This is a genomic window from Cronobacter sp. EKM101R, from assembly GCF_963888145.1.
In the GTDB taxonomy this organism is placed as follows: Bacteria; Pseudomonadota; Gammaproteobacteria; order Enterobacterales; family Enterobacteriaceae; genus Cronobacter; species Cronobacter turicensis.
The window spans coordinates 550,177-605,808 of the sequence record NZ_CAWPHW010000001.1 but is presented as its reverse complement, the minus strand read 5'-3'; the positions used below and the strand labels follow the sequence as shown (position 1 = coordinate 605,808).

General features: G+C 56.4%; 57 protein-coding genes, 2 pseudogenes and 1 riboswitch (2 of these 60 cut by a window edge). Of the genes and pseudogenes, 25 read left to right on the top strand and 34 right to left on the bottom strand.

The features are described from left to right. A protein-coding gene (locus AACV31_RS02990; protein ID WP_165154466.1) for a SpoVR family protein crosses the window boundary here: on the top strand, positions 1 to 465 show its end. Its footprint begins 1,071 nt before the window's first position; only the last 465 of its 1,536 coding nucleotides appear in the window; its start codon lies beyond the left edge, outside the window; it ends in the stop codon at positions 463 to 465. A gap of 61 nt (positions 466 to 526) precedes the next feature. On the opposite strand, the gene fadR is transcribed toward AACV31_RS02990, so the two are convergent. Beyond that, positions 527 to 1,246: a fatty acid metabolism transcriptional regulator FadR gene (gene fadR, locus AACV31_RS02985; RefSeq protein ID WP_007762197.1), complete on the bottom strand. Its 720-nt coding sequence runs from the start codon at positions 1,244 to 1,246 to the stop codon at positions 527 to 529. 210 nt (positions 1,247 to 1,456) lie between these two features. On the opposite strand from fadR, the gene nhaB reads away from it, so the two are divergent. The 4 genes from nhaB (at position 1,457) to yncL (ending at position 4,641) form a co-directional block, all read left to right on the top strand. Beyond that, positions 1,457 to 3,019, top strand: coding sequence for a sodium/proton antiporter NhaB (nhaB, locus tag AACV31_RS02980; RefSeq protein ID WP_165154468.1), 1,563 nt, complete (start codon positions 1,457 to 1,459; stop codon positions 3,017 to 3,019). A gap of 136 nt (positions 3,020 to 3,155) precedes the next feature. Continuing rightward, entirely contained in the window at positions 3,156 to 3,689 is a 534-nt protein-coding gene (gene dsbB / locus AACV31_RS02975) for a disulfide bond formation protein DsbB (RefSeq protein ID WP_007762200.1), read from the top strand. 465 nt (positions 3,690 to 4,154) lie between these two features. Continuing rightward, the gene (locus AACV31_RS02970) at positions 4,155 to 4,385 is read left to right on the top strand and encodes a hypothetical protein (protein WP_075198509.1); all 231 of its coding nucleotides are present in this window, start codon (positions 4,155 to 4,157) and stop codon (positions 4,383 to 4,385) included. 163 nt (positions 4,386 to 4,548) lie between these two features. Then, the gene (gene yncL, locus AACV31_RS02965; protein ID WP_071601081.1) at positions 4,549 to 4,641 is read left to right on the top strand and encodes a stress response membrane protein YncL; all 93 of its coding nucleotides are present in this window, start codon (positions 4,549 to 4,551) and stop codon (positions 4,639 to 4,641) included. Positions 4,642 to 4,822: 181 nt separating this feature from the next. On the opposite strand, the gene AACV31_RS02960 is transcribed toward yncL, so the two are convergent. The 3 genes from AACV31_RS02960 to AACV31_RS02950 form a co-directional block, all read right to left on the bottom strand. After that, the gene (locus AACV31_RS02960; protein ID WP_007762202.1) at positions 4,823 to 5,269 is read right to left on the bottom strand and encodes a YcgN family cysteine cluster protein; all 447 of its coding nucleotides are present in this window, start codon (positions 5,267 to 5,269) and stop codon (positions 4,823 to 4,825) included. 88 nt (positions 5,270 to 5,357) lie between these two features. Then, complete coding sequence (locus AACV31_RS02955; protein WP_041923652.1) at positions 5,358 to 6,017, bottom strand: fumarylacetoacetate hydrolase family protein; 660 nt, start codon at positions 6,015 to 6,017, stop codon at positions 5,358 to 5,360. Positions 6,018 to 6,132: 115 nt separating this feature from the next. Beyond that, the gene (locus AACV31_RS02950; protein ID WP_015741562.1) at positions 6,133 to 6,408 is read right to left on the bottom strand and encodes a YcgL domain-containing protein; all 276 of its coding nucleotides are present in this window, start codon (positions 6,406 to 6,408) and stop codon (positions 6,133 to 6,135) included. Between the two features lie 125 nt (positions 6,409 to 6,533). On the opposite strand from AACV31_RS02950, the gene minC reads away from it, so the two are divergent. The 3 genes from minC to minE are packed head-to-tail and all read left to right on the top strand — an operon-like array spanning position 6,534 to position 8,339. After that, the gene (minC, locus tag AACV31_RS02945) at positions 6,534 to 7,232 is read left to right on the top strand and encodes a septum site-determining protein MinC (protein ID WP_041923653.1); all 699 of its coding nucleotides are present in this window, start codon (positions 6,534 to 6,536) and stop codon (positions 7,230 to 7,232) included. Positions 7,233 to 7,256: 24 nt separating this feature from the next. Further along, positions 7,257 to 8,069, top strand: a complete 813-nt coding sequence (gene minD, locus AACV31_RS02940) for a septum site-determining protein MinD (protein ID WP_007762208.1) — start codon at positions 7,257 to 7,259, stop codon at positions 8,067 to 8,069. A gap of 3 nt (positions 8,070 to 8,072) precedes the next feature. Next, on the top strand, positions 8,073 to 8,339 hold the full coding sequence (gene minE / locus AACV31_RS02935; protein WP_007762212.1) for a cell division topological specificity factor MinE: 267 nt from the start codon (positions 8,073 to 8,075) through the stop codon (positions 8,337 to 8,339). A 102-nt stretch (positions 8,340 to 8,441) separates the two neighbouring features. Here the strand turns inward: minE and rnd are convergent, their stop codons facing one another. The 5 genes from rnd to AACV31_RS02910 all read right to left on the bottom strand — a co-directional run bounded on the left by rnd (position 8,442) and on the right by AACV31_RS02910 (position 14,825). Then, the gene (rnd, locus tag AACV31_RS02930) at positions 8,442 to 9,563 is read right to left on the bottom strand and encodes a ribonuclease D (RefSeq protein WP_131824876.1); all 1,122 of its coding nucleotides are present in this window, start codon (positions 9,561 to 9,563) and stop codon (positions 8,442 to 8,444) included. A gap of 70 nt (positions 9,564 to 9,633) precedes the next feature. Beyond that, on the bottom strand, positions 9,634 to 11,319 hold the full coding sequence (gene fadD, locus AACV31_RS02925) for a long-chain-fatty-acid--CoA ligase FadD (protein WP_165154470.1): 1,686 nt from the start codon (positions 11,317 to 11,319) through the stop codon (positions 9,634 to 9,636). Between the two features lie 205 nt (positions 11,320 to 11,524). Then, complete coding sequence (locus AACV31_RS02920; RefSeq protein ID WP_165154472.1) at positions 11,525 to 12,109, bottom strand: Slp/YeaY family lipoprotein; 585 nt, start codon at positions 12,107 to 12,109, stop codon at positions 11,525 to 11,527. 40 nt (positions 12,110 to 12,149) lie between these two features. After that, positions 12,150 to 12,845, bottom strand: a complete 696-nt coding sequence (tsaB, locus tag AACV31_RS02915; protein WP_105596713.1) for a tRNA (adenosine(37)-N6)-threonylcarbamoyltransferase complex dimerization subunit type 1 TsaB — start codon at positions 12,843 to 12,845, stop codon at positions 12,150 to 12,152. 69 nt (positions 12,846 to 12,914) lie between these two features. Further along, positions 12,915 to 14,825 (bottom strand): ATP-dependent DNA helicase, encoded by a 1,911-nt coding sequence (locus AACV31_RS02910; RefSeq protein ID WP_165154474.1) that lies wholly within the window; start codon positions 14,823 to 14,825, stop codon positions 12,915 to 12,917. A gap of 130 nt (positions 14,826 to 14,955) precedes the next feature. Between AACV31_RS02910 and AACV31_RS02905 the strand changes: the two genes are divergently transcribed. Beyond that, on the top strand, positions 14,956 to 15,300 hold the full coding sequence (locus AACV31_RS02905; RefSeq protein WP_007762220.1) for a RidA family protein: 345 nt from the start codon (positions 14,956 to 14,958) through the stop codon (positions 15,298 to 15,300). A 29-nt stretch (positions 15,301 to 15,329) separates the two neighbouring features. Here AACV31_RS02905 and AACV31_RS02900 read toward each other — a convergent pair whose 3' ends face one another. The 4 genes and pseudogenes from AACV31_RS02900 to AACV31_RS02885 form a co-directional block, all read right to left on the bottom strand. After that, entirely contained in the window at positions 15,330 to 16,418 is a 1,089-nt protein-coding gene (locus AACV31_RS02900) for a fatty acid desaturase family protein (RefSeq protein ID WP_165154476.1), read from the bottom strand. Continuing rightward, the gene (locus AACV31_RS02895) at positions 16,408 to 17,499 is read right to left on the bottom strand and encodes a fatty acid desaturase family protein (RefSeq protein ID WP_165154478.1); all 1,092 of its coding nucleotides are present in this window, start codon (positions 17,497 to 17,499) and stop codon (positions 16,408 to 16,410) included. The genes AACV31_RS02900 and AACV31_RS02895 overlap by 11 nt, the downstream gene beginning before the upstream one ends. Continuing rightward, entirely contained in the window at positions 17,492 to 18,610 is a 1,119-nt protein-coding gene (locus AACV31_RS02890) for a sterol desaturase family protein (RefSeq protein WP_165154480.1), read from the bottom strand. The genes AACV31_RS02895 and AACV31_RS02890 overlap by 8 nt, the downstream gene beginning before the upstream one ends. Continuing rightward, positions 18,603 to 18,749, bottom strand: a pseudogene (locus AACV31_RS02885) (phosphatase PAP2 family protein); the annotation flags it as partial. The pseudogene AACV31_RS02885 and the gene AACV31_RS02890, both read right to left, overlap by 8 nt. Positions 18,750 to 19,233: 484 nt before the next feature. Here AACV31_RS02885 and AACV31_RS02880 point away from each other — a divergent pair. Further along, the gene (locus AACV31_RS02880) at positions 19,234 to 21,099 is read left to right on the top strand and encodes a Z1 domain-containing protein (RefSeq protein ID WP_165154482.1); all 1,866 of its coding nucleotides are present in this window, start codon (positions 19,234 to 19,236) and stop codon (positions 21,097 to 21,099) included. Between the two features lie 41 nt (positions 21,100 to 21,140). Here AACV31_RS02880 and AACV31_RS02875 read toward each other — a convergent pair whose 3' ends face one another. The 8 genes from AACV31_RS02875 to AACV31_RS02840 all read right to left on the bottom strand — a co-directional run bounded on the left by AACV31_RS02875 (position 21,141) and on the right by AACV31_RS02840 (position 28,026). Next, a complete protein-coding gene (locus AACV31_RS02875) occupies positions 21,141 to 22,319 on the bottom strand; it encodes a hypothetical protein (protein ID WP_165154484.1) in 1,179 nt (392 codons plus the stop codon). Positions 22,320 to 22,840: 521 nt separating this feature from the next. Further along, the gene (locus AACV31_RS02870; RefSeq protein WP_165154486.1) at positions 22,841 to 22,993 is read right to left on the bottom strand and encodes a hypothetical protein; all 153 of its coding nucleotides are present in this window, start codon (positions 22,991 to 22,993) and stop codon (positions 22,841 to 22,843) included. Next, positions 22,986 to 23,603 carry a phosphatase PAP2 family protein gene (locus AACV31_RS02865; RefSeq protein ID WP_165154488.1) on the bottom strand — a complete coding sequence of 206 codons (618 nt, stop codon included), beginning with the start codon at positions 23,601 to 23,603 and terminating at the stop codon, positions 22,986 to 22,988. The genes AACV31_RS02870 and AACV31_RS02865 overlap by 8 nt, the downstream gene beginning before the upstream one ends. After that, complete coding sequence (locus AACV31_RS02860; protein ID WP_165154490.1) at positions 23,600 to 24,886, bottom strand: F390 synthetase-related protein; 1,287 nt, start codon at positions 24,884 to 24,886, stop codon at positions 23,600 to 23,602. The genes AACV31_RS02865 and AACV31_RS02860 overlap by 4 nt, the downstream gene beginning before the upstream one ends. Next, entirely contained in the window at positions 24,883 to 25,689 is an 807-nt protein-coding gene (locus AACV31_RS02855; protein WP_105539207.1) for an MBL fold metallo-hydrolase, read from the bottom strand. The genes AACV31_RS02860 and AACV31_RS02855 overlap by 4 nt, the downstream gene beginning before the upstream one ends. Continuing rightward, a complete protein-coding gene (locus AACV31_RS02850) occupies positions 25,690 to 26,694 on the bottom strand; it encodes an NAD-dependent epimerase/dehydratase family protein (protein WP_165154492.1) in 1,005 nt (334 codons plus the stop codon). Next, positions 26,691 to 27,698, bottom strand: coding sequence for a 3-oxoacyl-[acyl-carrier-protein] synthase III C-terminal domain-containing protein (locus AACV31_RS02845; protein ID WP_165154494.1), 1,008 nt, complete (start codon positions 27,696 to 27,698; stop codon positions 26,691 to 26,693). The genes AACV31_RS02850 and AACV31_RS02845 overlap by 4 nt, the downstream gene beginning before the upstream one ends. 142 nt (positions 27,699 to 27,840) lie before the next feature. Continuing rightward, positions 27,841 to 28,026: a YoaH family protein gene (locus AACV31_RS02840; RefSeq protein ID WP_007762257.1), complete on the bottom strand. Its 186-nt coding sequence runs from the start codon at positions 28,024 to 28,026 to the stop codon at positions 27,841 to 27,843. A 90-nt stretch (positions 28,027 to 28,116) separates the two neighbouring features. Here AACV31_RS02840 and pabB point away from each other — a divergent pair, with 90 nt between their 5' ends. The 4 genes from pabB (at position 28,117) to AACV31_RS02820 (ending at position 33,326) form a co-directional block, all read left to right on the top strand. Then, positions 28,117 to 29,481, top strand: a complete 1,365-nt coding sequence (gene pabB, locus AACV31_RS02835) for an aminodeoxychorismate synthase component 1 (RefSeq protein WP_165154496.1) — start codon at positions 28,117 to 28,119, stop codon at positions 29,479 to 29,481. Between the two features lie 2 nt (positions 29,482 to 29,483). Next, complete coding sequence (locus AACV31_RS02830; protein ID WP_165154633.1) at positions 29,484 to 30,062, top strand: CoA pyrophosphatase; 579 nt, start codon at positions 29,484 to 29,486, stop codon at positions 30,060 to 30,062. 171 nt (positions 30,063 to 30,233) lie between these two features. After that, positions 30,234 to 31,598 (top strand): L-serine ammonia-lyase, encoded by a 1,365-nt coding sequence (gene sdaA / locus AACV31_RS02825; protein ID WP_165154498.1) that lies wholly within the window; start codon positions 30,234 to 30,236, stop codon positions 31,596 to 31,598. A gap of 129 nt (positions 31,599 to 31,727) precedes the next feature. After that, a complete protein-coding gene (locus AACV31_RS02820) occupies positions 31,728 to 33,326 on the top strand; it encodes an EAL domain-containing protein (protein WP_165154500.1) in 1,599 nt (532 codons plus the stop codon). A 3-nt stretch (positions 33,327 to 33,329) separates the two neighbouring features. On the opposite strand, the gene yoaE is transcribed toward AACV31_RS02820, so the two are convergent. Further along, on the bottom strand, positions 33,330 to 34,889 hold the full coding sequence (gene yoaE / locus AACV31_RS02815) for a CNNM family cation transport protein YoaE (protein ID WP_015741582.1): 1,560 nt from the start codon (positions 34,887 to 34,889) through the stop codon (positions 33,330 to 33,332). 462 nt (positions 34,890 to 35,351) lie between these two features. Between yoaE and manX the strand changes: the two genes are divergently transcribed. The 5 genes from manX to mntP all read left to right on the top strand — a co-directional run bounded on the left by manX (position 35,352) and on the right by mntP (position 39,502). After that, complete coding sequence (gene manX / locus AACV31_RS02810; protein ID WP_015741583.1) at positions 35,352 to 36,314, top strand: PTS mannose transporter subunit IIAB; 963 nt, start codon at positions 35,352 to 35,354, stop codon at positions 36,312 to 36,314. A 64-nt stretch (positions 36,315 to 36,378) separates the two neighbouring features. Further along, positions 36,379 to 37,179 (top strand): PTS mannose/fructose/sorbose transporter subunit IIC, encoded by an 801-nt coding sequence (locus tag AACV31_RS02805; RefSeq protein ID WP_146379116.1) that lies wholly within the window; start codon positions 36,379 to 36,381, stop codon positions 37,177 to 37,179. A gap of 12 nt (positions 37,180 to 37,191) precedes the next feature. Then, positions 37,192 to 38,043, top strand: a complete 852-nt coding sequence (locus AACV31_RS02800) for a PTS mannose transporter subunit IID (protein ID WP_007762290.1) — start codon at positions 37,192 to 37,194, stop codon at positions 38,041 to 38,043. 60 nt (positions 38,044 to 38,103) lie between these two features. Beyond that, the gene (locus AACV31_RS02795; protein WP_075199262.1) at positions 38,104 to 38,562 is read left to right on the top strand and encodes a DUF986 family protein; all 459 of its coding nucleotides are present in this window, start codon (positions 38,104 to 38,106) and stop codon (positions 38,560 to 38,562) included. 198 nt (positions 38,563 to 38,760) lie between these two features. Further along, positions 38,761 to 38,933, top strand: a riboswitch (yybP-ykoY riboswitch). A 5-nt stretch (positions 38,934 to 38,938) separates the two neighbouring features. After that, positions 38,939 to 39,502: a manganese efflux pump MntP gene (gene mntP, locus AACV31_RS02790; RefSeq protein ID WP_007762297.1), complete on the top strand. Its 564-nt coding sequence runs from the start codon at positions 38,939 to 38,941 to the stop codon at positions 39,500 to 39,502. Here the strand turns inward: mntP and rlmA are convergent. The 6 genes and pseudogenes from rlmA to mgrB all read right to left on the bottom strand — a co-directional run bounded on the left by rlmA (position 39,499) and on the right by mgrB (position 42,882). Continuing rightward, entirely contained in the window at positions 39,499 to 40,314 is an 816-nt protein-coding gene (gene rlmA, locus AACV31_RS02785) for a 23S rRNA (guanine(745)-N(1))-methyltransferase (protein ID WP_165154501.1), read from the bottom strand. The two genes, mntP and rlmA, sit on opposite strands and share 4 nt — an antisense overlap. A gap of 154 nt (positions 40,315 to 40,468) precedes the next feature. After that, positions 40,469 to 40,678 carry a transcription antiterminator/RNA stability regulator CspE gene (cspE, locus tag AACV31_RS02780; RefSeq protein WP_004386688.1) on the bottom strand — a complete coding sequence of 70 codons (210 nt, stop codon included), beginning with the start codon at positions 40,676 to 40,678 and terminating at the stop codon, positions 40,469 to 40,471. 15 nt (positions 40,679 to 40,693) lie between these two features. Then, positions 40,694 to 40,835: pseudogene (locus AACV31_RS02775) on the bottom strand (DUF2627 domain-containing protein); the annotation flags it as partial. A gap of 515 nt (positions 40,836 to 41,350) precedes the next feature. Beyond that, positions 41,351 to 42,361, bottom strand: a complete 1,011-nt coding sequence (locus AACV31_RS02770; protein ID WP_105538967.1) for an MBL fold metallo-hydrolase — start codon at positions 42,359 to 42,361, stop codon at positions 41,351 to 41,353. A gap of 20 nt (positions 42,362 to 42,381) precedes the next feature. Beyond that, positions 42,382 to 42,669, bottom strand: coding sequence for a YebO family protein (locus AACV31_RS02765; RefSeq protein WP_007762308.1), 288 nt, complete (start codon positions 42,667 to 42,669; stop codon positions 42,382 to 42,384). 69 nt (positions 42,670 to 42,738) lie between these two features. Then, positions 42,739 to 42,882, bottom strand: a complete 144-nt coding sequence (mgrB, locus tag AACV31_RS02760) for a PhoP/PhoQ regulator MgrB (protein WP_007698804.1) — start codon at positions 42,880 to 42,882, stop codon at positions 42,739 to 42,741. A gap of 158 nt (positions 42,883 to 43,040) precedes the next feature. Here mgrB and AACV31_RS02755 point away from each other — a divergent pair, with 158 nt between their 5' ends. Then, the gene (locus AACV31_RS02755; RefSeq protein ID WP_007762310.1) at positions 43,041 to 43,280 is read left to right on the top strand and encodes a YobH family protein; all 240 of its coding nucleotides are present in this window, start codon (positions 43,041 to 43,043) and stop codon (positions 43,278 to 43,280) included. 42 nt (positions 43,281 to 43,322) lie between these two features. Here AACV31_RS02755 and kdgR read toward each other — a convergent pair whose 3' ends face one another. From kdgR to AACV31_RS02730, 5 genes are all read right to left on the bottom strand, one after another. After that, positions 43,323 to 44,114, bottom strand: coding sequence for a DNA-binding transcriptional regulator KdgR (gene kdgR, locus AACV31_RS02750; protein WP_007762313.1), 792 nt, complete (start codon positions 44,112 to 44,114; stop codon positions 43,323 to 43,325). A gap of 259 nt (positions 44,115 to 44,373) precedes the next feature. Beyond that, complete coding sequence (htpX, locus tag AACV31_RS02745) at positions 44,374 to 45,255, bottom strand: protease HtpX (RefSeq protein WP_007762316.1); 882 nt, start codon at positions 45,253 to 45,255, stop codon at positions 44,374 to 44,376. 196 nt (positions 45,256 to 45,451) lie between these two features. Next, entirely contained in the window at positions 45,452 to 47,500 is a 2,049-nt protein-coding gene (gene prc / locus AACV31_RS02740; protein ID WP_105538966.1) for a carboxy terminal-processing peptidase, read from the bottom strand. Positions 47,501 to 47,519: 19 nt separating this feature from the next. Then, positions 47,520 to 48,209, bottom strand: a complete 690-nt coding sequence (proQ, locus tag AACV31_RS02735; RefSeq protein ID WP_007762325.1) for an RNA chaperone ProQ — start codon at positions 48,207 to 48,209, stop codon at positions 47,520 to 47,522. Between the two features lie 100 nt (positions 48,210 to 48,309). Then, a complete protein-coding gene (locus tag AACV31_RS02730; protein ID WP_105538964.1) occupies positions 48,310 to 48,804 on the bottom strand; it encodes a GAF domain-containing protein in 495 nt (164 codons plus the stop codon). Between the two features lie 128 nt (positions 48,805 to 48,932). On the opposite strand from AACV31_RS02730, the gene yebS reads away from it, so the two are divergent. The 5 genes from yebS (at position 48,933) to AACV31_RS02705 (ending at position 55,004) form a co-directional block, all read left to right on the top strand. Continuing rightward, entirely contained in the window at positions 48,933 to 50,216 is a 1,284-nt protein-coding gene (gene yebS / locus AACV31_RS02725) for a membrane integrity lipid transport subunit YebS (protein WP_165154502.1), read from the top strand. After that, a complete protein-coding gene (locus AACV31_RS02720; RefSeq protein ID WP_105538962.1) occupies positions 50,185 to 52,818 on the top strand; it encodes a PqiB family protein in 2,634 nt (877 codons plus the stop codon). The genes yebS and AACV31_RS02720 overlap by 32 nt, the downstream gene beginning before the upstream one ends. A gap of 124 nt (positions 52,819 to 52,942) precedes the next feature. Further along, positions 52,943 to 54,337, top strand: a complete 1,395-nt coding sequence (rsmF, locus tag AACV31_RS02715) for a 16S rRNA (cytosine(1407)-C(5))-methyltransferase RsmF (RefSeq protein ID WP_242658642.1) — start codon at positions 52,943 to 52,945, stop codon at positions 54,335 to 54,337. A 111-nt stretch (positions 54,338 to 54,448) separates the two neighbouring features. Beyond that, positions 54,449 to 54,688 carry a YebV family protein gene (locus tag AACV31_RS02710; RefSeq protein ID WP_007698851.1) on the top strand — a complete coding sequence of 80 codons (240 nt, stop codon included), beginning with the start codon at positions 54,449 to 54,451 and terminating at the stop codon, positions 54,686 to 54,688. 124 nt (positions 54,689 to 54,812) lie between these two features. Then, entirely contained in the window at positions 54,813 to 55,004 is a 192-nt protein-coding gene (locus AACV31_RS02705; protein WP_007762340.1) for a YebW family protein, read from the top strand. On the opposite strand, the gene AACV31_RS02700 is transcribed toward AACV31_RS02705, so the two are convergent. Then, positions 55,005 to 55,632, bottom strand: partial view of a metallophosphoesterase gene (locus AACV31_RS02700; protein ID WP_165154504.1) — the 3' portion only. The gene runs 17 nt beyond the window's last position; the window shows 628 of its 645 coding nt (coding positions 18-645); the start codon falls outside the window, past its right edge; its stop codon occupies positions 55,005 to 55,007. It lies immediately after the preceding gene.

The window sequence follows — 55,632 nt, the reverse complement described above, 5'->3', positions numbered from 1 at the left end:
CGTCACTGGTTCCCGGATATCGCAGGCTCCGACTGGCTGCAAACGCTGCATTTCGCGATGCGCGATTTCAAAGACGAAAGTTTTATCAGCCAGTTCCTGTCGCCGAAAGTGATGCGCGATTTCCGCCTCTTTACGGTGCTGGATGACGATCGCAACAACTATCTGGAAATTGAAGCGATCCATAACGAAGAGGGCTACCGGGCGATTCGCAACGAGCTGTCGGCCCAGTACAATCTGAGCAACCTGGAGCCGAACATTCAGGTATGGAACGTCAACCTGCGCGGCGACCGCGCGCTGACGCTGCGCTACATTCCGCAACACCGCGCGCCGCTCGATAAGGGCCGCCGCGAAGTGCTGAAGCATGTGCATCGCCTGTGGGGTTTCGACGTGCTGCTTGAGCAGCAAAATGAAGACGGCAGCGTGGAGCTGCTGGAGCGCTGCCCGCCGCGGATCAACACGCTCTGACGCCCGCGGCAACAAAAAAGGCTTCCCGAAGGAAGCCTTTTTTATGCCTGCGCGCCGTCCATTACCGGCTGTGCATCGCCAGATCGCCCGGCAGGTTTTTCTGCATCCGGTGCCAAATCTCGCCGCTCTCGCGCCCGTAAGTTCGCACCACGTCGTAGACCTGATCGTGCTGCCCTTCGCGTGAAAGCGTGCCGAGCTTATGGTAAAAGCCCAGCGCCAGACTGCGCGCTTCCGGATTCGAGAAATAGTGGCGGCCGATGCGGGTGTAGAGCCCTTTCATGCCGTTGAGGATAAGCCCGTAAATCGGGTTGCCCGAGGCAAACGCCAGACCGCGGAAAATGTTGTAGTCCAGCTCCGCGAAAGCGTCAGCGTGATCTTCCACTTCATCCGCCGTTGCGAGCACTTCACGTGCGCGTTCCGGGTGCATACGCAGCGCGGTGCGAATAAAAATCGTCGCGATGTTGGTGCGCACGGACAGCAGATTGTCGATAAGTTGCGGCACGCTTTCGTGATCGAGACGCGCCAGCGTTTCGAGAATATTGAGGCCCGAAGTTTCCCAGAAGTTGTTTACTTTCGTTGGCTTACCGTGCTGGATAGTCAGCCAGCCGTCGCGTGCCAGGCGCTGTAACACTTCGCGCAGGGTGGTGCGCGTCACACCAATCAGTTCAGAGAGTTCGCGTTCAGCAGGCAGAATAGATCCCGGAGGGAAGCGGTTATTCCAGATGCTTTCAACAATGTACTCTTCCGCGAAACCCGCCGGGCTCTGCGCCTTAATTACCATAATGAGCTTCCAATACACCTAAGATGCAAAATTCACTCATCATACCAGACGCGCCGGGGCGCAGATAGCATGACGAAATGTAAAAAAAGGGATCGTGGTTCGGTTTTTAACAATCCCCACCGGCCCGCCATACGCGCCTGCGGCTTGATCGCCGCACCACTGCCGGGTACCCTGACATGTTAACGAAAAATAACCGTAAAGGATCATGGCATGGAAATTTCATATGGCCGGGCGTTGTATCGTAACTTTTTAGGACAATCTCCGGACTGGTACAAGCTTTGTTTACTTGGCTTTTTGATTATTAATCCTTTGGTTTTCTGGGTAAGCCCCTTCGCGGCGGGCTGGCTGCTGGTGATTGAGTTCATCTTCACGCTGGCGATGGCGCTGAAGTGCTACCCTCTGCTGCCGGGCGGGCTGCTGGCGGTAGAGGCGCTGTTTATCGGCATGACCAGCGCCGAGCATGTGCGCGAAGAGGTGGCGAATAACCTCGCCGTGGTGCTGCTGCTGATTTTCATGGTGGCGGGCATCTACTTTATGAAGCAGTTGCTGCTACTGATTTTTACCCGTCTGCTGCTGGGCATCCGTTCTAAAACCCTGCTCTCGCTGGCGTTCTGTTTTGCGGCGGCGTTTCTCTCCGCCTTCCTCGACGCGCTGACGGTGGTCGCCGTCGTTATCAGCGTGGCGGTAGGTTTTTACGGCATCTACCATCGCGTCGCGTCTCATGGTGAAGAGGAACAAGAGCTGGTGGACGACGCGCAGCTTGATGAAGAACGTCGCGCCACGCTTGAGCGCTTTCGCGCGTTTCTGCGCAGCCTGATGATGCATGCGGGCGTCGGCACCGCGCTTGGCGGCGTGATGACGATGGTCGGCGAGCCACAGAACCTGATTATCGCCCACGCAGCCGACTGGGGCTTCGGAGACTTCCTGCTGCGCGTCGCGCCAGTGAGCGTGCCGGTGTTTATCTGCGGCATCCTCACCTGCATCCTGGTGGAAAAAACCAAATCCTTCGGGTACGGCGAACCGCTGCCGGAGCCGGTGCGTAAGATCCTGCGCGAGTATGACGACAAGAGCCGCCAGAAGCGCACCCGTCAGGACACCATGAAGCTGATTATTCAGGGCCTGATCGGCGTGTGGCTGATTGCCGCGCTGGCGCTGCATCTGGCGGAAGTGGGTCTGATTGGCCTGTCGGTGATTATTCTCGCCTGCTCGCTGTGCGGCGTAACCGATGAGCACGCTATCGGCAAAGCCTTTACCGAAGCGCTGCCTTTCACCGCCCTGCTGACGGTGTTCTTCGCCATTGTGGCGGTGATTATCGACCAGCATCTGTTCGCGCCGATTATCGCGTATGTGCTGGAAGCCACGCCGCATAATCAGCTGTCGCTGTTCTATCTCTTTAACGGCCTGCTGTCGTCCATTTCCGATAACGTATTTGTCGGCACGGTCTATATCAACGAAGCGAAAAGCGCGCTGCAACAGGGCGTTATCGACGCTAAGCAGTTTGAAATGCTGGCGGTGGCGATTAACACCGGCACCAATCTGCCGTCCGTCGCCACCCCGAACGGCCAGGCGGCGTTTCTGTTCCTGCTGACCTCCGCGCTGGCGCCGCTGATTCGCCTCTCTTATGGCCGCATGGTCTGGATGGCGCTGCCGTATACGGTGGTGCTGACGCTGGTGGGCCTGGCCTGCGTGCAGTACACGCTGGTGCCGTTCACCGACTGGCTGCTGCAAAGTGGCTGGGTCAGCACGCCCGGCGTGACGGCGCTGCTGCATTAACCGCAAATCGGGCCCGCGAGGCCCGATTTTTTGTTTATGCGCATAGGTTTAATGGGTTATTTTTGATGTCGCTAGTGGCGTCAAACAGGTTTTCGTTTACACTGCCGGTTCAACGCAGATTGCAGAGATAATCATTATGTTGCGATATTTAAACCAGTGTTCGCGTGGGCGCGGCGCATGGCTGTTGCTGGCGCTCACCGCTTTCGCGCTGGAAATGGTGGCGCTGTGGTTCCAGCATGTCATGATGCTGAAGCCGTGCGTGTTATGTATTTATGAACGTTGCGCGCTGTTCGGCGTCATGGGCGCAGGGCTTGTGGGAGCCATTGCACCGAAAACCCCGTTACGCTTTGTGGCGATGGGTATCTGGATCTACAGCGCCTGGAAGGGCCTGATGCTCGCGTGGGAACACACGACTATCCAGCTGCACCCCTCGCCGTTTGTCACCTGCGATTTCGCGGCACGCTTCCCGTCCTGGCTGCCGCTCGATAAGTGGCTGCCGCAGGTATTTGTCGCCAGCGGCGACTGCGCTGAGCGCCAGTGGTCATTCCTGACGCTGGAGATGCCGCAGTGGCTGGTCGGCATTTTCGCCGCCTATCTGCTGGTGGCCCTGCTGGTGCTGCTCGCGCAGGCATTCAAACCGAAAAAACGCGATCTCTTCGGCCGCTACTGAGCCCGTCTCTTTAGCGACGCACCCCGCCCACCGCGCTCCGGCCGGTGGGCGTTTTTTTTAGGTCACGCGCAGACAATCCCTGTGCCGCCTGGCTTGTTCCGGGCTGGAGCACCTATACTGAAAAGGTGTTTGATTAACGACAGGAGAACGTGATGAATAAGTATCCACTTAACGTCGAAAAAGATGATCCGAACGAAGCACCGGAATCTGGCGATAAAAGACCCAGTCCGAATCAGAAGTAATCATAAGGTCGCTCAGGCGGCCTTTTTTTAACCCGTTTTCTTACAATTGCTGGATTATCAACCAAAAACCGCTTACGTAACTTTACGGTTAAAAACAAAGCCTTAATTACCACTACAATAGATATAGACTATTGGTTCAATCACTATAAAAAGGTGAATTGTATCAAGCAGACAGATGTGTTATTTCTGTGGACAGATGATTTTGCTAAGCCCTTTCAGCCCTATGAACCCACTGATTCTTCGCAACGATGTTTACATCAAAGCCGTACTCACCCCATCCGGCGCCTTGCGTGGCGTGTCGATTATTCGACAGCCGGGTAATGAAACCTGGATGACGATTATCGCGCAGCCGTGTGAACATCTTGAGGAACAAATTGCGCGTTTTTTATCCCTCAATGCCGATGAGCACGCTACGCTGCGTCAGTTCCTTGAACCTTTATGCGAACCAGAATGATCGGTTATTCATCTTCAATTAATGAAAATGCAATTATTCAGTAATGCTTAAGAAATATCTCAGAGAAGCCTGAGCGAATAATCTGATTTTTAAAAATTGCAGATGCGTCGCAATAAACAATAGCTATACTCCCTGTGTCTTAAAAACATGTCCGGAGTATTGTATGGAGATTTCAAGCAGAACTGCGGTTTTACTTAACCTGTTCGCCTTTGCTGGTCTACTCCTTTCCTTATCCGTCAGGTTTGGCTGGCTCTGAGAGGCGACCTGAGCCTCACCGCCGTCAACAGTCTCTCGCGCGACGTGTCCCCCGCTCCGGCGGTGAAAAAACATACCACGTTAACGGCTCGGATAAAAAAAGCCGCTAATTAAGAGCGGCTTTTTTATGCGTATTATTTAGTGCGGGGATATTCCCTGCGGTCAGAAAATATCAGCTGAGATTATTCCGCCCAATCCGGCTTATTTAAGATATGGTCCTGCCAGTCGCGCACTTCCGATTCTTTCACCGCAATATGGCGCACCGAAATACGTTCGGCGTGCATCGCGGCTTTTGAGCCGGCGCGCAGCGGGTGCCACTGCGGCAGGTTTTTCCCTTCGGCCAGCAGACGGTAAGCGCAGGTGGGCGGCAGCCACTCGAAGGTCGGCAGGTTATCGCGTGTCAGCTTGATGCAGTCCGGCTCATACTCGAAGCGCCGTTCATAGTTGCGGCACTGGCAGGTTTTGATATTAAGCTGACGGCAGGCGACGTTGGTGAAGTAGATTTCGTCGGTGTCTTCATCCATCAGCTTATGCAGGCAGCACTGACCGCACCCGTCGCAGAGCGATTCCCACTCGGCGTCGCTCATCTCATCCAGGGTTTTACGCTGCCAGAAAGGGGTTTCGGTCATAACAGTGTCCGCGCATCAAAAATTAAGCTGCACCTTATAAACACTCTGGCGCCAGGATGCAAGTTTTGCCGCCCCACGGGCGGCATCTTTACAGAACCCGTGTGGTCAGGGTGTGATCGTCAAAGGCGATGTCCAGCGCGTCGCCGCTGTTGAGCGGGCCGACGCCTTCCGGCGTCCCGGTGAGGATCACATCCCCCGCGCGCAGCGTGAAGAAACGGCTCATATAAGCGATAAGCGGCACGATCTTATGGATCATATCGGCGGTGTTGCCGCTCTGGCGCACCTCGCCGTTCACGCGCAGGCTGAGCGGCGTGTTTTGCGGATCGCCTGCAAACTCCCCTGCCGGGATAAACCCGGAAATCGGGCAGGCGTTATCAAACGCTTTCGCCTTCTCCCACGGCTGCCCGGCCTTTTTCATTTTGCCCTGAATATCGCGAAGCGTGAGATCGAGCGCAACACCATAGCCCGCTATCGCTTTGGCGACATGCTCTTCGCTCGCCTGACGGAGCGTTCCGCCAATCAGCACCGCCAGTTCGACCTCGTGATGCACCGAGCCGAGACCCTGCGGCAGCACGAGCGGCTGGCGCAGATCGCACAACGCGGTTTCAGGTTTGATAAACAGCACCGGCTCTTCCGGCGTGGCGCTGCCCATCTCCTGAATATGCTTTGCGTAGTTGCTGCCGACGCAAACGACTTTGCTGACCGGGTAGTCAAGTAGCGCGCCCTGCCAGTGATGATGTTGATACATAGCGTCCCTCTGGGTTCGATGGTAAGACAGTACGTAACTATTCGTCCCGGCCGCGCAAAAAGTCAAACCGCGCGCGTCGCTACAAAAAAAGCGCCGTATGAAACGGCGCCTGGGACTATTTTTTACCGAGCGATTCGAGATGCTGTTTTAGCAAATTTTCCGGCGGCGGCGGCATCTGTAAATAATAGCCCTGATCTTTTAACGCCTGTTTCACTTTTTCGAGATCGGCGTTGGCTAATTTTTTACGACCGTCCAGCGGAAGCATCATGGTCATAATTGGCTGGCCGAAACCGGCCAGCAATTCTTCCGGCACTCGCGAAAAATCGTCTTTTTTTTCAACATAAAGATAAGTTTGTTCGCGGCGCGCGCTTCGATAGATCACACAAAACATGTTTTTACTCTAATTTAGCCAGATGGTTACTTGCCTGAATATAAGGCTGACTATAACATGCCTGATGTGCTTCGGAATATCATCCCACTGCGGTGGGGATTTAAACTGAATTGAGTAAGGCCAGGATGTCAAACACGCCCATCGAGCTAAAAGGCAGTAGTTTCACCTTATCAGTGGTTCATTTGCATGATGCTCACCCCGAGGTTATTCGCAAGGCGCTTGAAGAAAAAATTGCTCAGGCGCCGGCCTTTCTCAAAAATGCGCCGGTGGTAGTGAATGTTGCAGGGCTTGACGGGTCGATAAACTGGCAGCAGTTACATCAGACGTTTATCGACAGCGGCCTGCACCTGGTCGGCATCAGCGGCTGTCAGGATGACGCGCTGAAAGCGGAAATCGCTCGTGCGGGCCTTGCGCTGCTGACCGAGGGAAAGGCCAGCGCGCCGCGCGCCGCAAAGCCCGCTGAAGCGCCTGTACCGCCTGCCCCGGCGGCAGCGCTGCGTACCCGGTTAGTGGATCTGCCGGTGCGTTCCGGCCAGCGGATCTACGCGCCGGGCGCCGATCTGGTGGTCACAAGCCACGTCAGCGCGGGCGCGGAGCTTATCGCTGATGGCAATATTCACGTCTATGGCACCATGCGCGGGCGCGCCCTCGCCGGTGCCAGCGGCGATAAAGAAGCACAAATTTTTTCAACAAATCTCGCGGCGGAACTGGTTTCCATCGCCGGGGTTTACTGGCTGAGCGATCAAATCCCGGCCGAGTTTTACAACAAAGCGGCACGCCTGCGTCTGGCCGACGGCGCGCTGACGGTTCAACCATTAAATTAAGCCCTTTTAACAAGGAATTCCTTTATGGCACGCATTATTGTAGTTACATCAGGTAAAGGGGGCGTTGGCAAAACCACCTCCAGCGCGGCCATCGCTACGGGTCTGGCCCAGAAGGGAAAGAAGACCGTAGTTATCGATTTCGATATCGGCCTGCGTAACCTTGATCTGATCATGGGTTGTGAACGCCGTGTCGTATACGATTTCGTGAACGTCATTCAGGGCGATGCCACACTGAATCAGGCGCTTATCCGCGATAAACGTACCGAAAGCCTCTACATTCTGCCCGCATCGCAGACGCGCGACAAAGACGCGCTGACCCGCGAAGGCGTGGAAAAGGTACTGGATGAGCTGAAAAAGATGGAGTTCGACTTCATTGTCTGCGACTCCCCTGCCGGTATCGAAACCGGCGCGCTGATGGCGCTCTATTTTGCTGATGAAGCCATCATTACCACTAACCCGGAAGTCTCCTCCGTGCGCGACTCCGACCGTATCCTGGGTATCCTCTCTTCCAAATCTCGCCGCGCCGAAAATGGCGAAGCGCCGATTAAAGAGCATCTGCTGCTGACCCGCTACAACCCGGGCCGCGTCAGTAAGGGCGATATGCTCAGCATGGAAGATGTGCTGGAGATCCTGCGTATTCCTCTGGTGGGCGTTATCCCGGAAGATCAGTCCGTGCTGCGCGCCTCCAACCAGGGCGAGCCGGTTATTCTTGACGATACCTCTGACGCCGGGAAAGCCTACGCCGATACCGTCGATCGCCTGATGGGAGAAGAACGTCCTTTCCGCTTCATTGAAGAAGAGAAGAAAGGTTTCCTCAAACGCCTGTTCGGAGGATAAGTTATGGCATTACTCGACTTTTTTCTCTCCAGAAAAAAGAACACCGCGAATATCGCTAAAGAGCGCTTACAAATTATTGTTGCTGAGCGTCGTCGTAGCGATGCTGAACCGCATTATTTACCGCAGCTGAAGCGGGATATTCTGGAAGTGATTTGTAAATACGTTCAGATTGATCCGGAAATGGTCACCGTTCAGCTGGAACAAAAAGGCGACGATATTTCGATTCTTGAACTTAACGTCACCTTACCGGAAGCGGAAGAGACGAAATAACGATAAAAAATACCCCGGCATGCCGGGGTATTTTTTTCGCCGCCTCACTGTATATATTCTCAGTGAATCTCACTTTTGCTGTAAATAATTACAGGTATTGTATTAATAATTCTGCAGCAGCGTTTTTAACGCCTCGCCTAATAACTCGCCGCGCCAGCCGCTGATTAATTCCGGCAGCTGATTCTGCGGTTTCAGCTTCCAGTGCCAGTTCAGCAACTGGTTAATCTGGCGGCGCGACGCCATCAGCTCGGCGCTGATCTTGTGCGCCTCGCTCGTCTCCTGCACCAGCGCTTTAATCTCTTTAAACACTTTGCGATAACCCGGCATGTCGACCAGATTCGCCAGCGGCTCCGGCAGCGCGTCTTCCGGCAACGCCTGCGCTTGCGCGACCAGCGCCAGCAGCGTCTTGCCGTGGAAGCGGATTTCGCTGCCTGACAGCCCCAGGCCGTCGAGTTCGCCAAGCGAGCCCGGCATATGGCGCGCCACCTTCCAGAGATTCTCTTCGCGCACCACGAAATTGACCGCCATATCGCGCTCGCGCGCTTTACGCAGGCGCCAGCCGGCCAGCAGCTTCAGGCACGCCAGCTGACGCGGACGCAGCTGCCAGGCGTTGGTGATTTCACGCCAGGCTTCGTCTGGATCGAGAACCTCGCCGCGGCGCTGGGTCATCAGGCGGCATTCGTTGATGGCGGCGGTGAGCCAGCCTGCTTCGCGCACCTGCTCCATCAGTTTGTGGGCGATCGGCAGCAGATACCAGACGTCCGCCGCCGCGTAGTCGCACTGGCGCTCCGTCAGCGGCCGCGCCAGCCAGTCGGTACGCGACTCGCTTTTATCCAGCGCCACGCCGGTGTGATGCTCCACCAGCGTCGCAAAACCGCAGGAGAGCGGATGACCAACAAACGAGGCCAGCACCTGGGTGTCGATAAACGGATCGGGCATCATGCCGAACGCGTTCTGGAACACTTCCAGATCTTCGCTGCCTGCATGGAGAAATTTGGTGACGTTCTGATCCTGCAACAGCGCCTGAAACGGCGCCCACTCGGTGATGGTCAGCGGATCGATCAGCGCGACGTTTTCGCCGTCATACAGCTGGATAAGCCCCAGCTGCGGGTAGTAAGTGCGGGTACGGACAAATTCGGTGTCCAGCGCCAGGGCGCGCTGCGTGCGTGCGGTTTCGCACAGCGCCGCCAGAGCGTCATTGGTGGTTATCATCTGGTAATTCAAATCGCTCTCTCTTTGTCTGCGCCCATAAAAAACGCCGGTAGAACCGGCGTCAGGGCGACGTGATTGCAGCTCAGGCAGTATTGTCACCTGCCCGGCGCGCTTCGTCACGTAGTTCTCGTCGTAAAATTTTCCCGACGTTGGATTTTGGCAGCTCGGTGCGAAATTCCACCTTTTTCGGGACCTTATAGCCCGTCAGGTGCCGACGGCAGAAGGTGATCAGCGCTTCTTCCGTAAGCGACGCCTCTTTCTTCACCACGAAGATTTTCACCAGCTCGCCGCTGGCTTCCGACGGGATACCCACCGCCGCGACTTCCTGCACGCCGCTGTGCTGCATCACCACATCTTCGATTTCATTCGGGTAGACGTTAAAACCGGAGACCAGAATCATATCTTTTTTGCGATCGACGATGCGCAGGAAACCTTCTTCATCCATTACCGCGATATCGCCGGTGCGCAGCCAGCCGTCCTGGATAATCTCATCGGTGGCATCCGGGCGCTGCCAGTAACCCAGCATCACCTGCGGGCCTTTAATGCACAGCTCGCCAGGCGCGCCGGGCGCCACTTCGTTGCCTTCATCGTCAATCAGTTTGACTTCGGTGGACGGCACCGGCAGGCCGATGCTGCCGCTGTGGTAGTCGATATCGTGCGGGTTGACGCTCACCAATGGCGAGCATTCCGTCAGCCCGTAGCCTTCCAGCAGGAACTGGCCGGTCAGTTTCTCCCAGCGCTCCGCCACGGCCTGATGCACCGGCATGCCGCCGCCCGCCGAGAGGTGCAGCGAGGAGAAATCGAGCTTGTGGAATTCTTTATTATTCAGCAGCGCGTTAAACAGCGTGTTCACGCCGGTCATCGCGGTAAACGGATATTTGCCAAGCTCTTTCACCAGCCCCGGAATATCGCGCGGGTTGGTGATCAGCACGTTCTGGCCGCCGAGTTCGATAAACAGCAGGCAGTTCATGGTCAGCGCGAAAATGTGGTACAGCGGCAGCGCGGTGATCACCAGCTCCTTGCCGCGATGCAGCAGCGGACCGTACGTGCCGAGCACCTGCTCCAGGTTGGCGAGCATATTGCGGTGGGTCAGCATGGCGCCTTTCGCCACCCCCGTGGTGCCGCCGGTGTATTGCAGGAAAGCGAGATCGTCAGGCGTCACTTCCGGTTTGATGTACTGCATCCGGTAGCCATTATGCAACGCGCTGCGAAACGAAATGGCGTCCGGCAGGTGATACTTCGGCACCAGGCGTTTCACATACTTCACCACAAAGTTCACCAGCGTGCCTTTGGCGGTGGAAAGCTGATCGCCCATGCGGGTCAGAATGACATGCTTTACCGGGGTTTTATCGACGACTTTTTCCAGCGTGTGCGCAAAGTTGGACACAATCACAATGGCGCTGGCGCCGCTGTCGTTCAGCTGATGCTCCAGCTCGCGCGGCGTGTACAGCGGGTTGACGTTCACGACGATCATCCCGGCGCGCAGAATGCCAAACAGCGCCACCGGGTATTGCAGGAGGTTGGGCATCATCAGCGCCACGCGATCGCCTTTTTGCAGGCCCAGGCCCTGTTGCAGCCAGGCGGCGAAGGCGCGGCTGCGCTCTTCCAGCTTACGGAAGGTCATCACCTCGCCCATGTTGGTGAAGGCGGGTTGATCGGCGAAGCGTGTGCAGGATTGCTCAAACAGATCCACCAGGGAGTGATAACGGTCCGGGTTTATCTCCGCCGGAACATCCGCCGGATAACGGTTAAGCCAAACCTTCTTCAATGCGTCACCTCTGAATGTATTATTCGTCGTCATCACAACCCCAAAACAATAAACACGGCGTTAACATAATATTAACTCATTGTACCAGTTTATTAATTCACCTGATTTAAGGTTGCGAAGCGCGTCACTAATTATTTTTGTTATGCCGATAAAACAAATAAACAGCGGACCGGCCGCTGTTTATTTTATTTACTAAATCAATGCGTTACTCAGTTACTACGTTCTGAACCTGTGCCGGGCCGGGATTATACCAGCCCCACGGGCCATAGCCATATCCCCAGCCGGGGCGCGGCCCCCACATCCACGGGTCGATGGGCTGCGGCGGCATCATCACCTGCTGCGTTACGCGCCAGCGCTTGAAGCCGTTCACCTGCATCACCATGAACTTATACGGGCTGGAACCGATTTTACCTTCCACCGTGCCGGTAATGGGGCCTACGACAGTAACGAGTTGATTACGGAAGTCGACCGGGTCGAGAAAGCCGTTCACGTCGGCATAGATGCGCCCGCGCGACGGCTGGCCCAGCAGCGGTCGTGCGGCGCTGTCGAGCGGCAGCGTGGCGATTTCCAGGCGGGTTTTCCCCTGCTGATTATCGACATTCACCACCCGCCCGCCGAAGCGCGCTTCCTGCCCGATGTAAAGCTGCGGCGCGTTCATCACGCGCACCAGATCCTGTTGCGGCGTCGGGCTGGTGCCTTTAATCGCGTCGGGTACGCTGACGCACCCGCCGAGAAGCAAAACGCTCAGCGCCAGAAACCCGCAGCGCATCATTGATTGTTGACCCACCATAAGCGACTCCTTAAACCCGCCCGCGGCTTGCGTCGGGATGTTATTCCCGGCCTGGCAATTTTTTCCACGCCACTTCGTTGCGCAGATAGACCGGTTCTGCTTGTTCGACCGCGACAACGCGCTGTTGTTCGAACAACCGGCACGCCAGCGGCAACATATCTTCCGCCGCCGGGAGCGTTACCTGCCCGTCGGTAAGCGTCAGTCCACTCTCCTGGGCCATATCCGGCCACGCCTGCCAGCCGGTGCCGACCGTCGCCCATTCGCCGCTGAGCGTCTTCAGGCGCTCCGCGACCGCGTCCGGCTTAAGCACCGCCTCGGTCTCTTCGCCGTGCCAGACGCCCTGCGCGTCGCGCTGATACTCAGCCCAGTAGACCTCGCCCATACGGGCATCGATCGCCGCCAGCACGCGGGTCGCGCCGCTGACGCGCCATGCGCCCTGGGCCATGGTCATCAGCGTCGAGACGCCAACCATCGGCAGTTCTGCGCCGAGCGCCAGCCCCTGCGCGATGCCAATGCCGATTCGCACGCCGGTAAAACTTCCCGGCCCGCGGCCAAAGGCCAGCGCGTCCATCGCCGCCAGCGCAACGCCGCTGTCGGTGAGGATCTCACTGACCATCGGCAGAATACGCTGGGTGTGCTCGCGCGGGCAGAGTTCAAAGAGGGCGGACGTTTTACCGTTATCCCACAAGGCGACGGAACAGGCCTCGGTGGCGGTATCAATAGCCAGAATTCGCATGGATCAATAACACTCTTACGCGTCGTGGTGGTTCAAAAAGGGGCGCATCTTATCACAGTCTGGCATAAATTACTGCCGCGCCGCGTCGGTGAGAAAGCGCGCCGCCTCGCCGATATCGCGGGTGCGCGGCGTCGGCGGCAGGCTTTTCAGGAACACGGCGCCGTAGGGGCGCATCACCAGGCGGTTGTCGCAAATCACCAGCACGCCGCGGTCGTCGACGTCGCGGATAAGCCGCCCCACGCCCTGCTTGAGCGTGATCACCGCGTCCGGCAACTGGACTTCATCGAACGGATCGCCGCCGCGCAGGCGGCAATCTTCCATGCGCGCTTTCAGCAGCGGATCGTCCGGCGAGGTAAACGGCAGTTTGTCGATAATGACCAGCGACAGCGCGTCGCCGCGGACGTCCACGCCTTCCCAGAAACTGCTGGTCGCCACCAGCAGCGCGTTACCCGCGCTGATGAACTGCTCAAGCAGCTGGCTTTTGCTGGTTTCGCCCTGGAGCAGCACCGGCAGCGTCATGGTGGCGCGGAATTGCTCCGCCAGCTCGCGCATCATGGCGTGCGACGTGCAGAGCATAAAACAGCGGCCCTGGTTGGCCTCAATCAGCGGTTGCAGCATTCGCGCCAGCGCCTTCCCGGCCTGCGGCTGGTTGGTTTGCGGCAGGCCGCGCGGCACGCAGAGCAGCGCCTGGCGGGCATAGTCGAACGGGCTTGGCAGCAGCAGCGTTTGCGCGTCGTGAATGCCGAGGCGCTCCGTGAAGTGATGCAGTTCGTCATTCACCGAGAGCGTCGCGGAGGTAAAGATCCAGCTGCCGCCCTTTTCGGCGATAACGTCCTGAAATTTATCCGCGACGGTCAACGGCGTGAGCGCCAGCGTGAAGTGACGCGAGTTGCATTCATACCAGTAGCTGTAGCCCGGCTGATTGATCTCTTTTAAGCGTTTGAGGCGCGCGCGATAGAGCGTGGCGCGCTCAAAGGCGGCGTCCAGCAGCGCCGAGCGGCCAAGCGACAGCTTCGCCACGTCGTAGCAGAGCTCCAGGGCGTCATCAAGCAGCAGCAGCGCGCGGCTGATGGAGGTGTCCGCCAGCAGTTCGCGCAGGTTGCCGCGAAAGCCGGGGTCGCCCAGCTGGAGCCTGAAATCCTGGGTGCTTTGCGCCAGACGGTCGGCGCATTTTTGCAGCTGCTGGGTATCTTTCACCTCGGTGCGGTAGGCGATGATAATGTCTCTGGCGAGGTCAAGCAGCTGGCGGCTGGAGAGCGACTGGCCGAAATACTGGCTGGCGATATCGGGAAGCTGATGGGCTTCGTCGAAAATAATGACTTCAGCCTCCGGGATAAGCTCCGCAAAGCCACTCTCTTTGACCACCATATCGGCGAGAAACAGGTGATGGTTCACCACGACGACGTCAGCTTCCATCGCCTTTTTACGCGCTTTCACGACAAAGCAGTCTTTATAGAGCGGGCAGTCGCTGCCGAGGCAATTATCGTTGGTGCTGGTGACGAGCGGCCAGACGGGGGCGTCTTCCGCCACGCGCCCGCAGGTGCTGATGTCGCCATCCACGGTTTCGTTGGCCCAGCCGCGCAGATGGATAACGTCGCTTAAGGTTTGTACCGGCAGATCGCCGCCCGCCAGCGCCTGTTGCTCCAGGCGCTCAAGGCACAGATAGTTGGAGCGCCCTTTTAAGAGCGCCAGGCGGCCTTTGTACTCCAGCGCTTTGGCGACCGTGGGCAGATCGCGGCCGTAGAGCTGATCCTGCAGCGCCTTCGAGCCGGTGGAGACAATCACTTTCTTACCGGCGCGCAGCGCGGGCGCCAGATAGGCGTAGGTTTTCCCGGTCCCGGTGCCCGCTTCCACCACCAGCGGTCTGGCGGCCTCAATGGCGGCGCTGACCGCCTGCGCCATCTGACGCTGCGGCTCGCGCGGTTTAAAGCCGGGTATCGCTGTGGCTAGCTGGCCATCTGCTGCAAAATCGTCCGTCACACTGCCCCCTGGTTAAATTGCCAGTGATTATGTCAGGGCGGCCACGCTTACGCCAGCCGAACAGATGACGGCGGGCGCGCTTTATGGCAGGCTTGCGTTTTGCTGAACAGAACAGGAAAAGGAAACAGCGATGACAATCGTGCGTATCGATCCCGCAGATCGTTGGTCTGACGCGGTGATTCACAACCAGACGATTTACTACACGGGCGTGCCGGAAAATCTGGATGCCGACGCTTATGAACAAACCGCCAATACGCTGGCGCAAATCGACACCCTGTTAACCGCGCAGGGCAGCGATAAATCCCGCATTCTTGACGCCACGATTTTCCTGGCCGACGGCGACGATTTCGCGCTGATGAACAAAGCGTGGGACGAGTGGGTAGTGGCAGGCTCCGCGCCGGTACGCTGCACTGTGCAGGCCCGCCTGATGAATCCGCGCTATAAAGTAGAAATCAAAATTATCGCCGCCGTGTGATCCCCGCCGCCACCGTTCGCCGGTGGCGGTCACTTCAGGTTTTTCCCCATACGAATCAGATGTTGCCGCTGCAGGCGCAGCAAATCGCGCACGGACAATAACGGGTACGGCAGGCCGTGTTCGCGCGCCACCTCCGCAATAATGGCGCTCAGCGCCGGAAAGTGCCGGTGGCTCCAGTCAGGAAAGAGATGATGCGTCAGATGCAGGTTTAAACCGCCGAGCCAGTACCCTATCTGGCGTGGCCGCGTACGCCAGTCAAACGTGGTGGCAAACGCATGGTGATAAGGGCTGTTCGGCATGACGTTATCTTCCGGCGTCGGATAAAAATGCCCTTTTGCCCAGTGCGTACCGATAAGCAGGGAGACAAACATCCCTGAGACCAGCATCTGGCTTACCAGATAGACCGCGAGAACAGCAGCCCAGGAGCGTGTCCCGGCAAGGGCCAGCGCCGGTATTCCCAGCGCCAGCATAAAATGCCCGGTTTTCAGCAGCAGAAAGAGCGCAACGCCTCTTGCGCCCGGATGGGGCAAATGGCGCGTGAAAGGCGTGTTTCCCAGTCGGTCACGCCAGTCCATCCACCAGCCATACCAGGGAAAGGTCAGCGCCGCCACCAGCGGCCAGTAGAGATATTGCGCGCGCATAAAGGGCTTCCAGCGCTGGAACGGCGTCTGGCAGAGTACGCCGTTTTCATCGATATCCGGATCGTAGTGCTGAATATTGGTGTACGGGTGATGAAACTGCACGTGGCGGACCTGCCAGCTGTCGGCATCCAGGCCCAGCGGAAGACTGATCGCACGCCCGAGCCAGGCGTTCGCCGCGCCGGTGCGACAGAATGCGTTGTGGCTGGCATCGTGCAGCACGTTCACCACCAGCAGCATGGCGAAAAAGATAAAGCCAAAATACCAGAGCGCGAAGCCCATCGTTGCCGATGCCGTCAGGCTCAGCAGATAACAGGCCGCGCAACAGAGCGCGAGAAAAGCGAGCTTCGCCCACATGCCTTTATCAGCAAAGCGATGCTCCTGTTGCGTCGCAAGATAGTGCCGGCAGGCCGTGCGAAACGCTTTATGCAGCGCCGGATCGTGGCGTTCCACACGTAACGGCGGCAGGTTACGCTTCATGCGGGAGCCCCATCTGTGTCAAGAATGCCCGCTGCGCGGCGCGCAGTTCGCGATAGCTGATGCAGCGGTACGGCAGGTTATGTTCCTGGGCCAGCCGCGCTACGATCCGCGCGAGCGCCGGGTAATGGCGATGGTGCCAGCCAGGAAACAAATGGTGCGTCAGGTGGTAATTCAGCCCGCCGGTAAAGGCCTCCTGCCAGCGCCGGGGCGTGCGCCAGTCGCAGGCGGTGGTGAAATTATGGTGATACCAGCCATGCGTCATCTGTTGGGTTTCGCCTTCCGGCGCCTGATAAAACGTCGTCCCGGCCCAGTGCGTGCCCAGCAGTAAAAACACCACCAGCAGCGAGGCGCACATCTGGATCAGCAGATAAATACCCGCCACCATCCAGAGGTTATGGCCCGCCATGATCGGCACGCCCAGCATCAGCGTCAGATGCGCTATTTTGCTGAAAATAAAAGCTCCCCACCCTCTCACGCCAGGCAGCAGGCGCTCCGCCTGCAGCGGCGTGCGGCCCAGCCTGTCGGCCCAGTCAAACACGATGCCTATCCAGCTCAGGGATAGCGCCGCCACCAGCGGCCAGTATAGATGCTGAAAGCGCATCCAGCCGCGCCAGCGCTGAAACGGCGTCTGGCGTAAAATCCCGTTCTCTTCGGTATCCAGATCGTAGTGTTCAATATTCGCGTAGCGATGATGAAAACTGACGTGACGGGCGCGCCAGTAGACGGGCTCAATACCGGTTGAGATCGTCACCGCACGGCTGATAAACGCATTCCAGAAGCGGCTGCGGGTAAAGGTCTGGTGAGAGGCGTCATGGTTAACGTCAATATTCAGCCACATCATCAGCATGGCAAAGGCCGCATACCCCGCCACAAATACCACCGGCTGCGACGCCGCCAGCGCCTGGGTATAACACGCCACGCTCGCCAGCAGGATCAGGGCCGCCTTGACGCGCGCCCGCCGGTCGGCGAAACGATGGTCGCCGCGGCGGCGAAGATAACCATACGCCTCCCGGTGCAGCGCCCGGTGAAACGCGCCCTCTTCTGCCGGGCTGAAGCGCAGCGTAGCGAGCGTGTTAGCCATGGTCCAGCGCCCTCGTTTTCACTACAGGCATGACCAGGACTATCAGACCGTGCAGCGCCAGCGCGGGCAGGCTGACCTGCCAGATAAGCGCCTGCCAGCCAAAAACCGACAGACACAGCAGCGGCATCAGGCTGGTCACAACCGCCCAGCCGATGCGACTGGCGGGATGCCCGTCGCTCATCAGTCCCATCATGACTGACGCGGCCACCAGCAGTAAAAACAGCGTGATTTGCTCCCCGCCGATATCGTCATAGCCATACCCGTAACGTTGTATGTAGCCGATAACCGGGATAAACAGCAGCAGCGTACCGCTCACTATTATCAGCGGCGCGGGGCCCGGCCTGGCGGGAGACGGCTGCGGACGAAAGCCAAGCAGGCGAGCGAACGGCGCGTTGCTCTCCCGCAGCGGATTGGCAGAGGCGCTATAGTCTTTTACGCCGTACTGATGCTCATCCCGCGCGGGCGGCGTCTGGCAAAACGATCCGAAAAGCTTGTCCCAGACGATCAATGTGCCGCCGTAGTTACTGTCGGAGAAACGCCGCTCGCGCAGGTGGTGAACACGGTGATGCGACGGCGTCACCAGCAGCCGCTCCAGAATGCCGAGCCGTCCGGTAAAGGCGTTGTGGTTAAAAAACTGAATACTGTAGTGAATGACGGAGACTGCAAGAAACACCGACAGCGGCACGCCCGCCACCGCCAGCAGCATAAAAAAGGGCACCGAGGTCAGCGACGAATACCAGGAATTGCGCACGCCAAGCGAGAGGTTATAGTGCTCGCCGTGGTGATGCACGCTGTGAACCGCCCAGAGCAGCGGCCATTGATGATGCAGCCGGTGCAGCCAGTAGAACCCAAAATCCCAGGCGATAAAGGCGAATACCCACACCGCCACGGCAGGCAGCGACTGGAACAGATCGAGACTCGCCGTGCGGGACACCAGGCTGTAGCACAGCACTTCGAGCCCGCGAAACAGCCACAGCATCATCTGGCCTGAGTTGACGTTAAACACCACGTCGCGCCAGTTAACCGCCGCCTTGCCGCGCCACTTAAGCAGCAAGGCCTCCCCGAAAACCAGCCCCAGCATCACCACGATGGGCAGCGTTAACTCATTCATGATTCAATTCCTTTTGTATCATCCGGTAATACAGCATTTTACGCGCCAGCATGCCTGCCAGCAGCGTGAGGGCGACGCCCCCGACGAGATCGATAAACAGGTGTCGCCGCAGTTGTAAAATCGAGACGCTGAACGTAGAGGTTGAGTTGCAATTCAGTAATGTTAGCATGTACTCTAAAAAGCATTTAGAAGAGATAAGCCAATAAAATTATTGCATTAATGCCAACTATATCATTTCTCTGCAATCATCCGTTATTCAGTAGTGCAACGCGAATCGTTTTTTAAGAAATTTTACTTTTAACTCAACCCAAAATTTTTTAGGCTACATAACAAGTTATCAAAAGGATTCTTTCTTAAATTCCTAAATACTGAAATGAAAATTTCATAATGAAATTGATCTCATATATTTGTGATAGAAATCAAACAATTAGATAAAGATAATCAGTAAACTACGAAAATTATAAGCACCCCACTATAAATGGTAGTTTGCTGAAAGAACTTATTTCGTTAAAAGTGATGTAAGAGTTAAGTCTGCCATATCATTGTATTAATATATGATATATTAAAAATCTTCGCGAGTAAATCGCCACTATTCAATTCAGAGTTAAACTCAAGGAGGTCACATGGAATATTATTTAGATATTGAAAGTTTAAAAAAACAAGCAAAGCTAGTAAAAAGATATGAAAAACAACTATTTAGATTACACAATGACAATCGCGCAACTGGAGCTATTGAGCAAACAGTCGAAGGGACTATAAAAAATCTCAAAAATAGTCAGACATCATCTCTAGTTATTTACGGTGATCCTCAGAGTGGTAAAACTGAAATGATGATTGCCTTAACTGCACGTTTATTTGACGAAGGCTATCCAGTTATCATTCATTTAATGAATGACAGTGTAGACTTGTTAACTCAAAATTTAAAAAGATTTAAACATAGTGGTATCGCCCCTACACCCCGAACTTATTCCGAGCTACCACAAGATCCTAACAAGTTACCCGCTGAGCTTCTTATTTTTTGCAAAAAAAACACACATGACCTACAAAAAATCATTACATTAATTGCTAACAAAGATATAAACTCAATCGTCATCATTGATGATGAGGCGGATTATGCGACCCCAAATGGGAAAATTAATCAAGGTTTAGTAACAAAAATCAATGGACTTGTTGCAGAGATTTTAGGAGATAATGGTTTTTACATTGGTGTGACAGCAACACCGGCAAGGTTGAACCTTAATAAAACATTTGATAATAAAACGGAAACATGGGTCCAATTTCCATCTCATGATTATTACACAGGACAAGACACCTTTTTCCCACTTGATATGCGTAACCTTTCATATCGGCTTCATCTTATAGGTTCAGACGATCCAAAAGAAGAAGCCAGGGACGCGATTATAAGATTTCTTGTAACGGCAAGCTACTTAAATTCTTTTAAAAATGGCGTAGAGCAATATTGGACAATGCTAATTCACACTAGCGGGCATAAAAGCGATCATAAAATAGACTTAGAAAATCTTGAAAATTTCGTATCAGCATTATTGGCCCCCGAAAGTGATGAATTTGTATTGCTAATGTCCTTGATTTTTTCAAACTCGTTAAAGCTATATCCAGACGCAGATCCTAATATTATTGCACAATATATTCTTGAAAATGCTTCACGAATTACTTGGGTAATATTAAACAGTGAGAGAGAACGCAATGGTCCATCAGATAGTGCATCAGACCCAACCTCACCGTTTACTATTATTATAGGCGGTAATATAGTATCTAGAGGGGTTACTTTCCAGAACTTACTTTCAATGTATTTCACAAGGGATGTTAAAACAAAGCTCCAACAAGATACTTATATACAAAGAGCACGAATGTTTGGTGCAAGAGGCGCTTACTTACAACATTTTGAATTGACAATACCTCCTATGTTATATTCTGATTGGAGGAGGTGTTTTATTTTTCACAGGCTAGCCTTACAAACAATTAATAATCAATTAGGCGCTCCTGTCTGGCTAGGCGATAGCAGGATTTCCGTTGCATCAAATGCCAGTATCGATAAAACCACCGTTCAGTTAGATAAAGGCGAGATGTCGTTTCCTTTATTTTTGCTCAGTGACGAGGCTGATATTATCATCGAACAGGGGCCAACTGAACCTCAAACATTAAAAAAATTACAAAATCTACTTGGTAAAGAAGTATTGCCGAGTTATTTAATTGAATATATACAAACAATGTGTAAAGCTGAACCCCCACAAAAAGCAATCTTAGCCATCCATAAATCATCGACAATCGACGGATATAAAGAACAAGAAGGTATTAATAAGGAAAACATTACTCGTAAAAAAGGATTCATGGGTAAAACTCAGCTTGAAAAAGAAAAATTCCCTGACGCGAAACATCACATCAAAATATTTTACAATAAAAGCAAGAAAGCAAGAGTTTTTTATAAATATACTGAAGGTATTCAATTCATTCAAAACTTTGAATACTAATTCATTGGCCGGGTGTTTTTTAAGCACCCGACTTTAAAAGATTAGGAAATAACTGATAAGATAGTTTCAGTTCTCATACGATTGAACAATGCACTTCCTTTCGTTGTAGGTAAGTAACGACTACTACTTGGCAAATCTCTCTCATAAGATTCCAAGAAAGATAATCCCACCAATTCTGCAGCTTTGGCTACTGCCTGTGAGTTATAAATAAAAACACCTTTGAGGCACGAATTCCCAACAACAAATGTAGCCTTTCCTTTAGGGATTAAAACTCTTTTTATTTCACTCATCATTTTTATTAAATCAATGGCATATCGATCAATCATTGATATATATTTTTGGGGAAGCTCATCTATATTTCCAAAACTTTTTCGGAACTCAAGCATGTCAGCTGCTATATCGGGAGCTCTTTCAGCTCCTATTGAATTAGAACGAACAGCTCTAAGTTCTAAAACGGTATATCCCAGCCATACTAGTGATAGACGATGCCCCCTCATATAGTCAATAGCATTTAAGTAAGGAGGAGAAGTGAGGACACCCGCAATGCTCTCATCGGGAAGACTCAAGGAGCGAGCATCCCCCGTATTAACTGTCACTCCCCCGCGAGGGGGGTAATTACAGAGCCTTTTTCGTACCAGAGAGACAGATTTTTGCATGCCCAAGTGAACAGAGTAGTCAGATTCAGTGACCACACGATGGGGGCGACTATGCGATGTATCTCTTGCTAAAGAAGCACATTGTTCTTTGGTAATAATTATGCGACTTAAACAAATCTTGATAACATTCAAAGCTGCTATTTCATCTTCATTGACTAATTCATTATTTAAAAGATAAAAAGCAAACGCCCATAAACGTAACTCTTTAATCTGCTTACCGCCAAACCAATATTTTATAAAGTCATTAGTAGTGGGTTCTTTATCTATCCACGGCAAAAAAACCTCAAATTCACTAGTGGTACTTACAATATTTAAACATTTATTGTAAATTTTTTCAATTATTTTATCTGGCACATATTGAGTCCACACTTTACTCATTAAAACAGCTAAGGGATCCATGTCGAAACCTACAGCCGGAATGCCTAAATCACTGGCTTGCCGCAATACCATACCAGAACCAGCCATCGGATCGAGTATTACCCCTTTAAGCGGTTGGTTCTTTAGGCTTTGAAGCGCAAGCTCAGGTGCCATCCGGGCAGGAAAAGGATGAATGTTAGCTGACATTAAATACTCCATATTTCTTTTTAGAAATCATTAACTTCTCCTGCACATACAGAAACTTACACATATCTATGATAATACGAAGGAAGACACAACCGAAAATTTATAAACTTATATACCTGTGATGCTCTATTGTATCATAGGTATATAATAAAAATCCAATTTTTAATGATTAAATCTCCATTATCCATATTATCTAATAGCCTACTTGTGCTAGCCTGTTGCTATTGAAGTAGCCTTATAAAAAATGATGCGCAAAAAAAAATGGGAACGTATTATTTTAGTTTATTTAAATGCAACACTGCACTTAACCCTACTTTTTTTATGTAAATTCCTTAGGGTATTAATAGCTTTAAGTTTCACACTTTACTAAGACATTTACTCAATCTAAAATTTGCAGGCACTATCTTTCATTTCAAGCAACCAATTACTTTTTATTTGTTATCACCATTCTTTTTTAAGAAATTTTTCTTAAGGCTTTAGGCAACTAGATATTTCTTTAGCACGCGCGCTTACATAATTCCTTAATTCCTATTCGCACATAACAATTCACTAAAATAATGGTGACATCCTTTCATAGCCTGTTCATAACTTAGTCCCGTAAAAAGGATTTCAATCAGCGCCTCTCCGAAAACCAGCCCCAGCATCACTACAATGGGCAGCGTTAACTCATTCATGATTCAATTCCTTTTGTATCATCCGGTAAGACAGCATTTTACGCGCCAGCATGCCTGCCAGCAGCGTGAGGGCGACGCCCCCGACGAGATCGATAAACAGGTGTCGCCGCAGTTGTAAAATCGAGACGCTGATCGCCGCGCCCCAGAGCACGGCGGTGAGCGTGTAGCGCCACTGCCCGCGTTGGCTGATGCCCCAGACCATTAACAGGGTGAGTGCCATATGGAGCGACGGGAAACAGTTTTGCGGCGAATCCACCGCCAGCAAAAGACGCAGCGCCTCGACGCTGATCCCCGCGCCGCTGACCGCAGGGTACGCCATCGTCGTCGGCCAGGCCAGATAGATAACCCCGGCGCACAGCGCGGCCAACTGGGTCGCGCGCATCAGCCATTTCACCTGCGACAGCGGCGTCAGCCAGTAGCCCGCGGGAACGAGCAGGAAAAACGACATATAGAGCCAGATGGCCGAGGGCGTGAAATCTGTCAGCGTATCGAACCACAGCGGCGGCAGTTTATGCCCGGCACGCTGAAGCAGGTCGGTCGTGGAATAGACCACGCCGACGCTTCCCCACCCCAGCAGCAGCGCTCTCAGGCGATAATGCGTTTCCTTCATGCGGTCTCCCTGATGCGCACGATACGCCGACGCTTGGCCCCGGCGGCCGTCTCGGGGATCTGTGTTAAATGCGTCCAGCGAATGTCGCCGCACGCCACGCCCTGTTGTTCAAAAAGCGCCATTAGCGCGGCCTGCGCCTGCGCGCGTTGCGCGTCGTCAGCCTCAACGATAAGCGTCAGGCTCTCCGCGCCGTGCTGGATCAGCCGGTAATCCGCCGTGAGTGGCAGAGCGCGCGCCAGCGCCCGGTTGCAGAGATCGCCGAAGATTGCGCGCTCGCCGCCCTGGCCGTCCGGCAGCAGGAGCTGATCGTCCTGACGCCCTTCAATATGCGCCAGCGCCAGCGACGGATCGCCGCAGGCGCAGGGCGTGTCGCGCACCGCCAGCACATCATCCAGCCGGTAACGCACGATGGGCTGCGTGGTACGGGTGAAATCGGTGATGACCGGGACAAAGCGCCGCGCATCCAGCCATTCTTTTTCAACAAAGATAAACGCCTCGTTCAGGTGTAATACCCCGTGCGCGCAGGTGGCGGCGAGAAAACCTTCGGTCGCCTGATAGACTTCGCCGACGTCAGGAAAGACCTGCGCCAGTAGCGCGCGATCCTGCGCGTCGAGCACCTCCGCCACCGATATCACCTTCTTCGGCGCTATCTTCAGCTCGCCTGCCTGTACAGCCAGCGCCAGCGCGCGCAACACCTGCGCAGGCGCAACGACTATCGACGGCGATTCGGCTGCAAGCCGCGCCAGTAAGGTGTCGAAGGGCTGAAAGAGATCGTAAAAACCAAGACTCAACCAGCGGCTGTTCACGCTCTGGTAGAGGTTATTATCCGCGCGTAAAAAGAGCGCCACCCGCTCGCCGGCGAACAGGCCGTCAGGCAGCATCTTCGCGAGCATGGCGCCTGCCCACAGCGCCTGCTCCTGCGGGCTGACGGCAAAAATCCCGCGCCGCCCGGATGTGCCGCTCGACAGCCCCACGCTGTAGCGCCCGACCGTCGGCGTAAAGTTTCGGTCATTTTCACTCTGCAGCGCGCACGCCATGACCACATCGGCTTTCAGGCCGCCGGTGTTCATCTCATCGAAATGCGCCATCATCCGCGCCTTGTCCATGGTCGGCCATTCGCTGAACGGCAGCGAGCTGTAGCGCCTGAACCACGGGCTCTTCGCCAGCACGCGCGCCGCAAACCGCCCGAGCTGTTTTTGCTGGTAGCGCTCAAGCGCCGCGCGACTGTGAAAACGCAGACGCCGCACGCGGAAATAGTGCCAGAGCATGGCAAGCTTATTCACAAATCGCCCTCATGCGCGAGACGGATCTCCGCGCCGCCATCGCGCCAGAGCTGATGCAGTAGATCGAGCGTGCGCGTGGCAGCCGCCGGATCGGCAATCACCAGATTCGCCAGCCGCGACGGGCCGCGCTGTTCGCGATAGCTGACCGGCGACCAGGCCGCGTCGGCGGCGAGCAGCACCCAGCCGTTATCCGTCAGCACAAACGCGCCGATATGCCCGGCGGCGTGTCCCGGCAGCGGCACCAGCAACACCTCGCCGTGACTGTCAGGCAGTAAAAAGCCGGTGTCGAATGGCGCGAGCGCGGCGGGCAGCGCCACGCGCTCAAAGCGCTCAATAAAGCTGACTGCGCTTTCGAAATTCTCAGGGATCAGCCCCGGCACGAACGCCTGGCGCAACGCGGCAAATCCGCGCAGCGTGCGCGTTTGCGCCCAGCCCTCGCCGGAGCAAATAAAACGGTTGTCAGCGAAATCGCGCAGCCCGGCAATATGATCGGCGTGAAAGTGCGACAGGATCAGCGCGTCGATGTCATCAGGGCGATATCCTTTCGCCGCAAGCTGGCGTACCAGCGACTGTTCCGGGGAAAAGTAAACCGGCGTGACGCGGCGGTAGAGTTGATAGATCCCGCGACGGGTGTAGTCGTCAAACCACGACGCGTAGCCGGTATCCCACAGCCAGCGTTTGCCGCCCGCTTCAATAAGGCTCGCCCGCGCCGGGAATTTGCAGACTTTCCATGCCGCGCCCTTCAGCGCGATACAGCCTAAATGGGTGCAGTAACCCGTTTCAAATGTCGTGATCGTCGCCATTCAGCCTCTCCTTTCGCGCAGCCATGCGCCGGTAAGCCGCACGCCTTCCGCCAGCGAGATCGGCGGGCGATAGCCGAGACGGGTTATCGCCTTCTCCTGGCTTAACGTCATATCAAAGCTGACGGTGCCCGCGCTGTAACGCGTCAGGCGCGGTTCAGCGCCGGTGAGATGTCCGTGGATTTCCATGCCCTGCGCCACAGCCGCGAGCAGCGGCCAGGGCACCGACTGTACCCGATACTGCAACTGAAGCTCGTCGCCAAGCAGGCTGTCGAGCATCTCCACCAGCCGCTGCGGCTGGTGGTTGGTAATATTGAACGCCTCGCCGGAGACCAGCCCCGGCTGCCCGGTGGCAAGGCGCATCGCATGCACCACGTTGCCCACCCAGGTTAAATCCAGCAGCGCCTCGCCGCCGCGCGGCAGACGCAGCACGCCGCGGTCGGCCTCAAGCTGACGCAGCAGACGCGGAATGATCACCCGATCGTGCGCGCCGAACAGCCCGCGCGGGCGCAGAATAATAAATGTGACATGCGTAAATCGCCTGGCCGCCGTCTGAATCACCAGTTCGGCCGCATATTTACTGCTGGCGTAATGGCAGGCGAAACGGGCGGCCCGGTACTGTTCATCGACATCATGATGATGTTGAAAATCGAAGTAGATAGCGGGCGTGGAGATATGAATAAAGCGCGTGACGTCCGCCCTTGCTGCGGCGTGGGCCAGCCTTTCGGTCGCCGCGACATTCACCGCATGAAACGCCTGCGCGCTGCCCCACGGGGACGACTTTGCCGCGCAGTGCCATACCACATCACAGCCCTGCATCAGCGCGTCGCAGCGAGCATCGTCGGCCTGCGAAAGCTCCAGCGGCACGAAGTGCGCGCCGCGCGCGGCAAGTTCGGCCCCGGCCTTCTCGTCACGCCCGGTCGCGCGCACGTCACACCCCTGCGCCAGCAGCGCCTCGACCGCGTTACGCCCAAGCCCGCTGGTCGCGCCCGTCACCAGATATTTCATGGCAGCAGCACCATACCGGCGAGCGTTAACCCGGCGGCCGTGCCGACCAGCATCAGCGGCTCGCCCGGTTTCACGCGCCCGGTGATGAACGCCTCGTGAAGCGCGGTGGGAATCGAGGCCGCGACCTGGTTGCCGTGCAGGCGGTAGATATCCACTAACACCTCCGGTTTCACCTTCAGGCGTTTGCGCATATGTTCAAGCGACAGATGGCTCGCCTGGTGCGGCACCACGGTGGCGATATCATCAAGCGTTAGCCCTGCGGCATCGAGCAGCCGCTGCCAGAACCCGTCAATCAGCGACGAGGCCTGGCGGAACAGCGCCTTGCCCTGCATATGAAACAGAAAGTCGCTTTCCTCCATGCCGGCGCGGGGGTTTTTCCGCGTGCCGCCTGCGCGGATCTCGCACAATTCGCTGCCCTGCGGGTAGGTTTCCGCTTTCATGGCCAGGATCCCCGCGCGCGCATCGCCCGCCTCGACAATCGCGCAGGCCGCGCCGTCGCCGAAAATCAGCGACGACTCTTCATGCTCCCAGTCAATCCCGCGCGAGGCGATATCGGCCGACACAATGGCGATACGTCGATAGCTGCCGCTCGTTAACAGCGCCGAGGCCACCTGCATGGCGCTGATAAAGCTCACGCAACTGCTGTTGATGTCAAACCCCGCCGTACCGGCCGGTAAGCCCGCGGCTTTCATGATGTGTACCGCCGAACAGGGCAGCGCCTGAACGGCGATGGCCGAGGCGGAGATGAGCAGATCGATGGAGGCCGGATTAATCGCGTGACGACGGCAGGCGTCGTGCAGCGCGGCGGCGGCGAGCGCAGCCTGGCTGTCGTCGTTCGCGGCATGGTAGCGGTGCAGAATGCCTGAGCGGCGCTCGACGTATCCCTCCCGCTTGCCGAGGCGGCGATCCAGTTCGGCGGACGTAATAAGATGTTCAGGCAGCGCCTTGCCGGTCGCGATGAGATTCAGCCGTGAGGCTGGCGGGGAGTGAGGTGTAAAGTCCATGAAGCGCTGTCCCTAAGCTAAACGCCCCCGCCGGGCAGGGACGTAAACGGAAGTGATGTCTGGCGTTGTTATGTGTGGTGCGCACGATAACACGTCAGCAGGGACAAAAAAATTCTCGCTACCTTTTCCAGGAGTCGGACGCTTATTCCTCTTCATCCTCGTCTTCAAAGCGCGCGACGATGCGATCGCCTGTATGGGTGGCGCGGATCTCCTGCGCGACCTGTGTAATAGCCTCGCCGCTGCTCATGCCCTGCGACATCAGCTCCTGAATACGTTCGACCGCTTGCTGTTGTTGTTCATGGGTGAGAGAAGGTAAACCTGCAAACATCGCTGACTCCTGTTACATTGATGAGTTCAATTATTTCACGCCGCGCGCGCAGGCGCCAGACGCCCCGCGCCGTTGTTAGCTGTCGTCCTGATGAATACGAACCTGACTCCTGAACTGATCTCCCTGCCCTGGCGCGCCGATGCGCTGCAACAGACCTTTTCTGCGCTACAACATCAGCCCTGGGCGATGTTGCTGCACTCGGGTTTTGCCGAGCACGCCCATAACCGTTTCGACATTCTGGTGGCCGACCCGCGCGTCACGCTGACCACGCGGGGGGCGCTCACTATGACGCAAGATGCAGAGGGTTGCCAGCACAGTGAAGACGATCCGCTGCGTCTGCTGCACGCGGCGCTGGCGCGTTTTCCGTTTACGCCCGCGCCAGCGGACGATTTCCCGTTTCAGGGCGGCGCGCTCGGACTGTTCGGCTACGATCTCGGACGACGCTTCGAGCGGCTGCCCGCAAAGGCCAGCGCCGATCTCAACGCGCCGGACATGGCGGTCGGCATTTATGACTGGGCGCTGATTGCCGATCATCACCGCGAGCGGCTGACGCTGCTCTGCTATGGCGACGCCAACGCGCGCCTCGCCTGGCTTGAAGCCCAGCAGCCTGTTAACACCGCGCCGTTTCGCTTAACCACGCCCTGGCGCTCGAACATGACGCGCGAAGAATATGGCGAGAAATTCCGCCAGGTGCAGGCGTATCTGCGAAGCGGCGACTGCTACCAGGTCAATCTCGCGCAGCGTTTTCGCGCGCAGTACGAGGGCAGCGAATGGGAGGCGTTTTTAACGCTCAATGCCGCTAACCGCGCCCCGTTCAGCGCCTTTCTGCGCCTGCCGGATCAGGCGATTTTAAGCCTGTCGCCGGAGCGGTTTATCCGCCTGCATGACAGCGCGATTGAAACGCGCCCGATCAAAGGCACGCTGCCGCGCCTGGCCGACCCGGCTGAAGACGCCCGTCAGGCCGCGCGGCTGGCGCACTCGCCTAAAGATCGCGCCGAGAACCTGATGATTGTCGATCTGCTGCGTAACGATATTGGCCGCGTGGCGACGCCTGGCAGCGTGAAAGTACCGGAGCTGTTTGTGGTCGAGCCGTTCCCGGCGGTGCATCATCTGGTCAGCACCATTACCGCGACGCTGCCGCCGCAACTACACGCGACCGATCTGCTGCGCGCGAGTTTTCCCGGCGGCTCTATCACCGGCGCGCCCAAAGTGCGGGCGATGGAAATTATCGAAGAGCTGGAGCCGCAACGGCGCAACGCCTGGTGCGGCAGCATCGGTTATCTCAGCTTCTGCGGCGCGATGGATACCAGCATTACCATCCGCACGCTGACCGCTGACGGCGGCGCGCTCTGTTGCTCTGCGGGCGGCGGCATCGTGGCGGACAGCGAGGAAGCGGCGGAATATCAGGAAACTTTTGATAAAGTTAACCGTATCCTGCACGCATTAGAGAGGTAATGATGGAGAATACTCCGCTGACGCTCGACCGGTTTTTATCGCGTTTCCAGCTCCTGCGCCCGCAGTTGAGCCGCTCCAGTCTGAATCAGCGCCAGGCCGCGGTGCTGGTGCCGGTGGTGCGCCGCCCGGAACCGGGCCTGCTGCTGACGCAGCGCGCGGCCACGCTTCGCAAACACGCGGGCCAGGTGGCGTTCCCCGGCGGGGCCGTGGATGCCACCGATGCGTCGCTGATTGCGGCGGCGCTGCGCGAAGCCCAGGAAGAAGTGGCCATCCCGCCCGAGGCGGTAGAGGTTATCGGCGTGCTGCCGCCGGTAGACAGCGTGACCGGGTTTCAGGTGACGCCCGTGGTGGGCATTATCCCGCCGGATCTACCTTATCACGCCAGCGAAGATGAAGTGGCGGCGGTCTTTGAGATGCCGCTTGCCGAGGCGTTACGGCTCGGTCGCTATCACCCGCTCGACATCCACCGGCGCGGCAACCATCACCGCGTGTGGCTCTCCTGGTATCAGCACTATTTTGTCTGGGGCATGACCGCAGGCATTATTCGTGAGCTGGCGCTACAAATCGGCCAGAAACCCTGACTATTATTGTGGGTGAAAAGTGCGATCCGCAGCACTTTATTAGGCGGCCTCGCCTTATTCATTAGTTTAATTCATGTGAATAGTTAACTGCGCAGCACAATAACCTTTTACACTATGCGCTGTTTTCACACCGTCATTTGCCATGCAAATGACTCTGTCAGGAGTTACCACGTGATTAGTCTATTCGACATGTTTAAGGTGGGCATTGGCCCCTCCTCTTCCCATACTGTAGGTCCGATGAAGGCCGGGAAGCAGTTCGTCGATGACCTGGTCGAAAAAGGATTATTGCAGGACGTGACCCGCGTCGCGGTGGATGTCTACGGCTCGCTCTCATTGACCGGCAAAGGCCACCACACCGATATCGCCATTATCATGGGCCTGGCGGGCAACGAACCCGCCACGGTGGATATCGACGCCATACCTGCGTTTATCCGTGATGTCGAAACCCGCGGTCGCCTGTTGCTCGCGCAGGGCGCACATGAAGTCGATTTTCCGAAAGACAACGGCATGCGTTTTCAGAGCGACAATCTGCCGCTGCATGAAAACGGCATGACCATTCACGCCTGGAGCGGCGAGAAAGAGATCTACACCAAAACCTATTACTCCATCGGCGGCGGTTTTATCGTCGACGAAGAGCATTTCGGCAAAGCCGACAGCAATGAAGTGAGCGTGCCGTATCCGTTCCACTCCGCCAAAGATCTGCTGGCGCATTGCAAAGAGACCGGCCTGTCGCTCTCCGGCCTGATGATGAAAAACGAGCTGGCCCTGCACAGCAAAAAAGAGATTGAAGACTATTTCGCCGATGTCTGGCAGACCATGCGCGCCTGTATCGATCGCGGTATGAATACCGAAGGCGTGCTGCCTGGCCCGCTTCGCGTACCGCGTCGCGCCTCCGCGCTGCGTCGTATGCTGGTTTCCAGCGATAAGCTCTCCAACGATCCGATGATCGTGGTGGACTGGGTAAATATGTTTGCGCTCGCCGTGAACGAAGAGAACGCCGCGGGCGGCCGTGTGGTCACCGCGCCGACCAACGGCGCGTGCGGCATCGTACCGGCGGTACTGGCCTATTACGATCACTTTATCGAGTCGGTGAGCCCCGATATTTACATCCGCTACTTCCTGGCGGCGGGCGCTATCGGCGCGCTGTATAAGATGAACGCGTCTATCTCCGGCGCCGAAGTGGGCTGCCAGGGCGAAGTGGGCGTCGCGTGCTCGATGGCGGCAGCGGGCCTGGCGGAGCTGCTGGGCGCGAGCCCGGAGCAGGTCTGTGTGGCGGCGGAAATCGGCATGGAGCATAACCTGGGGCTGACCTGCGACCCGGTCGCGGGCCAGGTGCAGGTGCCGTGCATCGAACGTAACGCGATTGCCTCCGTGAAGGCGATCAATGCCTCGCGTATGGCGATGCGCCGCACCAGCGAGCCGCGCGTTTCGCTCGATAAAGTCATCGAGACCATGTACGAAACCGGCAAAGATATGAACGCCAAATACCGTGAAACCTCACGTGGCGGCCTGGCCATTAAGGTCCAGTGCGATTAATGCCTTAAGCGCCGCCCTCGCGGCGCTTTTTTTATCCCTGCCCGCCTTTTATTTCTCCCGTCGCGTCAACGCCCACTACACTCTTAACATTCGCCTTCATAACTCAGATGAGTCTGAGAGACCGAGCCTATGCAAAAAGCGCAGCGCATTATTCGTGCTTACCGCCGTCGGCGGTTGATCCTCTGTTTTGCCCTCGCCCTTCTGGCGTTGTTGCTGACGCTGGGAATACGCTATCTTGCCGACCGTAAACAGTATCAGCACGACACCACGCGCTACGCCGCCCGCGCGGTAGAAACGATTGAAGAACTGCTGGTGCCGCTCGATGCCGCCCGCGCCGCGCTGCTGCCGCTGGTGGGCATGCCGTGCCTGCAGGTGCATCGCCAGCTGCGCGAGATGGCCGCCAGCCTGCAGACGGTTCGATCCATTGCGCTGGTTAATGACGGCATCCTCTATTGCTCCAGCATTTTCGGCGAGCGCAACGTGCCGGTGCATCAGTTACAGCCCCATCTCCCTGCGCCAAATCCCTTAATGCGCTTGTCGCGCGACAGCTCGCTGATCAAGGGAAGCCCGGTGCTGATCCTCTGGACCCCTTCTCTGGATAACAGCCAGTCGGGCGTATTGCAGTCGGTCAATATTGAGTTCATCGCCAGCCTTCTGCTGAACCCGGACCCGCCCGTTATCGAGCATGTGCTGTTCGACGTGGCGGGCAAACATCTGGAATATGGTCGCGGTCTGACCGAAACGGCGCACGCGAGCGAAGGGCTGACGCAATATCAGCAGACCTCAGAACGCTACCCGTTCTCCGTGACGCTGCTGGGCCCCTCGCCAGACGCGCTGGCGCTGAAAAATCTGCCGGGCCAGTTGCCGCTTGCGGTGCTGCTGAGCCTGCTGATTGGCTATATCGCCTGGCTTGCGACCGCCCGACGCATGAGTTTCTCCTGGGAGATTAATCTCGGTATCGCCAACAATGAGTTTGAAGTCTATTGCCAGCCGCTGGTGAGCGGGAAAACCGGCGAATGCACGGGCGTGGAGCTGCTGCTGCGCTGGAACAACCCGCGTCTTGGGCCGATTGCGCCGGATGTGTTTATCCCGCTTGCCGAACAGCTCAAGCTGATTAACGCGCTGACGCGTTATGTGCTGATAAAGACCGTCGCGCAGCGCCACTATTTTCCGGCGTCTGCGGATTTTCACATCGGGGTGAATATCGCCGCCAGCCATTTTCACGAGGGGGTGATCATTGACGATCTGAAACGCTACTGGTATCCCTCCAGCCCGGTCCAGCCGCTGTTTCTGGAGCTTACCGAGCGCGACGCGCTGCCGGAGGTGGATTATCGCGTGGCCCATGATTTACGTCAGCTGGGCGTAAAACTGGCGATCGACGATTTCGGCACCGGTCAGAGTTCGCTCTCGTATCTGGAAACGCTCAGCCCGGATGTCCTCAAAATGGATAAACGCTTTACGGCCGCTATTGGCACCGACGCGGTGAACTCGACCGTTACGGACATTATTATCGCGATGGCGAGAAGGCTGAAAATCGAACTGGTGGCGGAAGGGGTGGAGACCGAAGAACAAGCCGCATATTTGTGCCGCCTCGGCGTGCCGGTATTGCAGGGGTATTTATTCGCGCGCCCGATGCCGCTCAGCGAGCTGCCGCAGTGGCTGGAACAACGGCGCGCCCATCCGGGCACGCCGTTCTGGCGCCGGAGACTTCCGGCGCCGATGGTCTGACGGTTACTCTTCTTCGTCGTGGTGCGGCGTGTCTTTCACCACACGCACCAGATCGACGCGGTAAGGGTTAGCCTCGACGATAGTAATACGCAGCGGCGGCATCGCCAGTTCATCGCCCACGCACGGGATCTGCCCGTTGATGGCGATAACCAGCCCGGCGACCGTCGCGATATCCTCTTCGTCATTAACAAGCGACGGGAGATCCAGCGTCTGCTGCAGCGCATGGAGGTCGGTTGAACCTTTCACCAGCCAGCCGTCGCCATCGTTGACGATTTCCGGCGTTTCGTCGGCGTCCGGGAATTCCCCGGCGATGGCCTCCAGCACGTCCAGCGGCGTCACCAGCCCCTGCACCACGCCAAACTCGTTATTAACGATAACAAAGCTGCCGCGCGCGCGGCGCAGCACGCCGAGCAGGTTGATGGGGTCCAGCGTCTCCGGCACGACAATCACCGGCGTCGCCGAAGCGATAGCCGCGACGTCAACGCCTTCTTCCAGCGCCACTAACAGCTCTTTCGCACGCACCACGCCGATGATTTCATCCAGCTCGCCGCGGCACACCGGGAACAGGCTGTGCGGTGAGGACAATAACTGCTCGCGAATTTCATCCACGCTGCGGTTCGCATCCACCCAGCTGATTTCGCCACGCGGCGTCATGATGCTGCGAAGCGAACGGGACGCCAGCGTCAGCACGCCGTTGATCATGTAACGCTCTTCTTCGGCAAACGCCTCGGCATGAACCGGCACCACGGTATGATGCTCCGTTTCACTGACCGGCGCCGGACGGCGACGATTGCCCATCAGACGCAGGATCGCTTCCGCCGTACGCGCGCGCAGCGGCAGGTTAGACTGATGCTTCAGGAAGTTGCGACGCGCCACCTGGTTGAAGAACTCAATAATGATTGAGAAGCCAATCGCCGCGTAGAGGTAGCCTTTCGGAATATGGAAACCAAAGCCTTCCGCCACGAGACTGAGACCAATCATCAGCAGGAAGCTCAGGCAGAGCACCACGACGGTTGGATGCGCGTTGACGAAGTTCGTCAGCGGCTTCGAGGCGAGCAACATGACGCCCATCGCAATCACCACCGCAGCCATCATGACCGGCAGATGGTTCACCATGCCCACGGCGGTAATCACAGCATCCAGCGAGAAGACAGCGTCCAGCACCACAATTTGCGCCACGACAACCCAGAAGCTGGCATAGCCTTTACCGTGGCTGTCATTATGCTGACGGTTTTCCAGCCTTTCATGGAGCTCGGTCGTGGCCTTGAACAACAGGAACAGCCCGCCGAACAGCATGATCAAATCACGGCCGGAGAAGCTCAGTTCCCATACGCTGAAGAGCGGACGGGTGAGCGTCACCATCCAGGAGATCAGCGACAACAGACCCAGACGCATCACCAGCGCCAGGGATAAACCAATCAAACGCGCTTTATCGCGCTGCTTCGGCGGCAGTTTATCCGCGAGAATGGCAATAAACACCAGGTTGTCGATGCCGAGGACTATCTCCAGCACCACAAGCGTTGCTAAGCCCACCCAGATCGAGGGGTCCATTAAGAATTCCATAACAGGCTCCTGCACAAGGAATGACTAAACGGCACCCCAACGATGTCGGGCGCTTTGACATGATTTATCAGAGAGTTAAGGCGAAAGCCTTGTGACATGACGGCTGATGAAAGCCTGGAAAAGAAAAGACGTCGGTGACGGTCCATACGGTGGGCTGCTGCCCGCTACTCCTGTAAGTTAATCGGAAATCTACCTTAACAAAGCGTAATAGCCTTTGGCAAAGATTTACCAGAATTTGCAATCGATGTGACATAAAAAACGCGCATATTTTGCGCTTACGCCGAATGCCTTGTTTTGATGGCAAAATTACTGACCTTCATCACAAACATTATTTTTTCGCGTTCTAAAATAAATCGTGCTTGGGTTTTGAAAGCTTACAAATCCTTATCTGAATCGATTCGATAAGCGAATCACTGTTAGCGGTGCCTTTAGGGGCATTGACAATAACCACGGAGGTAGCAAGTGACCATTGCTATTGTCATAGGCACGCATGGCTGGGCGGCTGAACAACTGCTCAAAACAGCAGAAATGCTGTTGGGCGAGCAGGAAAACGTAGGCTGGATCGATTTCGTCCCTGGCGAAAATGCGGAAACCTTGATCGAAAAATATAACGCACAGCTCGAAAAACTGGACACCAGCAAAGGCGTTGTCTTTCTGGTCGATACCTGGGGCGGCAGCCCGTTCAACGCGGCGAGCCGCATTGTTGTGGACAAGCCCAATTATGAAGTCGTCGCCGGGGTGAATATCCCGATGCTCGTCGAAACCTTAATGGCGCGCGATGATGACCCCTCTTTCGATGAACTGATAGCGATTGCCGTTGAGACCGGCCGCGAAGGCGTTAAGGCGCTGAAAGCCAAACCCGCTGTGAAAGCCGCTCCCGCAGCTCCTGCCCCGAAAGCGGCGGCGCCTGCCAGACCGATGGGGCCGAACGATTATATGGTCATCGGCCTCGCCCGTATCGACGACCGTCTGATTCACGGCCAGGTCGCCACCCGCTGGACCAAAGAGACCAACGTTTCGCGCATTATCGTGGTGAGCGATGAAGTCGCCGCCGACAACGTGCGTAAAACGCTGCTCACTCAGGTGGCTCCGCCAGGCGTTACCGCGCACGTGGTGGATGTCGCCAAAATGATCCGCGTTTATAACAACCCGAAATATGCGGGCGAGCGCGTCATGCTGCTGTTCACCAACCCGACCGACGTTGAGCGCGTCGTGGAAGGCGGCGTCAAAATCACCTCCGTCAATATCGGCGGGATGGCCTATCGCCAGGGCAAAACCCAGGTGAATAACGCGGTGTCTGTCGATGAGAAAGATATCGAGGCCTTTAAGAAACTCAACGCGCGCGGCATTGAGCTGGAAGTGCGTAAAGTCTCTAACGATCCCCGTTTAAAAATGATGGATTTGCTCAGCAAAGCCGCGAAATAACGGCATTGCGGGTTCACGATTACTCAGTTTTTACACGTAAGTTTGATATCACAGGAGAAGTACAATGGAGATTACCACTCTTCAGATTGTGCTGGTGTTCATCGTCGCCTGTATCGCTGGTATGGAATCGGTGCTTGATGAATTTCAGTTCCACCGCCCGCTGGTGGCCTGTACTCTGATCGGTGCAGTACTGGGGGATATGAAAACCGGCATTATCATCGGCGGTACGCTGGAAATGATAGCGCTCGGCTGGATGAATATCGGTGCTGCCGTGGCGCCTGACGCCGCGCTGGCGTCCATCATCTCGACCATTCTGGTTATCGCCGGGCATCAGAGCATCGGCGCCGGTATCGCGCTGGCGATTCCGCTGGCCGCGGCAGGCCAGGTGCTGACCATCATCGTGCGTACCATTACCGTCGGCTTCCAGCACGCGGCGGATAAGGCGGCGGAAAGCGGCAACCTCACCGCGCTGTCCTGGATCCACGTCTCGTCCCTCTTCCTGCAGGCGATGCGTATCGCTATTCCGGCAGTCATCGTGGCGATTTCCGTCGGCACCAGCGAAGTGCAGAGCATGCTGAGCGCTATCCCGGAAGTCGTGACCGGCGGCCTTAACATCGCCGGCGGTATGATTGTGGTGGTCGGTTACGCGATGGTCATCAACATGATGCGCGCGGGCTACCTGATGCCGTTCTTCTATCTCGGCTTCGTTACCGCCGCGTTCACCAACTTCAACCTTGTGGCGCTGGGCGTCATCGGCGCCGTTATGGCGGTGCTCTATATCCAGCTGAGCCCGAAATATAACCGCTCCGCAGCGGCACCCGCGCACACTGCTGGCGCGAACGATCTTGATAACGAACTGGATTAACAGGTGAGCGACATGGTTGATATGACTAAAACAACTGGTGAGAAAAAACTGACCCCGGGCGACGTGCGCGGCGTGTTTATCCGCTCCAACCTCTTCCAGGGATCGTGGAACTTTGAACGCATGCAGGCGCTCGGCTTCTGCTTCTCGATGATACCGGCGATCCGCCGCCTCTATCCGGAAAACAACGAGGCGCGTCGTCAGGCCATTAAACGCCATCTGGAGTTTTTCAACACGCATCCGTATGTGGCGGCCCCGGTGCTCGGCGTGACGCTGGCGATGGAAGAGCAGCGCGCCAACGGCGCGGAGATCGACGACGGCGCGATTAACGGTATCAAAGTGGGCCTGATGGGGCCGCTGGCAGGCGTCGGCGACCCGATTTTCTGGGGTACGGTACGTCCGGTGTTCGCCGCGCTCGGCGCAGGTATCGCCATGAGCGGCAGCCTGCTCGGCCCGCTGCTGTTCTTCGTGCTGTTTAACCTGGTGCGTCTCGCCACGCGCTACTACGGCGTGGCGTACGGCTACCGTAAAGGCGTCGATATCGTTAAAGATATGGGCGGCGGCTTCCTGCAAAAACTGACCGAGGGGGCGTCAATTCTCGGTCTGTTTGTGATGGGGGCGCTGGTTAACAAGTGGACGCACGTGAACATTCCACTGGTGGTATCGCGCATCACCGACCAGAACGGCACGGAAAAAGTCACCACGGTGCAGACTATCCTTGACCAGCTGATGCCGGGCCTGGTGCCGCTGCTGCTCACCTTCGCCTGTATGTGGCTGCTGCGCAGGAAAGTGAACCCGCTGTGGATTATCGTTGGGTTCTTCGTGATTGGTATTGCCGGTTACGCGGTCGGCCTGCTCGGCCAGTAACGGTTAATGTTATGCGCCGGGGGCCAGTGGCTCCCGGCTTTTTTATTTAAGGGAGACGGCATGACGCTGACTGATGGAGTTCTGGTCATTTTTATTATCGCGCTGCTGGGCTGGGCCATATATGACCAGTGGGGAACCGAGCGTCGCCACGGGAATACCCTGCTGCGCGTACCGCTGCTAAAACGCGGGCGTGCCGACAGCCTGATCTTCACCGGCCTGGTCGCCATTCTTATCTGGCAGAACATCGCCTCGCACGGCGCGCTGCTCACCACCTGGCTGCTGGGTGCGCTGGCGTTAGTCGCGATTTATCTTTTCTGGCTCAGAGAGCCGCAATTACGCTTTAAACGTGAAGGTTTTTTCTTTGCCGGCGGCTGGGTGAAATATGACCAGATTAAAGCGATGAATTTATCTGAAGACGGCATTCTGGTCATGCAATTAGCAAGGCGCAGATTGCTTATCCGCGTTAAAAATATCGATGACCTGGAGAAGATTTATCAATTTATGATTAACAATCAATAGGTTAAAAAATATAGCACAGGCTATTTTTGCGGGTAAAAAATAACCATGCTTATAGCCCGTGCTATATTTTTATACGCTGCTTTTCTTTAATTCTTAACAACTCCGTCACGTCCTGCCATTAAGCGAAAACCATTCTCATTTATAACCAAAAGGTTATTCGCTCATTATTGTCTTTGCCGTCTGGAATATGGTAAGGTTGCGCCCGTCATTGGGGAGTAGCCAATTTCCTTAAGGAAATGTACGCGTCAACATACTCGTTGCAAAACGTGGCGCGTACGGACTGAAGCCCTTTCAGTCAGGCGAGACCATAGGCACGCGGCCGCTGTTTACTGGGGGCGGTCGGCGTGTATATGGTGATCCCGGTCAGGACCTCAATATGAATCTTTCCGCAACCCTGCTTCTCGCCTTCGGCATGTCTATGGACGCGTTCGCGGCCTCCATCGGCAAAGGCGCCACGCTCCATAAACCGAAATTTTCCGAAGCGCTCCGTACGGGCCTGATCTTTGGCGTTATCGAAGCGATCACGCCGCTGGTAGGCTGGCTGCTGGGCTTGCTGGCTACGCAGTTTGTCCTCACCTGGAACCACTGGATAGCATTTGTACTGCTGGTATTTCTCGGCGGCCGAATGATTATCGAGGGCGTGCGTGGGTGTGATGAAACGCCTGAAAAAATCCGTCGCCACAGCTTCTGGCTACTGGTGACCACGGCGTTCGCCACCAGCCTTGACGCGATGGCGGTCGGCGTGGGCCTCGCCTTTCTTCAGGTCGATATTGTGAAAACCGCGCTCGCCATCGGCTGCGCCACGCTGATTATGTCAACGCTCGGTATGATGGTCGGTCGCTTTATCGGCCCGCTGCTTGGCAAACGGGCCGAAATTCTGGGCGGCGTGGTGCTTATCGGTATCGGCTGCCAGATCCTCTGGAGCCACTTCGCGGGCTAAACCTCGCGTCGCCAGACCCGCAGGCAAAAATCCGTTTCACAGCGAAACGCGCCCTGCGCGCGCAGCGTCTCCCACACTTCCGGGCGCGCGCGCCACGCGAATGGCGTCATCTGCAAAAGCGTCGTCGCCTCTTCGCCGTTCAGGCTCATCTCATAACGTAACGCCTGCTCCTCAGCGAGCGTAAAGCCGTGGAGCGACTCCTCATTCGGCGCATGCAACCGCACCTCATCATAGATAAGCCCTTTGAGCTGGATAAGATGGCGCGGGCCAGGCGTGACGGTCACTACAACGCCACCGGGCTTCACCACGCGCGCCAGCTCTTCGGCTTTGCAGGGCGCGTAGATCCGCACGACGGCATCGAAAAAACCATCCGGAAACGGCAACCGGTGGCTGGATGCCACGCAAAACGCGATATCGGCGTAACGCTTCGCGGCAAAGCGGATGGCGCTGCGCGACACATCAAGCCCAAAGCTCTGCCCGCCGTGGGCGGCGGTAAGCGCCGCGAAGGCGCTGGTGTAGTACCCTTCCCCACACCCAAGATCCAGCAGCGTCGCGCCGCTTTGCGGCAGATTCTCAGCCAGCCGTTGTGCGGTATGCTCGCGCAGCGGCGCGTAGTGGCCGGCGTCAAGAAACGCGCGGCGCGCCTGCATCATTTCGGTACTGTCGCCCGGATCCCGCGAGCGCTTATGCTGCACCGGGAGAAGATTCACATACCCTTCCTTTGCGATATCGAACTGATGGTTGCTGGCGCAGCGGAAGCTTCTGGCTTGCGCCTGTAATGGCAAATGGCAAAGGGGGCAGATAAACGACATGACGACTCCGGAACAGCGCAAAACGCGAAGTTTAACGTGATTCGGCGAGCGGGGAAACGCTGATACGCGTCATGAATGAAAAAGCCCCGCCAGTGGGCGGGGCTTTAAAATAGCTGGCCGGTGGAAACAAGGCACCGGGTCAGTTTAAGTGCGATTAGATAGCAACTACGTTAACAGCTGCCGGACCTTTCTGACCGTCCTGAATCTCGAACTCAACGTTCTGGCCTTCAGCCAGAGTTTTGAAGCCATTACCCTGGATTGCAGAGAAGTGTACAAACACATCTTTGCTGCCGTCAGCAGGAGTAATGAAACCAAAACCTTTAGATTCGTTGAACCACTTAACTTGACCTTTAATCTTTGCCATTTCGCAAATTCCTTCAATTGTTTTGTTCGCCCGCAGGCGCTGACTTAGATAAAACAGAGACATTACTGCTTGAGGCACTAAAATAAGGTTCGGCAGAGAAGCGGTATTCAACGACAACGTGTTTACTCAGGACTTCTTTACTGAAAATGCCACACATAAACAGAACTGTACCTCGTTTAACCCAAAACTTGTTATCACATACAACGTAACCAATGGCAAGCCATTTTTATACGCTGCACGATCTGTCGCACAGATTCCTCAACAGATCGCTATGTCACTGACAATAAAGCACAGAACGGGCACGCGAAGCCCTGTAGAGGTTACCTCGCCGCCCGGTTCTGGCTTACAGCCAGAATGCACTTTTTAACAGTAGCTCAATAACTTCGGTTCGTCCAGGCGACACGGGAAAGCAATCGGGTTATTTTCCGCGCTGTTATTATTTCTGCAAAAGCTTATTCATAAATGTGGTTAAACTTCATTTTAACGAGGCTTTATTACAGCCTGACGGCAGTAAACAATGTACAAATCAAAAAAGCTTGTACAAGATAATTTCTTTCTGCACCAAAATAATGACATTTTAATGAAAGTTGCCTCAAAAAGAGGCAAGCGGAATAAGGCAAAGTGATTAATAAATCATCTTGCAGAAGCGACTTTAACCCGCCAGATATATTCTTACTCGGGCTTATTCGTCGTCAGCGATAAATATTGTCCGATACGGCGCGGCGCGAACGTTTCCGCTTTTTCGCCTCGTTCGGCAAGGGCGCTTATCAGCTCGGCAGGCGGCGCATCCAGCGATTCATCCGCCAGCTCAAACACGCCCCAGTGGATGGGAATGGCGAGCGGGCGCCCAACATCCTGCCAGAGCCCGACCGCCTGCTGCGGATCCATATGGTGCGGCGCCATAAACCAGCGTGGCGCATAGGCGCCGATGGGAATGGCCGCGCCCGTCAGCGGCCCCAGACGGCGCGGAATTTCCAGCAACTCAGATGTATAACCGCTGTCGCCGCTGAACCAGAAACGCTGCGAGACGCTTTCAATGACCCAACCACACCACAGTGAACGGTTTCGGTCCCACGGGGTGCGCATGCTCCAGTGCTGCGCCGGCACGGCGGTCATGCGCAGGTCACCCCAGGACTGGCTCTCCCACCAGTCGAGTTCAGTAACGTCACGGATGCCGCGCTTCACAAACCACCCTTTCAGGCCCAGCGGCACAAAAAACGCCGCGTCAGGGAAGCGTTTCACAAGGCGGCGTACCGTGTTGTTGTCCAGATGATCGTAATGATTGTGTGAAATCAGCACCGCGTCGATACGCGGCAGGCGGGCAAGCTCCAGCGGCAACGGCGTTTTACGGACGGGGCCGTAAAAGCTCACCGGCGAAGCGCGGCGGGAAAACAGGGGATCGGTGAGAATATAACGGCCATTGAGACGAATCAGCAGCGTGGCGTGGCCGAGCCACCAGACGCCGTCCTCTTCGCCCTCAATAACCGCTGGCTGCCACCACTGTCGGATAAACGCGTCGTACCCGCCACCGGGCGGGTGCGGCAGCCCCTGGGCTTTGCGTTCATCCTGCCAGCGGCGCAAATCGCCGGGCTGATGCCCGACCTCCTGCGTGTTGCAAAAGCCGTCAGGGCGGTGATGCGCTTTCGTGGGATCGTACCAGGGATTCTTCCAGACCATGCTCATCACCTCCGGGGCGTTGGCGATTAGCGCTCAGCCACCAGGCGGACGAAACCGTCGTCGTCATCCTGCGTCGCCGCGGGCGTGGCGGCAGGCGTCTGCGCCTCCGGCTCGTTCGCGTCGCACAGACGGCGCAGCAGCGCCGTCTGGCGCTTTTCCTGCTCAAGCAGCGCTTCCAGCAGTTCAACCTGTTGGTTTGCGCGCACGCTTGCACGGTTAATAAAAAACCAGGCCACCAGCGCCACGAGAGCGCCAAAGAGAGAAATCGCCAGGGAGGCGACGTTTAAAGCACCAGAATTTACAATATCGTTCATGCTAACCACCTCAAGGAAACGCGCTATCTTACCACCGCTGCGGCGTAAGGGCATCGCCTGACTGACGCGTTACCAGGGAATGAACTTATTGATGGTGCAAATGCCGCTGAAAAACTGAACGTCCTGATCGCACATCACATTGATAGTCTGCGTCCACAGCAATAAACAGGCCACCAGCACGGCCAGCAAAATAGCCCATCTGAATTTTTTCACTACCTTCTCCGTTACGGCATCTACGGGGCCAAATTATCACGGAAACCTTAAACCAAATATCACTGTAACGTTAAGTCACCTAATACGGAATCCTCTCCTTGCGACGAAGCGGCAGGCGCGGCAGGCTGTACGCCTGAACGTAAACAAACGGAGCCGTTATGCGCTATTTGATTCGTATCGCCGCACTCGTCGTCGTGGCCTGGGTTGCGCTGCTTTTTAGCGGTTATGGAGTGTTGATTGGCAGTCATGAGAATGCCGCGGGCTTAGGATTGCAGTGCCGCTATCTGACAGCGAGACAGGTGGTCAACGCGCAGTTCATCCATTCTGACACCGGGATCATCGGCATTACCGCCTGCCCGGTGCTGCGTAAAAGCGAAACCGTCGTGGATAACAGCTAACGCGACACAGTAAAACGCCGCAGACCCGCTGCGGCGCTTTTATCAGAACGGGTAATCGTTATAACCCATCTGTTCGGAGATTTTCCGCGCGGCGGTATGCAGAATTTCCACATACTCGTGCAGACGCTCCTCGGAGAAACGCAGCGTCGGGAAAGAGATACTCAGCCCCGCGATCACCACGCCAAAGCGGTCGAATACCGGCACCGCGATGCAGCGCAGCCCTTCTTCCTGCTCTTCGTTATCTTCGCCGTAACCGTGTTCACGGACCTGATCCAGCACCGGCAGCAGCGCCTCCGTGGAGACAATCGTGCGATCGGTGCTGCGTTTATACTCGACGCCTTCGAGGATCTGTCGTACCTCGTCGCGGTCGCGCCAGGCCAGCAGCACTTTACCGATAGCGGTACTGTAGAGCGGATTGCGGCGACCGATGCGCGAATACATGCGCAGGTTATACATCGAGTCGATTTTATGGATGTAGACAATGCTGTCTTCGTCCAGCGCGCCCAGGTGAATCGTTTCCTTTGTCAGGCGTGACAGTTCACGCATCTGGATATCCGCGCTGCGGATCAGATCGACATTCTGTAGCGCACGGGCGCCAAGCTCAAAGAGCTTGAGCGTCAGAGAATACTTTTCTGACTCCCCTTCCTGAGCGACATAGCCCAGAGATTTCATGGTCTGCAAAAAGCGGTAAACCGTGCTTTTTGACATCATGACGCGCTGCGACAATTCGGTGATACCAATTTCCCGCTCTTCACCCAACGCCTGCAAGATACCAAAGACCTTGAGCACCGAAGAGACGGAGTCAGGCTGTTTATCTAAGTCTGCGATTGCCATTGATCACCTCGATCGCATTTGTTTTATAAAAATCAGAACCGGTTTTTATTATAAATTCCGGGCGACGGCGCCGCAATGTATCTGTGCTCGCGCATGAAAATTCTGCGACATAAAACCTGATTAGCGCTCAGGATATATCTTCAGCGGCGGATCAAGCGCTTAGCGCCTGCCGGACAGACGTAAAAAAAACGCAAGCGGCTTCTGACGCCCAAAAAAAAGCGCGCCCTCAGGCGCGCTTTCGACGTTATCAAGTATGCGATTACTTCAGGTATTCACCGCTACGCAACGCTTCGATACGTTTATCCAGCGGCGGGTGCGTCATGAACAGTTCGCTCAGCGATTTCGATTTACCGTTGATGCAAAACGCCATCATGCTGCTCGCTTCCTGCGGCTCGTAGCTGGTTTTCAGGCGCTGGAGCGCCGCAATCATCTTCTCGCGGCCCACCAGTTTCGCGGAGCCGGCGTCAGCGTGGAATTCACGGTAGCGCGAGAACCACATTGTGATAATGCTCGCGAGGATACCAAACACCAGTTCCAGCACGGTCGCCACCGCAAAGTAAATCAGCGGGTTGCCGTTGCTCTCTTCGCCTTCGTCGCGGTTGCCGCCGAGAAAACCTGCCGCCACCTGCGCGATGATACGCGAAATGAAAATCACGAAAGTGTTCACCACGCCCTGAATCAGCGTCATGGTGACCATGTCGCCGTTGGCGATGTGGCTGATTTCATGCGCGATAACCGCTTCCGCTTCATCGCGGCTCATGTTCTGCAACAGGCCGGTACTCACCGCCACCAGCGAGGCGTCGCGACGCGCGCCCGTGGCGAACGCGTTGATATCCGGCGCATGATAGATAGCTACCTGTGGCATGGCGATGCCAGCCTGGCGCGACTGCTGCGCCACGGTATCCATCAGCCAGCGTTCCGTTTCATTACGCGGCGCTTCAATAACTTCACCACCCACCGATTTCAGCGCCATCCATTTGGACATCAGCAGCGAAATAATCGAGCCGCCGAAGCCAAACAGCAGCGCCATGATCAGAAGGCCCGTCACGCTGCTTGACTGGATCCCTGTCAGGCTGAGCACCAGACCGAACACCATCATGACGGCCAGGTTAGTCAACAGGAAAAGCGCAATTCGCATCATAATTTTCTTTTTACCTCGGTTTAACAATACGCAGTATGCGATTACACACATCGTAGGGGCGCGCACGGCGTTTTCAAGCATCAGAGGCTGGCAAGTCTCTAAAAATACGAAACTTTACATTTTGTAGCATTTCGCTGACGGGGCTAAACACGTCGCTAAAAAAACCGGCGCCTCAGAGGGCGCCGGTTGGGGAGTTTTACTTCTGCGGATCAGCGGGCTGCGCCGTTTTCTCTTTGGTCATCTTCGCCAGATCAAGGGCAATATGCACCGTTTCATCGAGATACGGATCGGGCTCCTGATAATCCTTCGGCAGATCCTCAAGCTTCGCCAGCGGCGGTTTGCCCGCACGCTTCAGACGATCGTTGATACGCGCCAGTCGGGTTGCATCATCTTCATGGTTCTCTTTTTCACGCTGGGCAAGGTTAAGCGAAACCATATTACGCTTATCTTTCATGGCGTTATAACGAGCAATATCCTTGATGATGTACTGGAACTCTGGATCTTTCGCGATACGTTCGTTGTGGTCTTTCAGCAGCTCAGGACCGAGCGGCTTCAGATCGCCGGATTTCTCATACGTCGCCGCATTGATGCTGTCCCACGGCAGTGCGTTATCCTCGAATTTCTCGCCGGTTTCCGTCTCTTCATTGCCGGTTGGCATGATGATATCCGGCGTGACCCCTTTACGCTGGGTACTGCCGCCGTTAACACGGTAGAATTTCTGGATGGTGTACTGCACGGAACCCAGCGCCGGCCATTCAGGACGCAGCATCTGATCGTAGATGCGGTTCAGCGAACGGTATTGCTGCACGGTGCCCTTGCCGAAGGTCGGTTCGCCGACAATCAGCGCGCGGCCGTAATCCTGCATGGCGGCGGCGAAAATCTCAGACGCCGAGGCGCTGAAACGGTCGACCATCACCACCAGCGGACCTTTGTAATACACCACGCCGTCGGTGTCGCGATCTTCACGCACCTTGCCGTTGTTATCACGCACCTGCACCACCGGGCCAGACGGAATAAACAGACCGGAGAGCGAAACCGCTTCCGTCAGCGCACCGCCGCCGTTTGAGCGCAGGTCGATGATCACGCCCGACACATTCTGCTTCTCAAGCTTCTGGAGCTGCACTTTCACGTCATCGGTCAGACCAACATAGAAGCCAGGGATATCCAGCACGCCGATTTTTTCTTTACCGACATTTTTCACCGACATCTTCACCGCGCGATCTTCGAGACGAATGCGCTCGCGCGTCAGCGTCACGATGCGGGTTTTGGTGCCTTTACCGGCAGGCAGAACTTCAAGGCGTACTTTACTGCCCTTTGGCCCTTTGATGAGCGCGACGACGTCGTCCAGGCGCCAGCCGATCACATCCTGCATCTGCTGACCGACCTGGCCTACCCCGACAATGCGATCGCCAACGCTTATCGCCTTGCTTTTCGCGGCCGGGCCGCCCGCGACCATGGAGTTGATGACGGTATAGTCATCGTCCATTTGCAGAACGGCGCCGATGCCCTCAAGCGAGAGGCTCATTTCGGTGTTGAACTGCTCGGTGCTGCGCGGCGAGAGATAGTTGGTATGCGGGTCAATCTCATGCGCGAAGGCGGTCATCGCCAGCGAGAACACATCTTCGCTGTTGGTCTGCGCCAGACGGCGGATCGCGAATTTATAACGCTTGGTCAGCGTTTCACGGATTTCCGCATCGGTTTTACCGGTCAGCTTCAGGCTCAGCTCGTCATATTTGACTTTGCCGTCCCAGAGTTTATTCAACTCCGCTTCGCTGGCAGGCCAGGGCGCCTTGCTGCGATCGATATCAAACGTATCGTTACCGGTGAAATCCATCGGTCTTTCCAGCACTTTCAGCGCGTACTGATAACGCTCAAAACGGCGCTGCTGTGCCAGATTGTAGAGATCGTAAAACACATCAAGCTTGCCGCTACGCAGTTCATCGCCAATCTGCCCTTTTTTCTTCGCGAACTGCTCAACGTCCCCCGCCAGCAGCACGTTATGGCTGTAGTCGAGAAGGTTGAGGTAACGATCGAAGATTTTGGCGGAGAAAGCTTCGTTAAGATCGAACTGGCGGTAGTGAGAGCGGGTGAACCTTGAGGTCACGCGCTCGCTAACAGTGGCATGCTGCGGCTCTTCTTTCAGAACCGGGATCTGGTCAGGACGGGTAATGTCATCCACGGCCAACGCCTGACCCGCCATCAGCAGCAGGCCGGCGACGGCGGTAAGCTTAAAAAAAGTGTTCATGCCCTGGTTGACCTCCGTTTCAGAACAATAAATGTTCTGCGCGTACAATCATCGACATACCAGAAGTCAGCTGTACACGGACGCCATCTTTGGTAATTTCCTGCACGGTGGCGTCCATCGCGTTGTTGCCTGCTTTGACCTTGATGGCCTGGCCGACGCTGAGCGCCGTAATGTCAGACACCGGAGTATGGCGCTCTTCACGCGCAGGGCGCGATGGTTTGGCGGCGGCAGGTTTAGCGGCGCGAGGTTTGCGCTCGGCGTTTTCCTGGCGACGCGGAGCCGGACGCGGCTTACGTTCACGACGCGCAGCGCCGTTCTCTTCGCCTTCAGCGCCTGCCGCTTCGCGTTTCTTCGCCTGCTGCTCGGCGCGCTGCGCCTGAACGCGGGCTTTCGCTTCTTCAAGCTGCTTGCGGGCGTGTTCTACGTGCTGTTCTTCCAGAACGCCGCACGGGTTGCCGTCGAGATCGACGCGCGTGGCACCGGGTTTGATGCCGTAAAGATAGCGCCAGCTCGACGTATAAAGACGTAATGCGGAACGAAGTTGCGTTTTGCTGAGGTTCATTTCGCCCTCAACACGCTCCACCAGATCCTGAAAAATGCCGATCTTCAGAGGACGCGCTTCGCCTTCAGCACTAAAACACTGCGGAAAACGTTCGGCCAGAAAGGCGATAACTTCTTTACTGCTATTCAACTTAGGTTGATTTTCCATGAAATTTCCTGATTACAACGGATGTTGCCAACAAGCCGCAGGCATGAACAGGCGTCATTATAATGACGCCATCCGTAAATGCCACGTTATCCGTTGCTTATCATGCGACTGGCGCAAAGAATTTTTTAAAGTCAGTGGCGGCGATAACGGCTTCAAGCTGTTCTGTCAGAGTACGCAGCCCCTGCTCGTCCTCAGCGTCGAAGCGGTTAAAGACGGTGCTGTCGATATCCAGAACGCCGATAACCTGTCCGCCCGCGCGCAGCGGCAGTACGATTTCAGCATTGCTGGAGGCGTCGCAGGCGATATGGCCGTCGAACGCATGCACGTCATCCACGCGCTGCACCTCACCGGTGGCGACCGCTGTACCGCATACGCCGCGGCCGTAAGGGATACGCACACAGGCGATTTTGCCCTGGAACGGGCCGAGCACCAGCGTCTTGTCTTCGAGCAGGTAAAAACCCGCCCAGTTCACGCCCTCAAGGCGTTCGAAGAGCAGCGCGCTGGTATTCGCGAGCGTCGCGAGAAAACTGGTTTCCCCTGCCATAAGGGATTGAAAATCGCGATTGAGTTCCGCGTAAAATTGTGTTTTGTTCATTAATCCGATCGCTTTGTTGTCTTACTTACTCTGCCAGCCTACTAAAATAAGCATTAAATGCGCTCATGCTCAAGATTAATCATTTCATGAGTTACGATAACAGAATCATATAAAAACATGCTTCGCACATGGCACTCAAAACTCAACAGCTTTCTTCTGGCAAAAAACTGAACATTCACGCCATCGGCGAGCCGTTGCCGATGGCACATTATCAGCGTTGTCCGCAATGCGATATCCTTTTTATGCTGCCCGTGGTGAAGTCGAACCAGACTGCGCACTGCCCGCGCTGCGATGCAAAAATTCGCGACGGGCGCGACTGGTCATTAACCCGGCTGGCGGCGATGGCCATCACCATGCTGCTGTTGATGCCCTTCGCGTATAGCGAACCGTTGCTGCGCCTGTATCTGCTCGGCACGCGCATCGACGCCAACCTTTTCCAGGGCATCTGGCAGATGACGCGCCAGGGCGATACCATCACCGCCGCAATGGTGCTGTTCTGCTCGGTGGGTGCGCCCGCGACGCTGGTCGCCGCCATCGCCTATCTCTGGTTCGGCAATATTCTCGGCATGAATCTGCGCCCGGTGCTGCTGATGCTGGAGCGACTGCGGGAATGGGTGATGCTGGATATCTACCTGGTCGGCATCGGCGTCGCGTCCATCAAAGTCCGCGAATACGCCTGGCTTGAGCCGGGCATCGGGCTGCTCGCGTTTGTGGCGCTGGTGGTGTTGAGCGTGCTGACGCTGATTCATCTGAATGTTGAAGAGCTCTGGGAGCGGTTTTATCCCCAGCGCCCCGCCACGCGCTATCACGAGGATCTCCGCGTCTGTCTCGGCTGCCACTATACTGGCGTGCCGGATAACCGCGGGCGCTGCTCGCGCTGCCATATTCCGCTGCGCCGCCGTCGCCGTCAGAGTTTGCAGAAATGCTGGGCGGCGCTGATTGCCTCGATGGTCTTTCTGCTGCCCGCTAACCTGCTGCCGATCTCCATTATCTATATCAATGGCTCGCGCCAGGAAGATACGATCATGTCGGGTATCATCTCGCTGGCGCAGAGCAATATTCTGGTGGCAGGCGTAGTATTCATCGCCAGTATTCTGGTGCCGTTCACCAAAGTGCTGGTGCTGCTGACGCTTTTAGTCAGCATTCATTTTAAATGTCAGCAGGGCCTGCGTGCGCGCGTGCTGATGTTACGCCTGGTGGCCTGGATTGGCCGCTGGTCGATGCTCGATCTGTTTGTGATTTCTCTTACGATGTCGCTGGTCAACCGTGACCAGCTGTTGTCGTTTGTCATGGGGCCGGCGGCGTTTTATTTCGGCGCGTCGGTGATTTTGACTATTCTTGCTGTTGAATGGCTGGACAGCCGCTTACTTTGGGACGCACATGAGTCAGGAAACGCCCGCTTCACAGACTGAAGCGCGAATTAAAACAAAACGTCGCATCTCCCCGTTCTGGATCCTGCCCGTTATCGCGTTGCTGATAGCGTGCTGGCTTATCTGGACCACCTACGAGGAGCGAGGCACCACCGTGACTATCGACTTTATGTCCGCCGACGGCATCGTGGCCGGGCGCACGCCGGTGCGCTATCAGGGCGTCGAAGTCGGCACCGTACAGGATATTCGCCTGAGCGAAGATCTGAATAAAATCGAAGTCACGGTCAGTATCAAGAACGACATGAAGGACGCGCTGCGCGACCAGACGCAGTTCTGGCTGGTGACGCCCAAAGCGTCGCTGGCAGGCGTGTCCGGGCTGGATGCGCTGGTAGGCGGTAACTATATCGGCATGATGCCGGGCGAAGGCGAGCCGCGCGACCACTTCCGGGCGCTCGATACCCAGCCGAAATACCGTCTGAATACCGGCGAGCTGATGATTCATCTGCACGCGCCGGACCTCGGCTCGCTCAACAGCGGCTCGCTGGTTTATTACCGTAAAATCCCGGTCGGCCGGGTGTATGACTACTCGATTAACACCGATAAACAGGGCGTCACCATCGACGTTATCATTGAGCGGCGCTTCACCAATCTGGTGAAAAAAGGCAGTCGCTTCTGGAACGTCTCCGGCGTGAAAACCAACATCGGGCTTAGCGGCGCCAAAGTGGAGCTGGAGAGCCTGGCGGCGCTGGTCAACGGGGCCATCGCCTTTGACTCGCCGGCGGATTCCGCCCATGCCGATCAAAACGACACCTTCGGGCTGTATGAAGATCTCGCCCACAGCCAGCGCGGCGTGCTTGTGAAGCTCGATCTGCCCGGCGGTCAAGGTCTGAAAGAGAACGCCACCCCGCTGATGTATCAGGGGCTTGAAGTGGGCACGCTCACCAAACTCAATCTCAATCCTGGCGGCGCGGTCACCGGCGAACTGACGGTCGATCCGAGCGTGGTGAACCTGCTGCGCGACGGCACACGCATTGAGATGCACAGCCCCAAAATTTCGCTGAGTAATCCGGAAATCAGCACGCTGCTGACGGGCAGTACGCTGGAGCTGGTGCCGGGCGAAGGTCAGCCGCGTAATCATTTTGTCGTTCTGCCGGATGACAAAACGCCGCTGCAAAAGCCGGGCGTGCTGACGCTGACGCTGAACGCGCCGGAAAGTTACGGCATCGACGCCGGCCAACCAGTGATCCTGCACGGCATTCAGATAGGCCAGGTGCTGGAGCGCTCGCTGACGGCCAAAGGCGTCAGCTTCGCGGTAGCGATTGATCCGCAGTACCGCGAGCTGCTCAAAGGCGACAGTAAATTTGTGGTGAACAGCCGCGTGGATGTGAAAGTCGGTCTCGATGGCGTGGAGTTTCTCGGCGCCAGCGCCAGCGAATGGCTGAGCGGCGGTATTCGCGTGCTGCCGGGCGCTAAAGGCGAGATGAAAAACGACTATCCGCTCTACGCGAATCTGGAGAAAGCAGTCGAAAACAGTTTAAGCGACATGCCAACCACGACGCTGACGCTGACCGCCGAAAGCCTGCCGGACGTGCAGGCCGGGTCGGTGGTGTTGTACCGTAAATTCGAGGTGGGCGAAGTCATTACCGTGCGCCCGCGCGCCGACGCCTTTGATATCGAAGTGCATATCAAACCGGAGTACCGCAAGCTGCTCACGCCGAACAGCGTCTTTTGGGCCGAAGGCGGCGCGAAAGTGCAGCTCAACGGCAGCGGATTGACGGTACAGGCCTCGCCGCTCTCCCGCGCGCTCAAAGGCGCCATCAGCTTTGATAATCTCAATGGCGCCAGCGCAGGCCTTGGCGAAAAAGACAAGCGCACGCTCTACCCGTCGGAAACCGCCGCCCGCGCGGTGGGCAGTCAGATAACGCTGCACGCGTTTGATGCCGGGAAGATCGCGCCGGACATGCCCATTCGCTATCTTGGTATTAACATCGGCCAGATTGAATCGCTGAAGCTCCTCACCGATCGCAACGAGGTGCAGGCAACGGCGGTGCTCTACCCCGAATATGTAAATACCTTCGCGCGCGCCGGCACGCGGTTCTCGGTCGTCACGCCGCAGATCTCCGCCGCGGGCGTCGAGAATCTCGACACCATCCTGCAACCCTATATCAACGTTGAGCCAGGCCGCGGGCCGGGACGTCGTAGTTTTGAACTGCAGGAAGCGACGATAACCGATTCCCGCTACCTCGACGGCCTGAGCATTACTGTGGAAGCGCCGGAAGCCGGTTCGCTGAATATCGGCACGCCGGTGCTGTTCCGCGGCATCGAAGTGGGCACGGTGACCGGGCTGTCGCTTGGCAGCATGTCTGACCGCGTGATGGTGGCGATGCGCATCAGCAAGCGCTATCAGCACCTGGTGCGCGAGAATTCGGTGTTCTGGCTCGCCTCCGGCTACAGCCTGAACTTCGGGCTGGTGGGCGGCGTGGTGAAAACCGGCACGTTTAACCAGTTCATTCGCGGCGGCATCGCGTTCGCCACCCCGCCCGAAACGCCGCTCGCGCCGAAAGCGCAGGCCGGTAAGCACTTCCTGCTGCAGGATGGCGAGCCGAAAGAGTGGCGTCAGTGGGGCACCGCCCTTCCCCGTTAACGCCCGCGCCCCGGTGTCACGCCGGGGCGTTTGTGTTACACTTCGCGCCCTCTTTTTCTGCCCGCTGAGGTATCCCGTGGCGCAACCCGGTTCTGTCTGCCTTCCTGAAGCTTTCCTTGATGTTATGCGTGACGCGATGCCCGCCGGGCTTGCGATGGACGATTTCATCGCCGCCTGCCAGCGCCCGCTGCGTCGCAGCATCCGCGTCAACACGCTGAAAATCAGTGTTGAGGCGTTTCTTGCGCAGGTCGCGCCTTATGGCTGGCAGTTAACGCCGGTGCCGTGGTGCCCGGAAGGCTTCTGGATCGAACGCGAGGACGAAGACGCGCTGCCGCTCGGCAGCACCGCCGAGCACTTAAGCGGCCAGTTTTATATTCAGGAAGCAAGCTCCATGCTGCCGGTGGCGGCGCTGTTCGCCGACAACAACGCGCCCGCGCGGGTGATGGACGTGGCGGCGGCGCCCGGCTCAAAAACCACGCAGATCGCCGCGCTGATGCAAAACCAGGGCTTTATTCTCGCCAACGAATACTCCGCGAGCCGGGTTAAAGTGCTGCATGCGAATATCAGCCGCTGCGGCATTCGCAATGTCGGGCTGACTCATTTTGACGGCCGCGTTTTCGGCGCCGCGCTGCCGGAACAGTTCGACGCCATTCTGCTGGATGCGCCCTGCTCCGGCGAAGGCGTTGTCAGAAAAGATCCGGATGCGCTGCGCAACTGGTCGCCGCAAAGCAATCAGGAAATCGCCGCCACCCAGCGCGAGCTTATCGACAGCGCGTTCCATGCGCTCGCCCCCGGCGGCACGCTGGTCTACTCCACCTGCACGCTAAACCGTGAAGAGAACCAGGAGACGGTGCGCTGGTTGCTGGCGCGCTACCCGCAGGCCGTGGAAGTGCTCTCGCTTGAAGCGCTCTTCCCGGGCGCCGACGCGGCGCTGACTGAAGAAGGCTTTCTGCATGTCTTCCCGCAGATTTACGACTGCGAAGGTTTTTTTGTCGCACGACTGCGTAAAACCGCGGGCGTCGAGCCGCTGCCCGCGCCGACCTACAAAGTGGGCGCCTTCCCCTTCGCGCCGATGAAAACCCGTGAAGCGCAGGCAGTCATCACCGCGGCGAGCAAGGTCGGGCTCGCCTGGGACGAGACGCTGGCCCTGTGGCAGCGCGATAAAGAGATCTGGCTTTTCCCGCAGGCGTTTACGCCCTTCATCGGCAAGGTGCGCTTTTCACGCACTGGCATTCGGCTGGCTGAGGTCCATAATAAAGGGTATCGCTGGCAGCATGAAGCCGTGGTGGCGCTGGCCGGAAGCGATAACCCACTGGCCTTTGAGCTGACCGCCGAAGAGGCTCAGGAGTGGTATCGTGGGCGCGATGTCTGGCCGCAGACAGTGCCGGACACCGATGACGTGATTGTCACTTTCCAGCATCAGCCGCTGGGGCTTGCCAAAAAAGTGGGTAGCCGTCTGAAGAACAGTTATCCGCGCGAGCTGGTGCGCGACGGCGTCTTGTTCGGCGCGCCGCTGTAAGGCGTGCAAAAAATCATCAACGCATTTTTGGCATTTCTTGCGCTTTGGACTACGCTTAACGGTGGGGCCTGACTGGTCATACCACCTGTGTACTGTCTGAGGGAGAACGTTATGTCAAAAACCAGCGTAAAAATCGGCACTTTCGAGATAGATGATGCAGAGTTGCACGGCAACGCGCCTGGCGAGCGCAAACTGAGCATTCCCTGTAAATCGGATCCGGATCTCTGCATGCAGCTTGATGCCTGGGACGCCGAAACCAGTATTCCGGCCGTCCTGAACGGCGAACACTCTGTGCTATACCGCGAACATTACGACCAACAAGCTGATGCCTGGATCATGCGCCTTGCCTGATTCAAAAAGAACCCGTCGCTGAAGGCGGGTTATTTATTTACGCCCTCTGATTCAGAACCTTCGGTTTTCCCTTCCCCCTCGCTTCTCCTACACTTATACCAAACGTTGTCACTCAGAGGACGCCATGTTCGCTCTGGTTTTATTTGTTTGTTATCTGGATGGCGGTTGCGATGACATCGTCGTGGATGTGTTCAATACGGAACAGCAGTGTCTGAAAGCGATGGATGAGCAACGGATGCGCCATGGGGGTTGCTACCCTGTTGAAGATTTTATTGATGGCTTCTGGCGCCCGGCGCGGGAGTACAGTGATTTCTGATCACTGCACGCAAATCAGCGTTAGTGGGTTGCCGAAGACCGCGCCGGTATCAATGTAATGCAGATTGCCGCTGCTAAGGGGCTCACGCAGCGGCGTGTGACCAAAATAAAAAGCGTCCGCGCCCTGGATATACGCTTCTTCCCCCGCCGATACCCGGTTTATTCTCGTCCGGCTCCAGACCACGGCGTGCTCATCAAGCGTTTGCTCCCATACATAGTGCGACGCGGGATAATCGGCGTGCGCCACTACGATTAGCCTGTCGTGACTTTGTAGCTCAATCACCAGCGGCAGTTCGCGCGCTTTGGCGAGCTGCGTCTGCGCCTCCTGTTTCGCCACGTCAGAGAGCCCGAAATACCAGCTGCCGCCGTTGATCGCCCACAGCGCGTTATCGCCGGTGTCGAGCGCCTCCAGCGCCATCGCTTCGTGATTGCCGCGCACCGCAAAAAACCAGCGTTTACCGATAAGCCGCAGACAGCCCAGGCTGTCGGGGCCGCGATCGATGACATCGCCGACCGAAATCAGCGCATCGACGCGCGGGTCAAAACGTTCGCGCCTGAGCGCGCTGACCAGCGCCTGCAAACAACCGTGCAGATCGCCCACGATATATATATGCCGCCACGCCGCGCCG

What these genes read in the sequence shown, in the direction of transcription:
- fadR (WP_007762197.1), bottom strand. Translation starts at nt 1,246, where the DNA reads ATGGTAATTAAGGCGCAGAGCCCGGCGGGTTTCGCGGAAGAGTACATT.
- nhaB (WP_165154468.1), top strand. Translation starts at nt 1,457, where the DNA reads ATGGAAATTTCATATGGCCGGGCGTTGTATCGTAACTTTTTAGGACAA.
- dsbB (WP_007762200.1), top strand. Translation starts at nt 3,156, where the DNA reads ATGTTGCGATATTTAAACCAGTGTTCGCGTGGGCGCGGCGCATGGCTG.
- AACV31_RS02970 (WP_075198509.1), top strand. Translation starts at nt 4,155, where the DNA reads ATGAACCCACTGATTCTTCGCAACGATGTTTACATCAAAGCCGTACTC.
- yncL (WP_071601081.1), top strand. Translation starts at nt 4,549, where the DNA reads ATGGAGATTTCAAGCAGAACTGCGGTTTTACTTAACCTGTTCGCCTTT.
- AACV31_RS02960 (WP_007762202.1), bottom strand. Translation starts at nt 5,269, where the DNA reads ATGACCGAAACCCCTTTCTGGCAGCGTAAAACCCTGGATGAGATGAGC.
- AACV31_RS02955 (WP_041923652.1), bottom strand. Translation starts at nt 6,017, where the DNA reads ATGTATCAACATCATCACTGGCAGGGCGCGCTACTTGACTACCCGGTC.
- AACV31_RS02950 (WP_015741562.1), bottom strand. Translation starts at nt 6,408, where the DNA reads ATGTTTTGTGTGATCTATCGAAGCGCGCGCCGCGAACAAACTTATCTT.
- minC (WP_041923653.1), top strand. Translation starts at nt 6,534, where the DNA reads ATGTCAAACACGCCCATCGAGCTAAAAGGCAGTAGTTTCACCTTATCA.
- minD (WP_007762208.1), top strand. Translation starts at nt 7,257, where the DNA reads ATGGCACGCATTATTGTAGTTACATCAGGTAAAGGGGGCGTTGGCAAA.
- minE (WP_007762212.1), top strand. Translation starts at nt 8,073, where the DNA reads ATGGCATTACTCGACTTTTTTCTCTCCAGAAAAAAGAACACCGCGAAT.
- AACV31_RS02920 (WP_165154472.1), bottom strand. Translation starts at nt 12,109, where the DNA reads ATGGTGGGTCAACAATCAATGATGCGCTGCGGGTTTCTGGCGCTGAGC.
- tsaB (WP_105596713.1), bottom strand. Translation starts at nt 12,845, where the DNA reads ATGCGAATTCTGGCTATTGATACCGCCACCGAGGCCTGTTCCGTCGCC.
- AACV31_RS02905 (WP_007762220.1), top strand. Translation starts at nt 14,956, where the DNA reads ATGACAATCGTGCGTATCGATCCCGCAGATCGTTGGTCTGACGCGGTG.
- AACV31_RS02900 (WP_165154476.1), bottom strand. Translation starts at nt 16,418, where the DNA reads ATGAAGCGTAACCTGCCGCCGTTACGTGTGGAACGCCACGATCCGGCG.
- AACV31_RS02895 (WP_165154478.1), bottom strand. Translation starts at nt 17,499, where the DNA reads ATGGCTAACACGCTCGCTACGCTGCGCTTCAGCCCGGCAGAAGAGGGC.
- AACV31_RS02890 (WP_165154480.1), bottom strand. Translation starts at nt 18,610, where the DNA reads ATGAATGAGTTAACGCTGCCCATCGTGGTGATGCTGGGGCTGGTTTTC.
- AACV31_RS02880 (WP_165154482.1), top strand. Translation starts at nt 19,234, where the DNA reads ATGGAATATTATTTAGATATTGAAAGTTTAAAAAAACAAGCAAAGCTA.
- AACV31_RS02875 (WP_165154484.1), bottom strand. Translation starts at nt 22,319, where the DNA reads ATGTCAGCTAACATTCATCCTTTTCCTGCCCGGATGGCACCTGAGCTT.
- AACV31_RS02870 (WP_165154486.1), bottom strand. Translation starts at nt 22,993, where the DNA reads ATGAATGAGTTAACGCTGCCCATTGTAGTGATGCTGGGGCTGGTTTTC.
- AACV31_RS02865 (WP_165154488.1), bottom strand. Translation starts at nt 23,603, where the DNA reads ATGAAGGAAACGCATTATCGCCTGAGAGCGCTGCTGCTGGGGTGGGGA.
- AACV31_RS02855 (WP_105539207.1), bottom strand. Translation starts at nt 25,689, where the DNA reads ATGGCGACGATCACGACATTTGAAACGGGTTACTGCACCCATTTAGGC.
- AACV31_RS02850 (WP_165154492.1), bottom strand. Translation starts at nt 26,694, where the DNA reads ATGAAATATCTGGTGACGGGCGCGACCAGCGGGCTTGGGCGTAACGCG.
- AACV31_RS02845 (WP_165154494.1), bottom strand. Translation starts at nt 27,698, where the DNA reads ATGGACTTTACACCTCACTCCCCGCCAGCCTCACGGCTGAATCTCATC.
- AACV31_RS02840 (WP_007762257.1), bottom strand. Translation starts at nt 28,026, where the DNA reads ATGTTTGCAGGTTTACCTTCTCTCACCCATGAACAACAACAGCAAGCG.
- pabB (WP_165154496.1), top strand. Translation starts at nt 28,117, where the DNA reads ATGAATACGAACCTGACTCCTGAACTGATCTCCCTGCCCTGGCGCGCC.
- AACV31_RS02830 (WP_165154633.1), top strand. Translation starts at nt 29,484, where the DNA reads ATGGAGAATACTCCGCTGACGCTCGACCGGTTTTTATCGCGTTTCCAG.
- AACV31_RS02820 (WP_165154500.1), top strand. Translation starts at nt 31,728, where the DNA reads ATGCAAAAAGCGCAGCGCATTATTCGTGCTTACCGCCGTCGGCGGTTG.
- yoaE (WP_015741582.1), bottom strand. Translation starts at nt 34,889, where the DNA reads ATGGAATTCTTAATGGACCCCTCGATCTGGGTGGGCTTAGCAACGCTT.
- AACV31_RS02805 (WP_146379116.1), top strand. Translation starts at nt 36,379, where the DNA reads ATGGAGATTACCACTCTTCAGATTGTGCTGGTGTTCATCGTCGCCTGT.
- AACV31_RS02800 (WP_007762290.1), top strand. Translation starts at nt 37,192, where the DNA reads ATGGTTGATATGACTAAAACAACTGGTGAGAAAAAACTGACCCCGGGC.
- AACV31_RS02795 (WP_075199262.1), top strand. Translation starts at nt 38,104, where the DNA reads ATGACGCTGACTGATGGAGTTCTGGTCATTTTTATTATCGCGCTGCTG.
- mntP (WP_007762297.1), top strand. Translation starts at nt 38,939, where the DNA reads ATGAATCTTTCCGCAACCCTGCTTCTCGCCTTCGGCATGTCTATGGAC.
- rlmA (WP_165154501.1), bottom strand. Translation starts at nt 40,314, where the DNA reads ATGTCGTTTATCTGCCCCCTTTGCCATTTGCCATTACAGGCGCAAGCC.
- cspE (WP_004386688.1), bottom strand. Translation starts at nt 40,678, where the DNA reads ATGGCAAAGATTAAAGGTCAAGTTAAGTGGTTCAACGAATCTAAAGGT.
- AACV31_RS02770 (WP_105538967.1), bottom strand. Translation starts at nt 42,361, where the DNA reads ATGAGCATGGTCTGGAAGAATCCCTGGTACGATCCCACGAAAGCGCAT.
- AACV31_RS02765 (WP_007762308.1), bottom strand. Translation starts at nt 42,669, where the DNA reads ATGAACGATATTGTAAATTCTGGTGCTTTAAACGTCGCCTCCCTGGCG.
- AACV31_RS02755 (WP_007762310.1), top strand. Translation starts at nt 43,041, where the DNA reads ATGCGCTATTTGATTCGTATCGCCGCACTCGTCGTCGTGGCCTGGGTT.
- kdgR (WP_007762313.1), bottom strand. Translation starts at nt 44,114, where the DNA reads ATGGCAATCGCAGACTTAGATAAACAGCCTGACTCCGTCTCTTCGGTG.
- htpX (WP_007762316.1), bottom strand. Translation starts at nt 45,255, where the DNA reads ATGATGCGAATTGCGCTTTTCCTGTTGACTAACCTGGCCGTCATGATG.
- prc (WP_105538966.1), bottom strand. Translation starts at nt 47,500, where the DNA reads ATGAACACTTTTTTTAAGCTTACCGCCGTCGCCGGCCTGCTGCTGATG.
- proQ (WP_007762325.1), bottom strand. Translation starts at nt 48,209, where the DNA reads ATGGAAAATCAACCTAAGTTGAATAGCAGTAAAGAAGTTATCGCCTTT.
- AACV31_RS02730 (WP_105538964.1), bottom strand. Translation starts at nt 48,804, where the DNA reads ATGAACAAAACACAATTTTACGCGGAACTCAATCGCGATTTTCAATCC.
- yebS (WP_165154502.1), top strand. Translation starts at nt 48,933, where the DNA reads ATGGCACTCAAAACTCAACAGCTTTCTTCTGGCAAAAAACTGAACATT.
- AACV31_RS02720 (WP_105538962.1), top strand. Translation starts at nt 50,185, where the DNA reads ATGAGTCAGGAAACGCCCGCTTCACAGACTGAAGCGCGAATTAAAACA.
- rsmF (WP_242658642.1), top strand. Translation starts at nt 52,943, where the DNA reads ATGCGTGACGCGATGCCCGCCGGGCTTGCGATGGACGATTTCATCGCC.
- AACV31_RS02710 (WP_007698851.1), top strand. Translation starts at nt 54,449, where the DNA reads ATGTCAAAAACCAGCGTAAAAATCGGCACTTTCGAGATAGATGATGCA.
- AACV31_RS02705 (WP_007762340.1), top strand. Translation starts at nt 54,813, where the DNA reads ATGTTCGCTCTGGTTTTATTTGTTTGTTATCTGGATGGCGGTTGCGAT.